We start from the raw sequence: 41,910 nt of genomic DNA, 5'->3' as shown, positions 1-41,910 counted from the left end.
CCGTTGCGGCGAACTGAAACTATGGTAGTCACTTTACTTACCTCGCTTGAGCCGAATGACGGCCTGACTGTGCATGGCAAGAAAGATGGGGATGGCAAACGGGCTTTTCAACCCTGCCTTTGGTCGGGATAAACGGGGTAGCAATCAGGGTGGGGGCGAGTGACACCAAAAGAACAGGGCCGGGTGTTGCCACCCGGCCCTGCTGCAAACTGTCCGCATTATGTTGTTTCAGACCAGACTACCGCTTGGCACACGATCACAGTTTGGCCATTGAACGTCGCCGAGGGAGAACCATACAGCGTGTAGCCTTGAGCTAGTGCCTCGCTGACACGAAAACAAAATGTCGCGTCATCAGGCCCAGTAATCAAGCGGTAAACCGGAAGGCCATTTGGTGGCTGTTTCGAATTTGTCATGTTCTGGTTCTCTGCTGGTTCAGCCTGACAGTATGCTAACCCTTCTTGGCAATGCAGCCGCTGATGCCGGAGCTCTGCAGCTTGCCGTTGGCCGCGTCGGCGGCCGCCTTGCCGTTGAAGGGGCCCACCATCACTTTGTAGACGGTACCGTTGGCTGTGTTGACCACCTGCAGGCTGGAAGAGAGACCGGCGGTGAAGGCGATACGTGCCTTTAGCGACTCTGCGGAATCCTGCGAGCGCAGAGCCGCGCACTGCATCATATAGCGACCGCTGTCGGCGGCTGCGGTCTGGGCTGGCGGGTTAGCCGCTTTGGCCTTGGCCGCTTCGGCCCGCTCCCGCTCCAGCTCGGCACGGATCTCCCGCTCCATTCGCTCCCGTTCGGCCTGGCGATCGATCACCTGTTCCCGAGCGCTGGCAACGGGCGCACCGTTGTCAGGCGTGGTCGCCGGATTGGTCTGATAGGGTTTGGACTGGCCGATGGGCGTCCCCGGTTGGGGAATGTCGGTCGGTACCGGTTGCGGCAGCTTTTCCGGCTGCAGGGTCAGAGTATCGGCGGGGGGCGGTGGCAGCACGCCCGGCTGGGGCGGTGGCTCGATAACATCGACCTGCTTGTTCTCAAGCCGTTCGATGTAGCTCCACTTCTCCTGTGGCAACCCGTTGTTCTGTGGTTTTGGCTTGTTGGCCTTTACCTGCTCCTCAATGGTGGGGGCGTCGCTGCCCTTGCCATTGATCATGTAAAGGAAGCCACCAAAGCCTGCCAGCAGTGCCACGACCAGCAGCACTGGAATAACAGGAAAGCGGCGCGGAGCCGCTTTCTTGGTATTGCGGCCACCCGCCCGACGTCGTGGGCGGCTGCCGACATAATCCCGGGTTGCCATCTATTACATGCGCTCCAGGGTATGGATGCCCAGTACGCCGAGGCCCAGTTTCAGCACCTTGGCGGTGGCGGCGCACAGCAGCAGACGGCTCTGACGGGTTGCCTCGTCCACGCCATCCTTGTTGATCGGGCAGGCTTCATAGAAGGTCATGAAGTTGCCGGACAACTCGTACAGGTAGGTACAGAGCAGGTGTGGCATGCCTTTGTCGGCCACGCCGTTGACCGCGTCGGAGAACTGGATCAGCTTCTGGGCCAGCACCTCTTCGGCTTCCTCGTTCAGGGTCACATTGCCGGTAAGGGTAGCGGCATCGACGCCAGCCTTGCGGAAGATGGACTGGATACGGGTGTAGGCATACTGCAGGTAAGGGGCGGTGTTGCCTTCAAAGGAGAGCATCAGATCCCAGTCGAAGATGTAGTCGGTAGTGCGGTTCTTGGAGAGATCCGCATACTTGACCGCGCCCATGGCGATGGCGTTGACCACATTGGCCTTCTCTTCGGCAGAGAGGTCGCTGTTGCGGCTCTCCAGCAGGGCTGCGGCGCGCTCTTCGGCCTCGTTGAGCAGGTCAACCAGCTTGACGGTGCCACCGGAACGGGTCTTGTAGGGACGGCCATCCTTGCCCAGCATCATGCCGAAGGCGTGGTGCTCGAGGGGGACGGATTCCGGTACATAGCCCGCTTTGCGGGTGATGGTCCAGGCCTGCATCAGGTGCTGGTGCTGACGGGAGTCGATGAAGTACATGACACGGTCGGCGCCCAGGGTCTCGTAACGGTATTTGGCACAGGCGATGTCGGTGGTGGTGTAGAGGAAACCGCCATCGCTCTTCTGGATGATGACGCCCATGGCCTCGCCATCCTTGTTCTTGAACTCGTCCAGGAAGACAACGGTGGCGCCTTCGCTCTCGACCGCCAGCCCCTTGGCTTTCAGGTCCGCAACGATCTCCGGCAGCATGTCGTTGTACATGGACTCGCCCATGATGTCCTTGTTGGTCAGGGAGACATTCAGGCGGTCGTAGTTGATCTGGTTCTGTTCCATGGTCATGTCGACCAGCTTCTTCCACATGGTGCGGCAGTACTCGTCGCCGCCCTGCAGCTTGACCACGTAGTTACGGGCGCGCTCGGCGAAGGCTTCGTCTTCGTCGTAGCAACGCTTGGCCTGGGTGTAGAAGGCTTCCAGATCCTTGAGTGCCATGTCGCTGGCGTGCTCGTTGGACATCTTCTCCAGATAGGCGATCAGCATGCCGAACTGGGTGCCCCAGTCGCCGATGTGGTTGGCACGGATCACTTTGTGGCCGAGGAACTCCAGCGCGCGCGCAGCCACGTCACCGAGTACGGTGGAACGGATGTGGTGCACCGCCATCTCTTTGGCCACGTTGGGGGCGGAGTAGTCCACCACCACGGTTTGTGGCGCGGGCAACCGTACGTTGGCGTTGGCAGAGGTCACCATGGCCTCGACCTGACCGGCCAGCCAGCGCTGGTCAAAGAAGAAGTTGATGAAGCCGGGACCGGCGATCTCGACCTTGGCGATCAGGTCGGAGGCAGGCAGATGCTCGATGATGGCCGCTGCCAGCTCACGGGGATTCTTGCGGGCCGGTTTGGCCAGCAGCATGGCCAGGTTGGTAGCCAGGTCACCGTGAGCTTTTTCCTTGCATCGGTCTACTTGCACGCGGGCTTCCAGGTCCGCCGGCAGGACGCCTGCTGACTTGAGATTGGCTACCGTTTGTTCAAGTAGATGATGAATATGCTCTTTCATAACTGACCACCAAGGTTGCGCGTCGAAAAATGACTGATATATAAGGGCGTGAATTTTACCCGCATCGGCCCGAGAAAACTATAGGGATGACCCGCCGCTCGCTGTCGGGCGGATATTTCACTGCGTTTAGCGCCATATTCCAGAATATTGGGCGGAAATTACGGTGCTTATCCATTTCTACTGCATATCGAAGCGGCTTGTCCAGGCTATTTTCCCCTGATTGTTAAGGGTTTTTCCTTTCCGCTGACGGGAATGATCTCCTCCCTCTGGCCTGGCGTATCAACAGAGGTTCCCAACCGAGGAGTTTGCGATGCGACTGGCGCTGTTTCCCCTATCTGCCCACCTGCTGCCCGGCGGCGTCATGCCGCTGCGGATCTTCGAACCGAGATACCAGCGGATGATTGCCGAGGCGGGGGAGTCCGGCTTTGCCCTCTGCATGGTGGACCCTCGCCAGCCCGATGCCCTGCGCAACATGCTGCCCATCGCCACCCGGGTCACCATCATCGATTTCGACCCGTTGCCGGACGGCATGCTGGGGATCACGGTGCAGGGAATGGAGCGGGTGCAGATAGAGGATCTGTGGCAGGAGCCCGATGGCCTGCGTATCGGCGAGGTGACGCCGCTGACGGCCTGGCCGCCCCGCCGGCTCCATCCCGATCAGCAACCACTGGTCGAGGCATTGCGGGAGGTGTTTGCCGACTATCCAGACTATGCCGCCCTCTATCCCGCCCCCCGCTGGGATGATGGCAACTGGGTGGCCCAGCGCTGGCTGGAGGTGCTGCCGATCCCCCCTGAACAGAAACAACTGCTGCTGGCCGCCGCCGACAATCAGCCCGCCATCGCCCTGCTCAAGGGGGTGCTGGTGGCCAGCCACTGATTTTTTCCTGACCCGCTGATCCGCCACTGCCGCAGCGCCGTACCAGTCATCACCACAGCATGTTCGACAGCACACCAAAGGGATGGCGCAATGGCATATACTGGCCAACCACACTCGACCATACGCAGGACCTCGCCCGTGATGGATAACCCGGATGGCGACCTCAAATCTCTGCTGATCAGGGTGGCAGAGCAGGCCGACAAGGCTGCTTTTGCCCGCCTGTTCCAACACTTTGCGCCGCGTATTCGCAGCTACGGCCTGCGCCACCTCGGCAGCGAAGCCAACGCCATGGAGCTGGTGCAGGAGACCATGCTGCTGGTGTGGCAGAAGGCGCGCCTCTACCACCCCGAGAAAGGGGCGCCGACCACCTGGATCTACACCGTGATGCGCAACCAGTGCTTCGATATGCTGCGCCGTCGTCGTGCCAGCAAGGAGGATATCTGTGCCGAGGAGTTGTGGCCGGTGCTGGAGTTTCAGGCCGAAGAGGAGCATCTGAGCGGGGGTGAGGATGCGGTGCTGACCCGTCAGATGGCCCATTATTTGGGCACCCTGCCGGAGCCGCAACAGCAGGTGGTGCGTGGCATCTATCTGCAGGAGTTCTCCCAGCAGGAGTTGGCGGAACGACTCGGCGTGCCGCTCGGTACAATCAAGTCCCGCCTCCGGCTGGCGTTACAGAAACTGAAAGAGCAAGTGGAGCAAGGCCATGATTAAAGCCCATCCGACCGACCCTATGCTGCGCGCCTTCGCCGCCGACGAGCTCCCTCTGCCGCTGGCGGTGGGGCTCTCCGCTCACTGTGAACTCTGCCCCGATTGTGCTGCCCGACTGAAGACATTCGAAGAGGAGCTGGCGCAGCAATATCTTGCCTCGCCAGCAGAGCCCGAGCTGGACTCCCGCGATGAAGCGGGACTGGACGCCGGATTCGACGCCATGCTGGCGGATATTCTGGCCCAGCCGCTGGCAGAGCCCCTCTCCGAGCCAACATATGACCAGCCCCGAGCCCAGCCCGGCGAGCTGGAGGTAGCCGGTCACGCCTACCGTTTGCCACGGGTGCTGGCCCGCTATCGTTCGCCCAAGTGGCGCCATATCGGGGCCATTCGTCAGCAGAGTCTGCCGCTGGACGAGATGGGGGCGCGCGCCAGCCTGCTCCATATCGAAGCGGGCGGCCGCATCCCCGAGCACACCCATCAGGGCTATGAGCTGACCCTGCTGCTGGCGGGCAATATTCAGGATGGCGATACTCTTTACAAGGCGGGTGATTTCATCTGGCGCGATGCCAGCCACTCCCACAGCCCGCATACGCCGGACGGTTGCCTCTGCTACACGGTGCAGGATGCGCCGGTGCAGTTCACCAAGGGGCTGTCGCGGCTGCTGAACGGCATCAGCCAGCACCTCTACTAAGCACCATGACGCCATAGAAAAAGGGACCAGATTGGTCCCTTTTTTCATTTGATTGCTGGCTGCCGGTCAGGCGACAAACACCAGATAGACGGCGAATGCCACTATAAAGCGGTAGATGGCGAACGGGATAAAGTCGATGCGGCGGATCAATGTCAGGAAGGTCTTGATCGCAAACATCGCTACCACGAAGGCGGTGATAAAGCCTACTGCAAACATCGGGAAGTCGGCCATCGAGAGGAAATCGCGGCTCTTGTAGAGATCGAGCCCGCTGGCCGCCACCATCATGGGCACCGCCATGATGAAGGAGAACTCTGCGGCGGCGTGACGGCTGATCCCCATCAGCATGCCACCACTGATGGTAGCGCCGGAGCGGGAGAAGCCGGGCCACAGGGCCAGACACTGGAACAGACCGATACCGAACGCCTGCTTGTAGCTGATGTCATCCAGGGTTTCAGCTGTGACGGCCGGGCGGAACTTCTCGGCGATGATCAGCAGGATGCCCCCCGCGACCAGCGCGTACATCACGGTCTGCGGACCAAACAGGTTGGCCTTGATCCAGCTGTGGATGGCCAGACCGACCACGATGGCGGGCATCATGCCGAGGATGACATGCACCAGCGACAGGGTCGCGTGATCCCGGGACGGCTTCTGGCCAAAGTGGATGCCAATCAGGCCAAACAGGCGGCGCCAGAAGACGGCGACCACGGCGAGGATTGAGCCCAGCTGGATCACCACTTCGAAGGTGGCGGCCTTGGGCCCTTCAAAGCCCAGCAGATGGCCGACGATAATCATGTGGCCGGTGGAGGAGACGGGGAGGAACTCGGTCAGCCCCTCGACGACGCCCAGAATAAAGGCGACCAGCAGGCTATAAGTGTCAGTCATCGAACAAACAATCCTTAACTTCGTTGATGTAAAAACGCCCCGAAAGGGTCTCGGGGCGGCATATCTTGCTCGATTGTGACTGCTGAGGCTATGTAAAAATCATGAATTCTTTAAGTTAGTCGCGGATAAAGCGGTAGCGGGTCTGGTGGTGATAACGCTCGCCAGGCTGCAGCCAGGGGTTGCCCAGCTCGGGGCGATTGGGGCTGTCCGGCAGCTGTTGCGCCTCAAGACAGAAGCCGTCGTGATCCCGGTGCGACAGGCCGCTGCGGTTCGGGGTATTGGCCAGCCAGTTGCCGGTGTAGAACTGTAGCGAGGGCTGGTTGGTATAGACCTCCATCGCCAGCTGTCTGTCACCTGACACCACGCGAGCTGCCCACTTCTGCTCCGGTCCATTGAGTACAAAGGCGTGATCGTACCCCTTGGCTTGTTGCTGCTGGGGATGACTCAGCCAATCCTGTCCGACAAGGCGCTCGCGGCGCAGATCGAACGACCCCTCCACCGGAGTGATGGTGATCGGCAAACCGCTCGGGTCGGTCGGCAGGAAGTGGTCGGCATTGATGCTGATGAGGTGGTCACGGATATCGCCGCCATCGGTTTGCCCATCGAGATTGAAGTAGGCGTGGCTGGTGAGGCTGACCGGCGTAGCGGCATCCGTGCTGGCGATGAAATCCACCACCAGATCGCTCTGCTCCAGCCGGTACTCCAGGGTTACCCGCAGATTGCCGGGAAAGCCCTGATCCCCCGCCCGGGAGAGCAACGCCAGCTTGACCCGATCCGCCTCCAGCTCCCTGATTTGCCAGCGCTGGCGATGAAAGCCAGCCTGCCCGCCGTGCAGACAGTTGGGTGCCTGATTGGCATTCAGCGGCCAGTGCTGTCCATCACGCACCAGCTCGGCACCGCCGATGCGGTTGGCAAAGCGTCCTGCCACCGCCCCCAGCCACACCTGCTGGGTGGGATAGGCGTCGTCGGCACAGCCCAGCAGCACTTCACGCCGTTTGCCCACCACCGGCAGGGTGAGGGAGGTGAGGGTGGCGCCGAAGTCGAGGCCGCGCAGCCGCAGCCCCTCTTCATTTTCCAGCTCGAACGGGGTCATGGCGCTGCTCATAGCTTGCCTGCACCGGCGCTGGCAGAGCAGACGTAGCAGTCGGCCTTGAGGCCCGAGATGGCCGGATACTCCGCCTCGACGGCGGCAATCACCTCGGCCACTTTCTCCGGGCGCAGCAGGGCGACCACGCAGCCGCCGAAGCCGCCGCCGGTCATCCGCACGCCGCCATCTGTGCCGATTTTAGCCTTGATGATCTCCACCAGACCGTCGATGGCGGGCACTGTGATCTCGAAGTCATCGCGCATGGCGGCGTGTGATTCGGCCATCAGCTCGCCGAGTCGGGTCAGATCGTGGCTCGCCAGTGCATCGGCCGCCGCTAGAGTGCGGGCATTTTCCCCAACGATGTGGCGGGCACGACGATAGCAGGCCTCATCCAGCCCGGCCTTGCCCGCTTCCAGTCCGGTCAGATCGAGATCGCGCAGCGCCTTGACCCCGTAGTGACGGGCGGCCTCTTCGCACTGCTGGCGACGGGTGTTGTATTCGCTGTCCACCAGACCGCGGCGCACATTGGAGTTGACGATCAGCACTGCCAGATCGCTTGGCATGGGGATGAGACGGGTCTCCAGCGAGCGACAGTCGAGCAGCAGGGCGTGGTCTGTTTTGCCGCTGGCGGAGATCATCTGATCCATGATGCCGCAGTTGCAGCCGACGAACTTGTTCTCTGCCTGCTGGCCATTGAGGGCTATCTCGGCCTGGCTGATGTCGAGCCCCAGCGCCTCTTTGAAGGCCTGACCGATGGCTACTTCCAGCGAGGCGGAGGAGGAGAGGCCTGCCCCCTGCGGCACGTTGCCGGAGACCACCAGATCGAGGCCGCGAAGGGCATAACCGCGATCCTGCAGATACTTCACCACGCCGCGGATGTAGTCGCTCCAGCGTTGGCTGGGGTGGTGCTCGATGGGCTGGTCGAGGTCGAACTGGTCGCGCTGGTTGTCGTAGTCGGCGGCGATCACCTGCACTTGTCGGTCATCGCGCAGGCCGATGGCAACGCAGGTCTCGTAGTCGATGGCGCAGGGCAGCACGAAGCCATCGTTGTAGTCGGTATGTTCACCGATGAGGTTGACGCGGCCGGGGGCGCGCACCAGCAGATCGGGCGCTTTGGCAAATTGCTCGGCAAAAACAGTGCTGACGCGTTGGCTGGGGGTCATAGGGCCTCCTCATCGGTGTGGTTGGTCTGGTTGTAGTGAATGGGGCTCAGGGCACGCAGCCGCTCGGCAGCCTGCTCGGGGGTAAGGTCACGCTGGGTTTCGGCCAGCATCTCGAAGCCGACCATAAATTTGCGCACGGTGGCGGAGCGCAGCAGCGGCGGATAGAAGTGGGCGTGCAGCTGCCATGCCTCGGGGCAATCCGATTTGGGCGGCGCAAAGTGCCAGCCCATGGAGTAGGGGAAGCTGCACTCGAACAGGTTGTCGTAGCGGCTGGTGAGCTCCTTGAGCGCCACTGCCAGATCCTGTTGCTGGGTCTTGGTCAGGTTGAGCATGGAGGGGACGTGCGCCTTGGGCTGCAGCAGGGTTTCGAACGGCCAGGCGGCCCAGAAGGGGACCACTGCGAGCCAGTGCTCGGTCTCCACCACGATGCGCGAGCGATCCGCCAGCTCCCGCTCTACATACTCCAGCAGCATGGGGCGGCCATGCTCGGCCAGCCAGTCGCGCTGGTGCTGCTCTTCGCGGGCGATCTCGTTGGGCAGGAAGTCGCTGCCCCAGATCTGGCCGTGGGGGTGCGGGTTGGAGCAGCCCATGACGGCCCCTTTGTTTTCAAATACCTGCACCCACTCCCACTGGGCCGACAACTCGGCGACCTGATCCATCCAGGTGGTGATCACCCCCTCGATGGCGGGTAGCTGCAGCTCGGGCAGGGTCTTGCCGTGATCCGGCGAGAAGCAGATGACCCGGCTGGTGCCGCGGGCTGCCTCCAGTTTCAGCAGGGGATCGCTGGCGCTATCGGCGGCCGGGGTATCCTGCATCAGGGCGGCGAAGTCGTTGGTAAAAACGAAGGTGCCCTGATAGTCGGGGTTGATGTCGCCGGTGACCCGGGTGTTGCCCGCGCAGAGGAAACAGTCGGGATCGTGGGCCTGTTTGGGGGCCTGACTCACCTTCTCCACCTGTCCCTGCCAGGGGCGTTTGGCCCGGTGGGGGGAGACCAGCACATACTGGCCGGTCAGCGGGTTGAAGCGGCGATGGGGATGATCGACGGGGTTGAACATCATCTCTCCTGAATAAGGTATTGAAAAATAGGGGCGTCTATTAACAGGGAGCAGGCAGGCCTACTCCTCGTAACCGTTCGGATTGGCGGATTGCCAGCGCCAGCTATCGGCGCACATGGCGTCGATGTTGCGGGTCGCCCGCCAGCCCAGCTCGCGCTCGGCCTTGGCCGGATCGGCCCAGCAGGCGGCGATGTCGCCTGGGCGACGCGGCTCGATGCGAAATGGCAGCGGCTTGCCACAGGCAGCAGAGAAAGCGGCGACCAGCTGCAACACGCTCTGGCCCTGGCCGGTGCCCAGGTTGTAGGTGTGCACGCCACCCTTGTCGGCGCAGTGTTGCAGTGCCTTGACGTGCCCCTCGGCGAGATCCATCACATGGATGTAGTCGCGCACGCCGGTGCCGTCCGGGGTGGGGTAATCGTTTCCAAAGACAGACAGGCAGTCGCGACGGCCAATGGCGACCTGAGTGATATAGGGCATCAGGTTGTTGGGGATCCCCTGCGGGTCTTCACCCATGGTGCCCGATTCGTGGGCGCCGACCGGATTGAAGTAGCGCAGCAGGGTCATGCTCCAGTGGGGCTCTGCCAGCTGCAGATCCTCGAGGATCTCCTCGATGATCAGCTTGGATCGCCCGTAAGGGTTGGTGGCGCTGCGAGGGAAATCCTCGCGGATCGGCAGGCTGGCGGGATCGCCATAGACGGTGGCCGAAGAGCTGAACACCAGATTGTGCACCCCGGCCCGTTTCATCGCCTGCAGCAGGGTGAGGGTGCCACCGAGGTTGTTCTCGTAGTAATCCAGTGGAATGCGGGTCGACTCGCCGACCGCCTTGAGGGCGGCAAAGTGGATCACCGCGTCGATCTGCTGCTCGGCGAAGATCCGGTCCAGCAGGGTGGCATCGCGAATATCTCCTTGATAGAAAACGGGTTGTTGGCCGCTGATGGCGGCGACTCGGGCCAGCACGCTGCGTTTGCTGTTGCCGAGGTTGTCGACCACCACGGGATTCATGTCTGCCGCTTGCAGGGCCAGACAGGTGTGGCTGCCGATATATCCGCAACCGCCGGTGACCAGAACGTTCATCTTGCTCTCCACTGAAAAAGCGTCTGGAAGCAGTCTAGCCGAGGGTGTGGCGACCAAACTGTGAGCTTGCTTGCAAAACGGTGTAAACGATTACACGGTTTTTGTGATCATCCTGACGGCAGATATGCGTTTCACCCCTGTTTTCAAAGGGTTTGCTGGGTATAATGGCGCTCTATTGCACAGTGAAAGAAGTGAAAACAGCATGAGCACCATCAAGGATGTCGCCCGTTTGGCCAATGTGTCGGTGGCAACGGTTTCACGGGTGATGAACAACTCCCCCAAGGCCAGCGCCGCGTCTCGCGAAGTGGTGCAGAAGGCCATGGCCGAACTGGGCTACACTCCCAACGCCAACGCGCGGGCACTGGTCAGCCAGACTTGCGACACCATGGGGGTAGTGGTCGGTGACGTGGCGGATCCCTTCTTCGGTGCACTGGTGAAGGGGGTCTCCGGCATCGCTGTCGAGCAGAACCTTCACCTGCTGATGGGTAACGGTTTTCACAAGGCGCGTCAGGAGCGTGAGGCGATCGAGCTGCTGATCGGCAAACGCTGTGAGGCGCTGGTGGTGCACAGCAAGGCGCTGAGCGACGAAGAGCTCTGCGACTACGCCATGCGGGTGCCCGGTATGGTGCTGATCAACCGCGATATTCCAGCCCTCAAGGGACGCTGCATCGCTCTCAACAATCGGCTGGGTGCGGCTACGGCGACTCGCCACTTGATCGAACTGGGTCACCGCCATATCGCCTTTATCAGCTCGGATCACGCCATCGAGGATGCCACCTTGCGGCTGCAGGGCTATCAGGATGGACTGATGGAAGCCGGTCTGGCAGCCGATCCTGAGCTTATCGAGAGCGGCACGCCAAACGAGGAGGGGGGCGAGCGCGCCATGCTCAATCTGCTGGCCAAGGGGCTCAAGGTGACCGCCGTAGTTGCCTATAACGATGCCATGGCGGCGGGCGCCATCTCCGTGTTGGCGGACAACGGTCTGCGAGTGCCGGAGGAGGTCTCGGTAGTGGGCTTCGATGACATCATCTATGCCAGATATTTGCGCCCCAAGCTCTCCACCATGCGCTATCCCATCGAGTTGATGGCGGCCCAGGCGGCCAAGCTGGCCATTCAGCTGGCGGCGGGGGAGAGTGACGCGACCCAGAGCCGGATCTATACCCCCACCCTGATCAATCGCCACTCGGTGGCACCGGTTCGGGCCGGATAGCCCTCTTTTGCGGCCCTGTTCGGGGCCGTTTCTTGCACGGTTATTGTTTTACTGGTTTTTAATTATTTTTACTCCGCTTTACTTAACAAAATTAGTGTAATCGTTTACATCTGTGTGAGCGAGATCGCCGTTCCCTGCGTCATACTTCTCTAGACTGAATACGTTTTCCAATCAGCAGGGAGAGAGTGAATGCTCAGGGAGATAGTGGCGCGTCAGGATTGGCAGACTCAGGCTATTACGTCGGTAAACCGGTTGGCTGCCCATACCCCCATGTTCAGCTGGCGCAGCGAAGCGGATGCCAGAGGTGATCTGGCCTCTTCCTCCCGTCTCTTGCTCGATGGCGAGTGGCGCTTCTCCTTCTTTGCCGCTCCCGAATTGGTGCCCGAGAGCTGGCTGGTGCAGGATCTGGCTGATGCCACTCCCATTACCGTGCCGGGTAACTGGCAGCTGGATGCCGCCTATCCGGCTGCGCGGCCACCCACCGATGGCCCCATCTACACCAATATCAAGTACCCCTTTCCCTGCGATCCACCGCGAGTGCCAGCAGAGAATCCTACTGGCTGCTACTCCCGCGAGTTCGAACTGCCCGCCGACTGGCTGGCCAGCGGCCAGAGCCGGATCATCTTTGACGGGGTGAGCAGTGCCTTCCACCTCTTCTGCAACGGCCGCTGGGTCGGTTACTCCCAGGACAGCCGGCTGCCCGCCGAATTCGATCTGACCCCATATCTGCAGAGCAGTCGCAACCGGCTGGCGGTGCTGGTGCTGCGCTGGTCCGACGGCTCCTATCTGGAAGATCAGGATATGTGGTGGCTGTCGGGGATCTTCCGCTCCGTCAGCCTGCTGCACAAACCGTCCCGTCATCTGATGGATATGCGGGTGACCCCCGAGCTGGATGCCTGCTATCGGGATGGCCGTCTCAAGATTGCACTGCAGGTGGCTAATGGGGCCGGTCTGTCGGTGGAGGCCAATCTCTATGACGGTGGCGAGCGGGTTGCGACCCTGCGCCAGCCAATCGGCACCCAAGCCATTGATGAAAAAGGGGCGTATGACGATCGCGCCGAGCTGGGGCTCGACGTGGCTGCGCCGCGCAAGTGGAGCGCCGAGACGCCCCATCTCTATCGCCTGACCCTGACCCTGCTGGACGAGCAGGGCCAGGCTATCGAGAGTGAGGCATGTGATGTGGGCTTTCGGGTGGTGGAGATCCGTGGCGGCCTGCTGCGGGTCAATGGTCAGCCGCTGCTTGTTCGCGGTGCCAACCGTCACGAGCATCACCCCGCCAAAGGCTATGCTATCGATCGCGCCATCATGGAGCGGGATCTGCTGCTGATGAAGCGGCACAACTTCAATGCGGTGCGCTGTTCCCACTATCCCAACCATCCCGATTTTTATCGCCTGTGCGATCGGCTTGGCCTCTATGTGGTGGACGAGGCGAATCTGGAGACCCACGGCATGACCCCCATGGGGCGGCTGGCGCGGGATCCTGCCTGGAGCAACGCCTTTCTGGAGCGGGCGACCCGCATGGTGGCACGGGATTTCAACCACCCCTCCATCATCATCTGGTCGCTGGGCAACGAGTCGGGGTACGGCCCGGCCCACGATGCCATGTATGGCTGGATCAAGCGCAGCGACCCGAGCCGTCCGGTGCAGTACGAGGGGGGCGGGGCCGATACCCCGGCCACCGACATCATCTGCCCCATGTATGCCAGAACCCATCAGGATCAACCCTTCCCGGCGGTGCCAAAGTGGGCGCTGGCCAAGTGGATCGGCCTGCCCGGCGCGCACCGGCCGCTGATCCTCTGCGAATATGCCCACGCCATGGGCAACAGTCTGGGGGGCTACGCCCACTACTGGCAGGCGTTTCGCGATCATCCACGTCTGCAAGGCGGGTTTGTCTGGGATTGGGTCGATCAGGGGCTCGACAAATACGCCGCCGATGGTCGCCACTACTGGGGCTACGGCGGCGACTTCGGTGATGTGCAAAACGATCGCCAGTTCTGCTGCAACGGTCTGCTGTTCCCGGATCGCACCCCCCATCCCGCCCTGTTCGAGGCAAAACGTGCCCAGCAGCCGTTCCGCTTCACCCTGCTCGAGCACACCCCGCTGCGGGTACGGATCGAGAGCGAATACCTGTTTCGGGAAACCGACAACGAGCGCCTTTGCTGGCAGCTGTGCGAGAACGGTCATGTGCAGCAGCAGGGGGAGATCTCCCTTGAGCTGGCGCCACAGGGAGTGGTCGAGTTGACCCTGAGCGGGACGCTGCCTCCCTTTGCGGCAGGCTCACTGGCCTGGCTCGATCTGGCCATCGTTCAGCCACAGGACACCCTCTGGTCGCAGGCGGATCACAAGGTCGCCCGTCAGCAGTTCACTCTGCCGACCCCCCTTGCCCTGCCTGCTCCCGCCGCTGCCGCCACCCTGAGCGAGCAGCCGGATGGCTGGTTGGTCACTGCCGCAAACAGCCAGTGGTGGCTCGACAAGCAGAGCGGCCGCATCACCAGTTGGCAAAAATCGGGGCAGGAGCAGCTGCTGGCGCCGATCATGGATCACTTCTACCGCGCGCCGCTCGACAACGACATCGGCACCAGCGAAGCGGATCACGCCGACCCCAACTCCTGGATTGCTCGCTGGCAGGGCTGTGGCCTCGGTCAGTGGCAGCACCGCTGTCTGGGGATCGCGGTCGCCGGAGGGGATATCCGGGTCAGTCATGGCTACTTCCACCGTGATGAGCTGCTGCTGGTGAGTCACTGGCATCATCACTTTACCGACGATGGCGCCATGAGCCTCGAGATAGAGACCGAGCTGGCACAGGTGCTGCCGTCGCTGCCGCGGATCGGCCTGCTGCTTCATCTGGCCAAGGTGCCAGCGCGAGCCGAATGGCTGGGGCGTGGGCCGCACGAGAACTATCCGGATCGCCTGCTGGGCGCCGATCTGGGGCGCTGGAGTCTGCCGCTGGAGGCGATGCATACCCCTTACATCTTCCCGAGTGACAACGGCTTGCGCTGCGATACCCGCCAGTTGCAGCTGGGCAGCACGACGGTGAGCGGCAGCTTCCATTTCAGTGCCAGCCGCTTCAGTCAGCAGCAGCTGGCCGCTGCTCGTCACCAGAGCGATCTGGTGGCCGAAGAGGGGTTGTGGGTCTGTCTCGATGGCGCCCACATGGGGGTGGGCGGGGATGACTCCTGGAGTCAGAGCGTGCGTCCCGAGTATCAACTGCTCGAGCGTCGTTACCGTTGGGGCTGCACTCTCCGCTAATCCAGCTATTGAAGCGACTGTCTAGCCAGTGCGCCATTTTGACAACAGACCAGTAACGACTAGCCTCAATGCTGTGGGAAAGATTGAGTCTCAAATCTGATTTTTATTTATATGTATTTGAAAAATAAATATAAAGTTTCAATGTAACAGAGTGTAAACGTTTTCATTTTGTCGTCATGATCACAGAAGAAATGACAACAAACTGATTACATTGATTGGCGCTTGCTCAATTGCTCGCCACCCTACAACACAGATAGACACATCGGAGCACACATAATGAAAAAACTGACCACAGTTGCCGCCCTGCTGATGGGCATGATGGCTGGAGCCAATGCCCAGGCTGACACCCGTATCGGGGTAACCGTCTACAAATACGACGACAACTTCATGGCGGTCGTGCGTAAGGCCATCGAGAAGGAGGCGGCAGCCACTCCGGGGGTGGAACTGCTGATGAACGACTCCCAGAACGACCAGTCCAAGCAGAACGACCAGATCGATGTGCTGCTGGCCAAAGGGGTGAAGGCGCTGGCCATCAACCTGGTTGACCCCGCTGCGGCCCCGGTGGTGATTGAGAAAGCCCGTGGCGAAGATATCCCGGTGGTCTTCTACAACAAGGAGCCGAGCGCTACCGACCTGGCCAGCTACGACAAGGCCTACTACGTGGGTACCGACTCCAAGGAGTCAGGGATCATCCAGGGTCAGCTGATTGCCAAACACTGGAAAGCCCATCCGGAGTGGGATCTGAACAAGGATGGCGTGATCCAGTTCGTGCTGTTGAAAGGGGAGCCGGGCCACCCGGATGCCGAAGCGCGCACCTCCTACGTGGTCAAGACCCTGAACGATGGCGGCGTCAAGACCGAGCAACTGCACATGGATACCGGTATGTGGGATACCGCCATGGCGAAAGACAAGATGGACGCCTGGATCTCCGGCCCCAACGCCAACAAGATCGAAGTGGTCATCGCCAACAACGACGGCATGGCAATGGGTGCAGTCGAGTCACTGAAAGCCCAGGGCAAGACTGCCATTCCGGTGTTCGGCGTCGATGCGCTGCCGGAAGCGCTGGCCATGGTCAAGAGCGGTGCCATGGCGGGTACCGTGCTGAACGATGCGGCCAACCAGGCTAAAGCCACCTTCGAGCTGACCAAGAACCTGGCTGAAGGCAAACCGGCCGGTGAAGGCACCAAGTGGAATATCGTCGACAAGGTAGTACGTGTTGCCTACGTCGGTGTGGATAAAGACAACCTGTCCCAATTCGAGTAATTCCCTCCTTCAGGGCAAGGGAGATCCCCTTGCCCTTTTTTCAACCAGATGTGATGGCTGATATGACAACACAGCAACAATCAGAATGGCTGTTGGAGATGATTGACGTCAGTAAGAGCTTTCCCGGCGTCAAGGCACTCGATAATGTCAATTTACGGGTCCGTCCTCATTCTGTGCATGCGTTGATGGGCGAGAACGGAGCGGGAAAATCCACACTGCTCAAGTGCCTGTTCGGCATTTACGAGAAGGATCAGGGCAAGATCTTCTTCAAGGGGCAGGAGATCAACTTCACCTCCTCCAAAGAGGCGCTGGAGAATGGCGTCTCCATGGTGCATCAGGAGCTCAACCTGGTGTTGCAGCGTACCGTGATGGACAACATGTGGCTCGGCCGCTACCCCACCAAGGGGTGGTTTATCGACCACGGCAAGATGTATGACGACACCAAGCGCATCTTCGATGAGCTGGATATCGACATCGACCCCAAGGTGAAGGTCGCGACCCTGTCGGTCTCCCAGATGCAGATGATCGAGATCGCCAAGGCGTTCTCCTACGATGCCAAGATCGTCATCATGGACGAACCCACCTCCTCCCTGACCGAGAAAGAGGTGAACCACCTCTTCAAGATCATCAACAAGTTGAAGGATAAGGGGTGCGGCATCGTCTACATCTCTCACAAGATGGAGGAGATCTTCCAGCTCTGTGACGAGATCACCATATTGCGGGATGGCCAGTGGGTGGCAACCCAGCCGCTCAAGGGCATGACCATGGATCAGATCATCGGCATGATGGTCGGCCGTGAACTGACCCAGCGTTTCCCGGAAAAGACCAACCAGCCGAAAGAGGTGATCCTCGAGATCGAACACCTGACGGCGAAGAACCAGCCCTCCATTCAGGACATCACCTTCAACCTGCACAAGGGGGAGATCCTCGGCATCGCCGGGCTGGTGGGGGCCAAGCGCACCGATATCGTCGAGACCCTGTTCGGTATTCGCGATCGCAGTCAGGGCAGCATCAAGCTGCACGGCAAAGAGGTGGCCAACCACAACGCCCACGAAGCGATCCGCAACGGCTTTGCGCTGGTGACGGAAGAGCGCCGTTCCACCGGTATCTACTCCCGGCTCGATATCGCCTTCAACTCCCTGATCGCCAACATGGACAGCTACAAGGGCTCCATGGGGCTGCTCAGCGACAACAAGATGAAGAGCGATACCCAGTGGGTGATCGACTCCATGCGGGTCAAGACGCCGACCCAGCAGACCCAGATCGGTTCCCTCTCCGGGGGTAACCAGCAGAAGGTGATCATCGGTCGCTGGCTGCTGACCCAGCCGGAGATCCTGATGCTCGACGAGCCCACCCGCGGCATCGACGTCGGGGCCAAGTTCGAGATCTACCAGCTCATCCTGGAGCTGGCGAAGAAGGACAAGGGGATCATCATCATCTCGTCAGAGATGCCGGAATTGCTGGGGATCACCGACCGCATCATGGTGATGAGCAATGGCCGGGTCGCCGGGATCGTCAATACCAAAGAAACTGACCAGAGCGAGATACTGCGCCTGGCATCTCTGTACCTCTAGAGACAGGAAGACATTTATGGAGTCGGCTAAAAATTTCAATCTGATGCAGGCGCTCAAGGAAAACGCCATCTATCTGGTGCTGCTGGTGCTGCTCATGGTCATCGTGATCCAGGAGCCCTCCTTCCTGAGCCTCACCAACTTCAGCAACATCCTGACCCAGTCCTCGGTGCGGGTCATCATAGCGCTGGGGGTGGCGGGCATCATCATCACCCAGGGGACGGATCTCTCGGCCGGTCGTCAGGTCGGTTTGGCGGCACTCATAGCAGCAACCATGTTGCAGGCGCTGACCAACGTCAACAAGGTGTTCCCGACGCTGGGGGAGGTGCCCATTCCTGCGGTGATCCTGCTGGTCTGTGTGGTGGGTGCCCTGATTGGTCTGGTCAACGGCCTGATCGTGGCCTACCTGAACGTCACCCCGTTCATTACCACCCTGGGCACCATGATCATCGTCTACGGTATCAACTCCCTCTACTTTGACTCGGTAGGGGCCTCGCCGGTGGCCGGGTTTGATCCTCGCTTCTCCAGCTTCGCGCAGGGCTTTATCCGGATAGGAGGATTCAAGCTCTCCTATCTCACCTTCTATGCGGCCATCGCCAGCGTCTTTGTCTGGGTGCTGTGGAACAAGACCCGCTTTGGCAAGAATATCTTTGCCATCGGCGGCAACCCGGAAGCGGCCAAGGTCTCCGGCGTCAATGTGGCGGTCAATCTGGTGATGATCTATGCGCTGGCGGGGGTCTTCTACGCCTTCGGCGGCATGCTGGAAGCGGGCCGGATCGGTAGCGCCACCAACAACCTCGGCTTCATGTACGAGCTGGATGCCATCGCGGCGTGCGTGGTGGGCGGGGTGTCGTTTGCCGGCGGGGTGGGAACTGTCGCAGGTGTGATCACCGGCGTACTTATCTTCACCCTGATCAACTATGGTTTGACCTATATCGGCGTCAGCCCTTACTGGCAGTTCATCATCAAGGGCGGCATCATCATTCTGGCGGTGGCATTGGACTCCATGAAGTACGCCAAGAAGAAATAACGATTGGCAGGGAGGGTTGGCAGTGCCAGCCCTCTCTTCTGGAGGGATCCCATGCCATTCAAGGTCAAGATTTACGTCCTGTTGCTGCTGGCCATTCTGGTCACCATCGGCACCGCCTGGTTCAGCGTCAATCACTTCATCAGCGCCTACATCCGCACTCAGGCGACCAAGAACATCAATGAACAGATCACTCTGGTCAAAGAGAAGCTGGCCAGCGACATCAATCAAAAAATCCTGCTGGCAGCCAACCTCAACTTCGGGGTGACCAACGTCAAGAAGACCCTGCAAGAGACCGGCTTTCACAACATCGTCAAGGTGATCGGCGACATGGCCTTCGACGTGAGCGGTGTCATCAACGATACGGCCAAGGTCGATGCGCTGCGCAAGCTGATCCCCGCCGCCAACAACCAGATTACCGTCAGTCCGCTGCAACAGGTGGATGGCAAGCCGGTCATCACCATACTGGTGCCGCGCGGTGCAGATTCGGCCTATCTCTACTACCTCGACATGAGCGAGTTCAAGAGCCTGCTGGCGAAGATGAGTGGTGATGGCCGCTACTTCTCGCTGGCCGATGGCCAGGGCAATGAGCTCTACAACAGCAAACCGCAGGGGGAGAGCGAAGCGCGCCCCAATCAGCTGGATATTCGCGGCAACAGCTGGACCCTGACCGGCTACATCGACCTCGACTACATCCAGGCCATGACCCGGGCCCTCAACGGCCAGATCATCATGGCGCTCCTCGGTGTTGCCGTGGTGGTGATGGTACTCGCCATACTGGCGCTCAACGTGGCTTATCGCCCCATCCTCTCGCTGCGGGATCTGGTGCTGGAGCTCTCTCGCGGCAGTGGCGATCTCACCCGCCGGCTGGCGGTGACCAGCAAGGATGACCTTGGCCAGATCTCGGCCGGTATCAACCGCTTTATCGAACGGTTGCAGGAGATGATGGGGGAGGTGCGGCAGGCGAGCGGCCAGCTCAACAGCGGCATCGAGGGGTTGGCCAACCAGACCGGCGCCGCCCAGTCCCTGTTGGCGGACCACGTGCGCGAGACCGAGCAGGTGGTGACCGCCATCAACGAGATGAGCCGCACCGCGGTCTCCGTCTCCGAGAGTGCAGCCAGCACGGCCCGGCTTACCGGCCAGAGCCAGCAGCTGGCGAGCCAGTCCCGGCAGGTGGTGGATCAGGCGATGACCAGCGTGATGGCGCTGGTGGACGAAGTGGAAGCCACTGCTCGCTCCATCGAGGCAATGCAGCAGGATGTGCAGCAGATTGGCTCCGTGCTGGGGGTGATCGGCAGCATTGCCGAACAGACCAACCTGCTGGCCCTCAACGCAGCCATCGAGGCGGCCCGTGCTGGCGAGCAGGGGCGTGGCTTTGCGGTAGTGGCAGACGAGGTGCGCTCCCTCGCGGCCCGTACCCAGCAGAGCACAGCCGAGATCCAGACCATGCTGGCCAGCCTGCAGCGGGGCACCCGCACTGTGGTGGATGCCATGGGCAACACCAAGCAGAGCTGTCAGGGGGCGGCCGAGAACACCACCAGGGTCAACGAGTCGCTGGATCTGATGGCGGGAGAGGTCGTGGAGATCAACGATCTCATCAGCCATATCGCCACGGCGGCCGAACAGCAGAGTGCGGTAGCCGAGGAGATCAACCGCAACATGAGCGCCATCGCCGAAGTGATCCGTCAGCTGACCCACAATGGCGAAGCGACGGTCGCCAGTTCTGCCGCTATGGGGCAGACCTACGACCGGCTGCGGGAGATCGTGGGCCACTTCCGGCTGGAGTGAGGCCGGTGTTTAGCCAATAACAAAACAGGGCCATCCGGCCCTGTTTTGTTTTCCCGTCTGCCTGAATCAACCGGCCTTGCGGCGCAGATAGACCCCGGCTTCCATGTGATGGGTCCAGGGGAACTGGTCGAACAGGGCGAAGCGGGCGATCTCGTGGGTTTCGCCCAGCACCGCCATGTTGGCTTGCAGAGTCTCGGGGTTGCAGGAGATGTAGAGGATGTTGTCGTACTCCTGCACCAGCTTGACGGTGGCATCGTCGAGACCGGCGCGGGGCGGGTCGACGAAGATGGTGTTGCACTGGTAAGCGCCGAGATCGACCCCCTTGAGGCGGTTGAACTCCCGCTCGCCACGCATCGCCATGGTGAACTCCTCGGCCGACATGCGCAGGATGATCAGGTTGTCGACGCCGTTGGCCGCGATATTGAACTGGGCGGAGTCGACGCTCGGCTTGGCGATCTCGGTGGCCAGCACCTTGCGGAAGTTCTGCGCCAGCGCAATGGAGAAGTTGCCGTTGCCGCAATAGAGCTCCAGCAGATCCCCTTCGCTCCCCTTGGTGACTTCCAGCGCCCAGCCCAGCATCTGCTCGTTGATGGCGGCGTTGGGCTGGGTGAAGCTGTTCTCCACCTGCTTGTAGATGAGCTGGCGACCGGCCACGTTGAGCTGCTCGATGACGAAGTCATCCCCCAGACAGATCTTCTGCTTGTGGGCGCGGCCAATCAGCTGCAGCTCGAACCCCTTGGCGCGCAGGTCGGCCTGCAGTGCTTCGGCGGCCTGTTGCCACTCTGCTTCCAGCTTGCGGTGATAGAGCAGGCTGACAATGATCTGGCCGGACTGGGTGGAGAGGTAGTCAATCTGGAACAGCTTGCGGCGTAGCACCGGGTGTGGGCGCAGCCCCTCCAGCAGCAGCGGCATCAACTGGTTGATGAGGCGGCTGGCGGTGGGGAAGTGATCTATCTTGATGATCTCTTTGGTCGCCGGGGCATACATGCAGTGGAAGAGGTCATCCCCTTCGTGCCAGATGCGAAATTCGGCGCGCATCCGGTAGTACTCCGCCGGTGAGCTGTGCACTTCCAGCGCCGGAAGGGGGAATCCGGCAAACAGCTCGGTGAGGCGAGCGCTCTTTTCGTCGAGTTGGGCCTGATAGTCGGCAGGGGTTCGAGGCGCCGGAGCGTTCGCGGAAGGCTGTTGGGACTGGGTCATAAATACCTCACATGCACACCGGCCGGGCCGGGTCGAAATCGCGGGATGGCAACAGGCCACCCAAAGGGGCCCGATTTTAAAAGCCAGCCGCAGATTGTCCAGCATTTTGTGGTCAAGAAGTGTTCAGTCAGGCCGATAGCTGATCTACAGGCATGGTGGGAGGACACATTATGCAGATCGAAGGCGTGGGCGCAGCCCAACCCAAGGGAGTGGGTGTTTCTCCCAAATCGCCGCAACAGGCGGAGTCAAAACAGGTCAAGAGCGAGGAAGAGGTCTCCTTGCACAAGCCGCCCAAGTGGGCGCAGGTACTGATCCAGCAGGCATTGCAGTTCTCGCTGGAGATCAACGGCCAGGGCTATCAGGCGCCGAAGGTGAAAGAGCCCGAGGAGATCACCCCGGAGACCCTGTTCGACTTCCAGTCGGTGGCGGACAACGTGCTGCAGTTCGTGACCGGGCGACTCGGTGCCGCGCGGGCCGATGGCAAATCCGACGACGACCTGACCGGGATGATGGAGCAGGCCCGCAAGGGGATCGACAAGGGCTTTGACGAGGCGAAGAAGCAGCTCGGCAAGTGGGCGACTGACAACGAGGATATCAAAACTGGTATCGATCAGAGCTACAAGCTGATCCAGAAAGGGCTCGAGGAGTTCGAGAAGGAGTTCTTCGGCAAGGTCTCCCCGACCGACATGGGGCAGGCCGAGATGGCCAGTCGCCAGCAGGGTTATCTGGAGATCCAGACCAAGGATGGCGACAAGGTAGTGCTGCGCTTCAACGACAGCTGGCAGACCAAGTCCCAGAAGGATGAGAGCGGTAGTCAGTTCAGCCTCAAGTCGAGCCAGAGCTTCAGTTTCTCGCTGGAGGGGGATCTCAGCAGTGAGGAGATGGAGTCCATCGGCAAGCTGGTCAAGGGAATCGACGAGCTGGCGGGGAGCTTCTTCTCCGGCAACTTCGAGGATCTGCTGGATAAGGCGAACGAACTGAAACTGGACGACAGTCAGCTGGCCTCCTACTCCCTCAAGCTCAAGCAGAGCGTCAAGCTGAGTCAGACCTATCAGGGAGCGCACTCCCTGCAGGATCTGCTCAAGCCATTTGCCGACTACCTGCCCAAGCTGGAGCAGGTGCAGAAACAGGCAGATACCCTGCTGCCACCATCCCAGCAACAGGCGCTGACCCCGGCCGTGCTGGCGGCGAGAGGGGAAGGGGAACCGGCACAGGTCGATCGCTTTACCAGCTTCAACCAGCGGATGCTGGAGGCGCTGCGGATGATCAGCCAGTTCCAGCCCTCCACCGAGCCCGCCAGCAAGCGCGTCTGAGCCACAGCGCGTTACGCAAGTAATGACCTGCCGTTTGCCAGCTCTTCCCGGGGCTGGCAAACTGGCCTTTTCTCCAATCCGGTTGCCCCATGAACTCCAAGAAGCCAAGAGACAAGCGCGAGCTCTGCTACCCCTTTATCTTCGAAACCTCGTTCAAATGTGATTTTGAAATCGCCACGGACGAGCTCTGCTGTCAGGTCGGGGCCGTGCTGTCACACCTTGCGCCGGATGCGGATACCGAGCCCATGCTGGCGGATCTCGCGGCGTTGCAGCGGCTTATCTACAACCTAAACGGCTCGGTACGCGGCAAGTTGGGGATCTTCGATGCAGACCTTGAGTGGCTCAAGGCCCGTTACGACCACTATAACGAGGCGAGTCGAGGCAGCGTCACCGGTTTCGTGCTGCCGCAGGGGCCGCAGCCCATTCCCACCCTCCATCTGTGCCGCTGCGGCAGCAAGAAGGTGGTACGGCTGCTGGTGCGGCTGGAAGAGAGCGAGGTGGTCTTCGATCCCATTCTCTATCGCTTCGCCAACCTGCTGGCCAACTTCTTCTTCGTGCTCACCGTCTACCTCAAGCAGTGCTGGCAGGTGCCGGAAGTGCCCTACGTCAGCATCAACTACTGATGGTGGCTGGCTAGGGGCCAGAGGTCATGGTGGATTGAATGGAATAAAAAACCGGAGCCTTGGGCTCCGGTTTTGTTTTTCAGCGCGTCAGTTGCCCGCTCAGCTGGAGATCAGCACCCGGGCCGAGTTGGCCGGAATGGTCAGCTGCACCTCGCCCTGCACCACTTCGAACTTGTCGCCGTTGAAGGCATCGGTGAAGCGGCTGGCGGGGCTGGCGGTCTGCCACAGGGGCAGGCTGATGGTGCGCGGCTCGCTCGGGTGGCGGTTGCAAGCCACTACCACCTGATCGCTTTGCAGGGTTCGGGCGAACACATAGCTGTGGGGCCCGGCGTAGAGGGTCTGGATATCGCCACGGCGCAGGGAGGGGCGCTGGCGGCGGATCTGGATCAGCCGACGATAGTGGTCGTGCAGCACATGATCCCAGTCTGTGGTATCCCACGGGAAGCAGCGGCGGCAGTCCGGGTCGTTGCCGCCGGAGAGCCCCACTTCATCGCCGTAGTAGATGGAGGGCACACCGATATAGGTGAGCAGCAGTGTGGCCGCGAGGCGCATCCGCTGCTTGTCCTCGCCCAGCAGATGGAGGAAGCGGGCGGTGTCGTGACTGTCCAGCAGGTTGAACTGGGCCAGCTGGTTCTTGAACGGGATATGGGCCCGCGCCAGTTTGAGCCAGCGATCCAGCTCTTCGGCGCTGATCTTGATGGGGTGGTAGGCGATATCCTTGCCAGCCAGGAAGGCACGGATCGGGTGGGCGAAGCCGTAGTAGTTCATGGCGCCGTCCTCCTGATCCCCTTGCAGCCACTGGCTCGCCTCGAAGAAGTGTTCGCCGAGCACATAGGCGTCCGGGTTCTCCTGCTTCACTGCCCCGCGAATGGCGCGCACGTGACCACTGTTGCCCTCGGCGGTGCCGCGCTCGCCCAACATGTGGATGACGTCAAAGCGCCAGCCATCGATCTGGTAGGGGGCGCGCATCCAGTAACGGAGGATGGCGTCATCGGCCCGATAGACGGCGTCCTGTACCTTCTCGCAGGAGAAGTCGAGCTTGGGCAGGCTGCGAATGCCCTTCCAGCTGACGTAATCCCCTTCTTTATCAAAGGTGTAGAAGCTGCGCCACGGGGAGTCCGGGTTGCTCTGAGCGCCCAGTGGCGGGCAGAACCAGGGGTGTTCGGTGGAGGTGTGGTTGACCACCGCATCGAGAATGATCTTCATGCCGCGCTGGTGCAGGTTGCGGGTCAGCTCGGCGAACTGCGCGTTGCTGCCGAGGTGGGCATCGACCTTGAAGTAGTCCTGGGTGTCGTACTTGTGGTTGCTCGGCGAATCGAAGATGGGGTTGAGGTAGAGCGCCGTCACCCCGAGAGATTGCAGATAGTGCAGCTTGGCATCGATCCCCGCCAGATCGCCACCGTAAAACTCGCAGGCGCCGTGGCCCTCTTCATGGCGACTGACCGGTTCGCCCCACGCCTTGCTGATGACCGCTTTGCCGCGATATTCGTACTCGTGATGCTTGACGCTCAGCGACGGGTCGCCGTTGCAGAAGCGGTCGGGGAAGATCTGGTAGAACACCTGATCCTGCACCCAGGCCGGTGGCTGGTGCAGGCTGTTGAAGCGAAAATGTTGCTCCCGTGGCGGCATGGACGCGCTGACGCCCGCCCCGTGCAGCCACCACTGCTCCTCGTCGGTGAGGCACTTGAAGCTGTAGAGGTGGATATCCTGTCCCTTGATGAGCGGCAGGGTCGCCTGCCACACCTGCAGCCGATCGCGGGTGGAGACCGCCGTCATCGGGATCAGGTACTCCTCGTTATCCGGCTCGTGGCGTAGCCACACCTCGCGGATCGGTGCATCCAGATCGCTAAAGAGGGTCAATTGCAGTGCGTCGGCGCTCTCTTTGAACCAGGGCGCCACCTGGGGATGAAACAGAAACGGATGGGTCATGATGCTTATTGAGTCAGAAGATCGGCAAGGGCATTACCCTGTTCATGCAGTGTTTCGAGCTGGCCTGCCAGCGACTTGGGATCCAGTCCCAACTGGTCGGCGAGCGGTTTGGGGAAGCGGGCGATGATGGCCTGGGCAGGCACTCCCGCGTTCCAGGCGAAGGAGATAAACACGGCGAGGCGGATCAGCACCGCCTCCTTGCTGACCGGATCGTGGGAGAGGGGATCCAGCTGTTGGGAGATGGCATCGACGAAGGCCTCGGAGAGGTTCCAGCGCCGCGCCAGCTCGGCACCGAGCTGGGCGTAGTCGTAACCCAGCATCTCCCGCTGTGCCTCGACCCGGCTGCTCCCCTTCTGGATCGCCAGATTGATGAGCTCCGCCTCTTCCGGCAAGGTACTCTGGATCAGTAGTTCGCCGATGTTGTGGATAAGAGCACAGGTGAAGGCGGTCTCGGGGTCGAGCACCTTGGCCTCCTGCGCCAGGGTCCGGGCTATGGTGGCGACCTGGAAGGTCTCGGTCCAGAACTTGTTCTTGTCGAAGCTGGGCGGGGCCTTGAAGGTGCCGATGATGCCGGAAGCGACCACCACAGAGCGCAGTCGGTTGAAGCCGAGGCGGATCACCGCCTGTTCGATGGAGGTCACTTCGTTGCCACGGCGCAGGGCGGCCGAGTTGGCCATCTTTAGCACCTTGACGCTGATCACCTGGTCCATGGCGATCTTGGCCGCAATCTGGTCGATGCGGGCATTCTCGTCGTTGAAGCTCTGCATCAACTCGTGCAGCAGCTTGGGAATAGTGGGGAGTTGTTTGATCTTGTCAAACAGGCGATCCATCGACATGGCTGAGGCAGCCTCCGTTGCGAACTCTGCCTCATATTGTGCCACAGCCGGACAACATGTTCCTGTTTGTGATGCGGCTTTGTGAGCGCTAGAACACCCAGTCGCGCAAGGTGTATTCCAAACGGTGCTGTTTGCCCTGCAGGATCAGGTTCTGACTGGTGCCGCTCAAGGTCGCCCCCTCGGTAAGGGTGGTCAGTACAGCCTGTTCGATAGTGTCGAGCGGCGGCATGCAGGCCATTTCGGTGCTGCCCAGACTGGTGATCCACAGTTTCTCATCTTCCAGATGGCCCTGACCGAAGTAGCGGTTGCAACCGGCGATGCCGTTGACGGTGAAGTGCTCGCCGATCTCGAAATCGGGAGGATTGTCGCGGGGGGCCTTGATCGGTTCGCCATCCAGTTTGCTCAGTACCCAGTGGTGGTGTTGCAGATCTTGCTGAACAAAGGCGGTCGAGCTGCAGCCAGCGAGCAGTAACAGGGGGATCAGCAAAAAGGGCAATCTGGGCATGAGGGGGCTCCGGTTGGGGGAGCGTCAAGAATACCCTTTTTGGGCAGTCGGGAGCAGGGCGGGAGAGGGGACGACCGACCGCTTCTGTCGCCCCTTGTCCCGCACGACTGTCGCTTAATGGCAACACACGGGTGATGTTGCCATCGATTTACGCTATCTCAGGGCTCAGTTGGCGAACAGCCGCTCGGCATAACGGGCAAGACCCGCAGCCACCGAGCCAAAGTCATCGCCACCCTCAAGCGGGATGGAGGGGATCTTCTGGCGGATAAAGCTGGCGATCAGCGGCGAGCGGGCGCTACCGCCGGTGACGAAGATGCGGTCGGGTTGCACGCCGGCGGCGGCGATCGCCTCATCCATCAGCTCGCCAATCTTCTCCAGCAGCAGGGCCGAGGCGTTGGCCAGCTGTTCGCGGGTCAGCTCCGCTTCCAACCCTTTTTCCAGCTCGGCCAGCGACTGGCGATTGAGCTCCTGCTCCGAGAGGGCGATCTTGCCCTGCTCGGCACGCCATACCAGCTGGTGGCTCAGCTTGTGGGCCCGCAGGCTGGCCAGACGTCCCAGCTTGCTGCCGGGTTGGCTGTCGAGCTGCAGATCCTGCAGCTGGCGGGCGGTGTCGAGGCTGTAGAAGCGGCTCTGGGCACTTACGTCGTTGATGGCGGCCGCATCCCAGAACAGCGGATGGGGCAGCGGCTTGCCGGTCTTGAGGGTCTCGTGCATGCCGAGCAGCGGCATCATCCCCTCCACCGTCAGGCGGATGTCGAAGTCGTTGCCGCCGATCCGCTGGCCGCTGTGGCCGAGCAGATCGCCGCTGCGATCCAGCTGATCTCGGTAGCTCGGACCCATCCGCAGCATGGAGCAGTCGGTGGTACCGCCGCCGATATCCACCACCAGTACCACGGCGTCTTCGGTGAGGCGCGCCTCGAATTCAAACCCGGCGGCCACCGGTTCATAGAGGAACTCCACCTGCTCGAAACCGGCCAGACGGGCCGCCTCGGTCAGGATGGCGATAGCTTGCTGGTTGCTCTCTTCCCCCGCCAGACCCTGGAAGTTGACCGGACGGCCGATCACCGCCTGGCGGATCGGGGCGTCGAGCTGCTGCTCCGCCTGCTGGCGGACATGGAGCATCATGGCGCAGACGATGTCTTCAAACAGGGCGATCTGGGGGGCCTTGAGGCCATAGGCGCCGAGGAAGGATTTTGGCGATTTGATGTAGTAGCCGTCGTCCGGCTCTTCCAGATAGCGCTCCAGCGCGGCACCGCCAAAGCTCAGCTCGTCGATCAGTCCCTCTTCGCGCATCTGGCGGCGAACCGTCTGGGCGCGGGTGACCACGGGGCCACGCAGTTTGAGGTACTCCGCCTGCTGGGCGGGGGCCAGCCCTTCGGCCAGCAGACCGGCGATAGCATCCCGGTGGGGGGCATGCAGGGTGGAGGGGAGATAGCGGGATGCACCAAGATTCAGCAGCCTGGGGCTACCTTGTTCCATCACGGCCACGGCACAGTTGGAGGTGCCGTAATCAAATCCGATAAACATGGGCGCCAGACTCCTGAATAAAAAAGGGGGGCTAGCCTACCCGAAGGCGCCGGGTCTCACAACCCGGCGCGTGACGAAGAGAGGGCGAGCCCCTATTCCACTTCGTTGTCGCAGCGGCCCTGGCTCTCGATGGCGCGGATATTGCCAAGAGTGGTATCGGCGATGGCGTGCAGCGCCTCGCGGGTCAGGAACGCCTGATGGCCGGTGAACAGCACGTTGTGGCAGGCGGACAGACGGCGGAATACGTCATCGGTGATCACCTCGTTGGACTTGTCGGAGAAGAAGAGATCCTCTTCCTCTTCGTAGACGTCCAGCCCCAGCGCGCCGATACGGGAGGTCTTGAGCGCCTCGATGGCGGCGTTGGAGTCGAGCAGGCCGCCACGGCTGGTGTTGATGATCATCACCCCGTCCTTCATCTTGGCAAATGCCTCCTTGTTCAACAGGTGGTAGTTCTCTTTGAACAGCGGGCAGTGCAGGCTGATGATGTCGGATTGGCGGAACAGGGTATCGAGATCCACATACTCGGCTCCCAGCTCGATGGCTGCCGGATTCTGGTAAGGATCGTTGGCCAGCAGGCGAACCCCGAAGCCCTTGAGGATGCGCAGGGCGGCCAGACCGATCTTGCCGGTGCCGATGACGCCAACGGTCTTGCCATGCATGTTGAAGCCGACCAGCCCCTCCAGCGAGAAGTTGGCGTCGCGGGTGCGCTGATAGGCTTTGTGGATGCGGCGGTTGAGGCACATCATCATGCCGACCGCGTGTTCTGCGGTCGCCTCGGGGGAGTAGGCGGGCACCCGCACCACTTTCAGCCCCAGCTCTTTGGCCGCGGCCAGGTCCACGTTGTTGTAACCGGCGCAGCGCAGGGCGATCACCTGGGTGCCGTTGGCAGCCAGTTCGGTCAATACCTCGCGGTCGGCATCGTCATTGACGAACAGACACACCACTGGGAAGCCGTGAGCCAGTCGGGCCGTTTTGGCCTCCAGCCGCACATCGAAAAACTCTAGGTCGAAGCCGTACTGGCTGTTGGCCTGGTTGAAATGCTCTTTGTCATAGCTCTTGGTACTGAATACGGCGACTTTCATGGTATGTGCTCCGCAGCGTGTGTGTCGTCAAATTACAACAAAATGGGTCAGCTATCACCGGACAAACCGGCTGGTTATTGTCCCCACGGCATGATGGGAACGGCGCTGACTGCACTTTTGTACGAACCATCCACCAGTTTGGTGCTGTAGGTCAGGTAAACCAGTGCATTGCGTTTCTTGTCGTAAAAACGCACCACTTTCTGCTCCTTGAACACCAGCGAAGTGCTGACATCGAACACCTCTTCGCCCGCTTTCAGCTTTTCGGGCAGGGTGATGGGGCCGATCTGGTGGCACGACAGGGAGGCGTGGGAGGGATCTTCCGCCAGTCCCAGCCCACCTTTGACGCCACCTGTCTTGGGGCGCGCCAGATAGCAGGCGACACCGTCGATGCGCGGGTCGTCGAATGCCTCCACCAGGATCTTGTGGTTGGGGCCAAACAGCTTGAAGGCTGTGCTCACTTCACCGACCGGGTCGGCCTTGTCGGCCAGCGCCGGGCCGGCAAACAGGGCCCCCAGCAGCAGGGGCAGGGCGCGGCGCAGGGCATTATGTCGCGTGTGGTTATGTGTCATGGTCTCTCCTGTTGGCCCGGCACTCCTCAATAGGGAATGCCCAGGCGACGATAGAGGCTGGCGAGCACCCAGGCGGGGCCTATCAGCAGAAATTGCAGGTCGGCGAGGAAGGAGGGGCGTTTGCCCTCGATCTTGTGGCCGACAAACTGGGCTATCCAGAGAATCACGAACGCCGCCACCGCGGGCCACAGCAGCGGCCCCTGCCATTGGTGGCAGATCCACAGTCCCAGTGCGGTTAGCCCGGCCATCCCCGCGAACAGCGAAAACGACAGCTGCAGATAGAACAGCAGCACCGGAATAGCCGCCACTGCCGCCCAGTTGAGGATCTCTGGCAAGGGCCCGTGTGGCAGACACCAGAGCAGCGCCAGCGAGCAGAAATAGATGCCCGGCACCGCCAGCTTATGGATGGCGACGTTGACCGGATGGCGATGGCTCTGGCCGTACTCCTCAAACCACTCCTGGATTCCCTTCATGGCACCTCCCTGGCGCACTGTGTTCTCGCAGCCTGACCTTCGTGGTCAGGCGTTCGTGATGCTTATCCTTGCGGTGGATACTCCCAATATTGGGCCGGAATGGATTTTAGCAACGGGGTCATATCCGGATTGGGCAGGGCGATGGTGACCCGCTGATCGAGGTTGGCGCTGGCGAGCGCTTCGCGGATCTTGGGGTTGTCATTGAAGAACTTCATGAAGCTGCCATCGGCATAGGCCCGCTCCAGCCCGGTCTGAATCGCCTTGGCCAGCTTGGGGTATTCGGGGCTGACGAAGAAGAATTGGGCGAAGGGGTAGCGGATCAGCAGATGCTGCTCGATGGCGAGGTTGGGATACTGCGCCACCAGCTCGCTGCGCTCGGCGAAGATCTCCACCAAGGCGCGCGGGAAGAAGTCGATCTTGTCGCCGTCGTTGATAAGGCGAAACAGGCTGCTGTATCGGCCGGAGAAGGTCGGGATGCCCGCATTTTCCAGAATTTTGTTATCGGCCCAACCGACCCCTTGCGCCGCCTTCAGCTGTTTGAGATCGGCCAGGGTATTGATCTGGTTGAACTTCTCCTGAGCGTCCGCGTGGATGAACGACAGCCGCAATCCTTCCAGTCCGCGAAACAGCGGAATGGGGACGGCAATCAGGGAGGATTCGAGTGCGCTGGAGGTACCCATCCAGAAGACGTTGATGGTCTTGCCCTTGCTCAGCTGCTGCTGAAGGGTGAACTGGTTGAGGTCGAGTTCGACAGGCTGGATGCGAAAGGGTTGTCCGGAGCGGGTCAGGGCCAGTTCCAGCAGTTTGAGCTGGTACTCCTGATCAAGATTGTTGACGGGACGGCTGGGAACCTTGACCGTCAGAACCTGTGCTTGTGCCAGCAGTGGCAGGCACAAACACAGTTTGATGAGCCATTTCACTCTCTATTCTCCTGTAGATTCCGGAAGGTGTCCGGAGTCTAACAGAACTTGTCACCATCTTGCTGCGAGGCGTTGTGCAAGGTTGAGCGCGGGCCCAGCCTTGCTGGCGTCTGTTGCACCTGAATGGTGACGGTTCTTCGAAGAATCAGGCGACGCGGCGGAACACGTGGGTATCGTTAAATTCCTTGGTGCTCTGGCATTCGACGCAGAAACGGGACTCTGGACGAGCTTGCAGCCGCTTGAGAGAGATCTCGTCACCACAAGATTCACAGTAACCGAAATCTCCATCGTTCATTCGCTTCAATGCGCCCCTCAGCTTGCGCAGGTGCAGCTTGTCGTGCTCGATGCGGTTCAGCTCCAGACGGCGGGCTTCCTCGATACTGGCACGGTCAATTTCATCGGCCATCTCGTTGGTGTCGGTGGCGATGGCCTGGCTGGCCTGGGAGTTCAGGCGCTCTTCGAGCTCGGCGATCTGCCGCTCGATCTGCCCCTTGTAAAAGGCCAGTTGGTCTTCAGTCATGAAATCACACATACGATTTACTACCAGTCAGTTTACTAACCCAATTATCCCTGTTTATGGGGGCTGTCTGCCTGCAGACCAAGCCCTTCTCGTCTGATTTGCACCGTTTTCATGCAAGAGAGTGCAAATCAGGGCGGGCCTTGTACCAAAAAAAAGCAGCCAAGCAAAGCAAATAGGACAGGGATTGTGCGCCTTTGCAAAAAAATGGCCCCTTTAGCGGCTGATCTGACGGGATCTGACATCTGGTTTTGGCCGGTTGGCACCGGCTTTGCACTGGGGAGAGGCGAGGCCACGAGTGTTTAGTATTTGGTGCCGACTTGGTCATTATATGCGCCGTTATTTATAGTTTTTTAAACACCACTGCTTGACATTACCCCTGATAGCGGGCTTTTATGGTGGTGTTGATTACAATTTGATAACAAGGGTGTTCCATATATTAGACACCCTTGCCAATGGCAACCGTAGAGTCGGGGTTTAACATGGACAGTATCAAGGGCTGGATGGAGAGCAATCGCATCACGGAAGTGGAGTGTCTCTTCCCTGATTTCACCGGCAACGCCCGGGGCAAGATCATCCCAGCCAACAAGTTTTTGCGAGAAGGGGGCATGCGTCTGCCCGAGGTGATCTTCACCCAGACAGTGACCGGCGAATATCCGGATGACGACAGCATGATCGATCCGCTGGAGCGGGACATGCAGCTCTATCCTGACCCCAACACCATCCGTTTCGTCCCTTGGGCGCTGGAACCTACCGCTCAGGTTATCCATGACTGTTACGACGTCAACGGCAAGCTGATCGACATTGCACCTCGCTCCGTACTGCGTCGGGTTCTGTCATTTTACGAGGCTCAGGGCTGGAAGCCGGTGGTGGCGCCCGAGCTGGAGTTCTATCTGGTCACCCGCAACGAAGACCCCGACTATCCGCTGATGCCGCCGGTAGGGCGCAACGGCCGTCCGGAGACCGCTCGCCAGTCCTTCAGTATCGATGCGGTCAACGAGTTCGATCCCATCTTCGAAGACATGTATGACTACTGCGAAGCGCAGGAGCTGGAGGTGGATACCCTGATCCACGAGTCCGGTGCTGCCCAGATGGAGATCAACTTCCTGCACGGGGATGCCATCGATCTGGCGGATCAGGTGTTCCTTTTCAAGCGCACCATGCGTGAGGCGGCCCATCGCCACGGCATCTACGCCACCTTTATGGCCAAGCCGATGAGCAACGAGCCGGGCTCCGCCATGCACATCCACCAGAGTCTGGAGGATATGAACGGTCGAAATCTGTTCGGCACCCCGGATGGCGGCAACTCCGAACTCTTCATGCATTTCATCGCAGGTCTGCAGAAGTACACCCCGGCGGTGACAGCCCTGCTGGCTCCCAATGTCAACTCCTACCGCCGCCTCACCTTCGGTGAGAGCGCGCCACGCAACGTCCAGTGGGGTGTCGAGAACCGCACCTGTGGTCTGCGGGTACCCTTCTCCGACCCGAGTGCCCGCCGGGTGGAGAACCGCTTCGCCGGTGCCGATGCCAACCCCTATCTGGCGCTGGCCGCCACCCTGGCGTGCGGCTATCTCGGCATGATGGAGAAGCTGGAGCCCATGCAGGAGATGAAATCCAGCGCCTACGACCTGCCCTACAGTCTGCCCCGCTCGCTGGAGGAGGCGCTCAGCCATCTCGAACAGTGCGAGCCGATCAAGGAGATGTTGGGGGAGCGCTTCACACGCGCCTTTGTCGCGGTCAAACGCAAAGAGTACGAGACCTACTTCGGGGTGATCAGCCGCTGGGAGCGAGAGTTCCTGCTGCTGAACGTCTGACCCGGATGCGTGCCGGCCACGCATCGTCCGAATCGGGGAGGCAGGCTGCCTCCCCTGCCTGTAACCGGTAATACGGGATGGAGGAGTGCCTCCGCCTGCGGATGGTTGTGAGCGGAAGTTGGCTCGCCACCGCTCTGGTTGCATGGTTGATAACAGTTTTTGGCTCGAATTGAAGGATGTGAGGAGCAGGCCGTGCCGCAGTCCACGCGAAAGTGGCAGTGATTGCGGGAGTGGCAGCCCTCCTGATGATTGACGAACAGAACCAGCTAAATCGAAGGAACCGAGGAGCTAACAATGCAACAGACTACCCGTGAGTGGCAGCAGCAGGATGCCAGCCACCACCTGCACCCCTTTACCGACTTTCAGGCTCTGAACAAGAAGGGCAGCCGTATCATCACCAAAGCCAGTGGCGTCTATCTGGAAGACTCCGAAGGCAAGCGCATTCTGGACGGCATGGCGGGGCTTTGGTGCGTCAATATGGGCTATGGTCGGCAGGAGCTGGTGGATGCTGCCACCCGTCAGATGCAGCAGTTGCCCTACTACAACCTCTTCTTCCAGACCGCGCACCCGCCGGTGATCGAGCTGGCCACCTTGCTGGCCGAAGTGACGCCATCCCATCTCAACCATGTCTTCTTTACCGGCTCCGGCTCCGAGTGCAACGACACCGTGCTGCGGATGGTGCGCCACTACTGGGCCAGCAAGGGGCAACCGGAAAAACAGGTGATCATCAGCCGCCACAACGCCTATCACGGCTCCACCGTGGCGGGGGCGAGTCTGGGTGGCATGAAAGGGATGCATGCCCAGGGTGGTCTGCCCATTCCCGGCATAGTGCACATCGACCAGCCTTATCACTTCGGTGAGGGGCAGGGGATGAGTGCCCACGAGTTCGGGCTGGAGCGGGCCCGTCAGCTGGAGCAGAAGATTCTGGAGCTGGGGGTGGAGAAGGTGGCCGCCTTTATCGGCGAGCCGATCCAGGGGGCGGGCGGTGTCATCATTCCGCCTGACAGCTACTGGCCGGAGATCCAGCGCATCTGCGATCACTACGGCATTTTGCTGATAGCCGACGAGGTGATCTGCGGCTTTGGCCGTACCGGCCACTGGTTTGCCAGCGAAGGGTTTGGCATCAAGCCGGATCTGATGTGTCTGGCCAAGGGGATTACCTCCGGTTATCTGCCGCTCGGCGCTGTGATGGTGAGTGACCGGGTTGCCAAGGGGCTGGTGGAAGAGGGGGGCGAGTTCAACCACGGCTTCACCTACTCAGGCCATCCGGTCTCTTGCGCGGTGGCGGTGGCCAATATCCAGCTTATGCAAAAGGAGAGCATAGTTAAGCGAGTGCATGATACCATCGGCCCCTATTTGCAGCGCCGCTGGGCAGAGCTGGCCGATCATCCGCTGGTGGGTGAAACCCGTGGCCGCGGGCTGGTCGCAGCCCTGGAAATCGTCCAGGACAAGCAGACCAACCGGCGTTTCCCGGCCCATGCCAATGCCGGGATGACTTGCCGGGAATTCTGTTTTAACAATGGCTTGGTGATGAGGGCGGTAGGCGATACCATGATCATATCGCCCCCCTTGGTGATCACCGAGGAACAGGTTGATGAATTGGTCAAGCTAGCCAGGCTCAGTCTGGATCTGACAGCCGCCAAGCTGAAGGGTTGAGGTGCGGCCGGGCAGGTTTGCATGCGCATACAATTTGCTTAGGAGACAAGGATGATGTCTTTCAAAACGGGAGTGATCGCTGCCTCTGTGGCTCTGGTCATGGCAAGTGCCGGAGCAATGGCTGAAGAGAAGGTGTTGCACGTCTACAACTGGAGCGACTATATCGCCCCGGATACCCTGGAAAACTTCCAGAAGGAGACGGGCATCAAGGTGGTTTATGACGTGTTTGACAGCAACGAGGTACTGGAAGCCAAGTTGCTGGCTGGTAAATCCGGCTACGACATCGTGGTGCCGTCCAACCCCTTCCTGGCCAAACAGATCAGGGCTGGCGTGTTCCAGAAGCTGGACAAGTCCAAGCTCTCCAACTGGCAAAATATGGATACCGACCTGCTCAAGGCGCTCGACCCGAGCGATCCGGGCAACCAGTACTCCATCCCCTATCTGTGGGGCACCATCGGTTATGCCTACAATGCCGAGAAGGTGAAGGCCGTACTGGGGGCCGATGCGCCGCTCAACTCCTGGGATCTGGTGTTCAAGCCGGAGAACATGGCCAAGCTGAAGGAGTGCGGCGTCTCCTTCCTCGACTCGCCGACCGAAATGTTACCGGCCGCCCTGCAATATCTGGGCTTCAAACCGGATAGCCAGAAGCCGGACGAGCTGAAGAAGGCCGAGGAGCTGTTCCTCTCCATTCGTCCCTATACCGCCTATTTCCACTCCTCCAAGTACATCTCGGATCTGGCCAACGGCAACTTGTGTGTTGCTGTCGGTTACTCCATGGATTTGCAGCAGTCCAAGGCGCGGGCGGCGGAAGCCAAAAATGGCGTGGCACTGACCTACACCATTCCGAAAGAGGGGGCAGGCAGCTTCTTTGACATGATCGCCATCCCGGCGGATGCCAAGAACGTCGAGGCGGCCCACACCTTCATCAACTATCTGATGAAGCCCGACGTGATCGCCAACATCACCAATCAGGTGCAGGCGCCTAACGGCAACAAGGCTGCGACCCCGCTGGTTGACGAGGCGATCCGTACCGATCCGGGGGTTTATCCGGACTCTGCAACCTTGCAGAAGATCTACACCTTCCCAGATCTGCCGGCCAAGGTGCAGCGTCTGATGACCCGCAGCTGGACCAAGATCAAGTCCGGTAAGTAACGAATACCCCTCCCGGTCCGCAGTTCGGCCGGGAGGGTAGTGATGCCATCCATCCGGATGGGCCGCGCGAATGGATGCGCAGACGGTCAACCACTGAACAGGAGAACTGACACCGTGAATACAACCAGATTGCTAACCATAGCGCTGACCATGGGATTGGCGAATGCAGTCCAGGCAGCCCCTGTGCTCCATTTCTACAACTGGTCTGACTATATCGGCGAGACCACCCTCAGCGATTTCCAGCAGGAGACCGGGATCAAGACCGTCTATGACGTATTTGACTCCAACGAAACCCTGGAAGGCAAGTTGCTGACCGGACGGACCGGTTACGATCTGGTGGTGCCCTCAAATAATTTCCTCTCCAAGCAGATCAAGGCGGGGGCTTTCCAGAAGCTGGACAAGAGCTTGCTGCCCAATCTGGCCAACCTGGATCCCGTGCTGCTCAAGCAGCTCGAGAAGGTGGATCCGGGCCATCAGTACGCGGTGCCCTATCTGTGGGGAACCAACGGCATCGGCTACAACGTCGACAAAATCAAGGCGGTGCTGGGGGTCGACAAGATCGACTCCTGGGCGGCCATCTTCGAGCCGGAAAACATGGAGAAGCTCTCCCGTTGCGGCGTCGCCTTCCTCGACTCGGCAGACGAGATGATCCCGGCTGCCCTCAACTACCTTGGACTGAACCCCAACAGCCAGGACGCGGCCGATATCAAGCGCGCCGAGGCGCAGTTGCTCAAGGTGCGCCCCTATGTGGCCTACTTCCACTCCTCCAAATACATAGGTGATCTCGCCAACGGCGATATCTGTGTGGCAGCGGGCTTTTCCGGCGACATCTTGCAGGCGGCAGCCCGTGCCGACGAGGCAGGCAAGGGGGTGAAGATTGCCTACAGCATTCCTAAAGAGGGGGGCAATCTCTGGTTCGACATGATGGCGATCCCGTCTGATGCCACCAATGTCAAAGAGGCACATGCTCTCATCAACTATGTTCTGCAGCCCGAGGTGATCGCCAAGGTCAGCAATTATGTGGGCTATGCGAACCCCAATGCCAAGGCTGGCGAGTTCATGGATGAGACGGTGCGCAATGATGAGGGGGTTTATCCGCCTCAGGCTGTGCTGGAGCGGCTCTATGTGCAGGAGGCACATTCCCGCGCGGTACAGCGTCAAATCACCCGGAGTTGGAGCAAGATCAAGTCCGGTACCTGACCTTGGTGCCCGCTCTGGGGCGCCAAATCGCTTTTATGGATTGGCCGTGAGGCCAGTATCACGTTAGGGAGTTTGGTAATGGCGATAGCCTCCAGTGCCTACAAGAAAGCCCTTGAGGGCAGCCAGCAACGCAAAGAAGTGCTGGTAAAAATAGACAGGGTTAGCAAGCAGTTCGATGAAACCCTGGCGGTCGATAATGTTTCCCTGAATATTCACAAGGGGGAGATCTTCGCCCTGCTGGGAGGATCCGGTTCCGGTAAATCGACCTTGCTGCGGATGCTGGCAGGGTTCGAGCGCCCGACCGAAGGGCGTCTGTTCCTCGACGGGGTGGATATCACCGATATGCCCCCCTATGAACGCCCCATCAACATGATGTTCCAGTCCTACGCCCTGTTTCCCCATATGACGGTGGCACAGAATATTGCTTTCGGTCTCAAGCAGGATGGCCTGCCCAAGGCCGAGATCGACGCCCGTGTCGAAGAGATGCTCAAGCTGGTACAGATGACCCAGTATGCCCGTCGCAAGCCGCACCAGCTCTCCGGTGGCCAGCGCCAGCGGGTAGCGCTGGCCCGTTCGCTGGCGAAACGTCCCAAGTTGCTGCTGCTTGATGAGCCGATGGGGGCGCTCGACAAGAAGCTGCGCTCCAAGATGCAGCTGGAGCTGGTGGAGATCATCGAGCGGGTCGGGGTTACCTGTGTCATGGTGACCCACGATCAAGAAGAGGCCATGACCATGGCGGAGCGGATCGCCATCATGCATCACGGTTGTATCGAGCAGATCGGTAGCCCGATGGATATCTACGAAACCCCGGCCAGTCGGCTGGTGTGCGAGTTCATCGGCAACGTCAACCTGTTCGACGGCCTGCTGGTGGAGGATGAGCAGGACCACGCCATCATCGCCTGTGCCGATCTGGAGCAGCCCATCTATGTGGGCCACGGGATCAGCTCCCGTGCCGAGAACAAGAAGGTGACCTACGCCCTGCGGCCGGAGAAGCTGCTGATGAGCCTGCAAAAGCCGGCCGAAATCGAGCATCCGGACTTCAACTGGACCAAGGGCGAGGTCTATGACATCGCTTATCTGGGCGGACACTCGGTGTACCACATCCAGCTGCCCTCGGGCAAAATCGTTCAGGCTTTCATCGCCAATGCCGAACGCCACGGCAAGCGGCCAACCTGGGATGACCAGGTGTTCCTCTACTGGGAAGATGACAGCGGCGTGGTGCTGCAATCATGAAGATCTTGCAACGACTGAAGCGGGGCGGAGGGCGCCGGCTGGTGATCGGCATCCCCTTCTTCTGGCTGTTCCTCTTCTTCCTGCTGCCCTTTGTCATAGTGGTAAAGATCAGTTTTGCGGAAGCGGATGTGGCGATCCCGCCCTACACCGACGTGGTGAGCTGGGCCGACAATCAGCTCACCATCCTGCTCAATATGGGGAACTACCTGCTGCTGCAGGAGGATGAGCTCTATATCGCGGCCTATCTGGGCTCCCTCAAGATGGCCTTCGTCAGCACCCTGCTCTGCCTGTTGATTGGCTATCCGATGGCCTACTCCATCGCTCGGGCCAACAAGGAGACCCAGACCGTTCTGCTGTTGCTGATCATGATGCCGACCTGGACCGCCATTCTGATTCGGGTCTATGCGTGGATGGGGATCCTCAGTAACAACGGCCTGCTCAACAGCGTCTTGCTGGGGATCGGGCTGATTGACGAACCGCTGCAGATCCTCAATACCAACCTGGCGGTCTATATCGGCATCGTTTACTCCTATCTGCCCTTCATGGTGCTGCCGCTTTACGCCAATCTGGTCAAACACGATCAGAGCCTGCTGGAGGCGGCCTCCGACCTGGGGGCCCGCAACCTGACCCGTTTCTGGCAGATCACTGTGCCGCTCTCCAAGAACGGCATTATCGCCGGCTGCATGCTGGTGTTTATTCCGGTGGTGGGGGAGTTCGTTATTCCGGAAATGCTGGGCGGCCCGGAGACCCTGATGATCGGTAAGGTGCTATGGCAGGAGTTCTTCAACAACCGCGACTGGCCGGTCGCCTCTGCACTGGCGGTGGTGATGCTGGCGGTGCTGATCATTCCGATCATCCTCTTCAACCGTAACCAGGCCAAAGAGCTGGAGGGCAAGGCATGATGAGACGTTTCGGTTTTGCCAAGCTGATGCTCTGGCTTGGGCTGCTGTTTATCTACCTGCCCATGATCATCATGGTGATCTACTCCTTCAACGCCTCCAAGCTGGTGACGGTGTGGGGCGGATGGTCACTCAAGTGGTACTTCGGCCTGCTCGACAACAAGCAGCTGATTGGATCCGTGTTCCGCTCGCTGGAGATCGCTTTTTACACCGCGATCGCCGCGGTGGCGCTGGGGACGGTGGCGGCATTCGTGCTGACCCGAATTCCCCACTTCCGTGGTCGCACCCTGTTCGGTGGCATGGTGACGGCACCGCTGGTGATGCCCGAGGTGATCACCGGTCTGTCGCTGCTGCTGCTGTTCGTGGCGATGGCCCAGCTGGTGGGATGGCCCGCCGAGCGGGGCATGTTGACCATCTGGATCGCGCACACTACCTTCTGTACCGCCTACGTAGCCATCGTTGTGTCGGCGCGGTTGCGGGAGCTGGATCTCTCCATCGAGGAGGCGGCCATGGATCTTGGCGCCAAGCCGTGGAAGGTGTTCTTCCTGATCACCATCCCGATGATCGCCCCCTCGCTGGCGGCAGGCGGCATGATGTCGTTCGCCCTGTCGCTGGATGATCTGGTGCTGGCGAGCTTCGTCTCCGGCCCGGGCTCCACTACCTTGCCGATGGAGGTCTTCTCGGCGGTACGGCTCGGGGTGAAACCCGAGATCAACGCGGTAGCCAGCCTGATCCTGCTGTCGGTATCGCTCTTTACCTTCGGCAGCTGGTATCTGATGGCCAAGGCGGAGAAGCGCCGTCGCGCCGAGATCGCCATGAGCAACCAGATGCAGGCAGTCGCCTGACTCGTCAGATGATAAGATCCGCCTACTCTCGTCAATCCGGAGGATGAGTATGCGGATCTCCTTTTTCAGTGGTCGTGGCACCGAGCTGGTGCCCGGCCTCACCAGCGCCATTCACAAGCAACCGATCTCTGCACCAGTTCGCTGTACCTTTGCCGGTCTGGAAGGGGATGAGCAGTGTGACCTGCGCCACCACGGTGGCCCGGATCGGGCGCTCCACTACTATCCGGCCGATCACTATCTCTGGTGGCAGACCTGGCAAACCGCGCTGGGCTTGCCTGCGCCACGTACCCCCTGGCAACCTGCCGCCTTTGGCGAGAACCTCTCCGGTCTCGGGCTGACCGAGGCGCAAGCCTGCATCGGCGATGTCTATCGACTCGGTGAGGCACTGATCCAGATCAGCCAGCCGAGATCCCCCTGTTTCAAGCTCAACCAGCGCTTTGGCTATGGCCAGATGTCGCAGGTGATGCAGTTGGGTGGCCGCTGTGGCTGGTTGCTGCGGGTGCTGGAGGAGGGGATGGTGTCGCCGGAGCCGACCATGGAGCTGGTAGACAGACCCTATCCCGAACTGACGGTGAAGCGCACGGCGGACATCCTGTTCAATCAGGTGCGCAACGAGACCGACCTGCTGCTGTTGCTGGAGAATCCGGCCCTCTCGCCCAACTGGCGCCAGCATGCAGCCGACTGGCTGGAGCATGGCACTGTGGCTGACTGGCAGCGCCGTCTGCTGGGACCGGAGTCTTTGCGCTTACCCTGAGGCAGAGTTAGCGGAATGTCACCATCTGGCTGCATTTCGGCAAACGAGGGCCAAGGATGTTGAATAGTTGAGCAAATGGCCCTTTTTTTCTATTTAAATGCAAAAAAGGCTTGTGTCGGATCGGGGCTTTCGGTAAATTCCCGTCCCGCAGACATCGGTGTGTAGCGCAGCTTGGTAG

At 60.5% G+C, this 41,910-nt stretch carries 37 protein-coding genes; 19 read left to right on the top strand and 18 right to left on the bottom strand.

The window, feature by feature from the left end; all coding sequences use genetic code 11:
* Positions 1 to 218 precede the first annotated feature (218 nt).
* Genes G5253_RS18065 through argS form a run of 3 tightly spaced genes read right to left on the bottom strand, consistent with a single transcriptional unit; the run spans position 219 to position 3,040 of the window.
* Positions 219 to 413: a DUF1737 domain-containing protein gene (locus G5253_RS18065; RefSeq protein WP_216952631.1), complete on the bottom strand. Its 195-nt coding sequence runs from the start codon at positions 411 to 413 to the stop codon at positions 219 to 221.
* 35 nt (positions 414 to 448) lie between these two features.
* Positions 449 to 1,291 carry an SPOR domain-containing protein gene (locus G5253_RS18060; protein WP_266134945.1) on the bottom strand — a complete coding sequence of 281 codons (843 nt, stop codon included), beginning with the start codon at positions 1,289 to 1,291 and terminating at the stop codon, positions 449 to 451.
* Positions 1,292 to 1,294: 3 nt separating this feature from the next.
* Positions 1,295 to 3,040, bottom strand: a complete 1,746-nt coding sequence (argS, locus tag G5253_RS18055) for an arginine--tRNA ligase (RefSeq protein ID WP_128816165.1) — start codon at positions 3,038 to 3,040, stop codon at positions 1,295 to 1,297.
* A gap of 310 nt (positions 3,041 to 3,350) precedes the next feature.
* Here argS and G5253_RS18050 point away from each other — a divergent pair, with 310 nt between their 5' ends.
* The 3 genes from G5253_RS18050 to G5253_RS18040 all read left to right on the top strand — a co-directional run bounded on the left by G5253_RS18050 (position 3,351) and on the right by G5253_RS18040 (position 5,316).
* Positions 3,351 to 3,917 carry an LON peptidase substrate-binding domain-containing protein gene (locus G5253_RS18050; RefSeq protein WP_266134946.1) on the top strand — a complete coding sequence of 189 codons (567 nt, stop codon included), beginning with the start codon at positions 3,351 to 3,353 and terminating at the stop codon, positions 3,915 to 3,917.
* A gap of 141 nt (positions 3,918 to 4,058) precedes the next feature.
* The gene (locus G5253_RS18045) at positions 4,059 to 4,628 is read left to right on the top strand and encodes a sigma-70 family RNA polymerase sigma factor (RefSeq protein ID WP_266134981.1); all 570 of its coding nucleotides are present in this window, start codon (positions 4,059 to 4,061) and stop codon (positions 4,626 to 4,628) included.
* Complete coding sequence (locus G5253_RS18040) at positions 4,621 to 5,316, top strand: ChrR family anti-sigma-E factor (protein WP_201990875.1); 696 nt, start codon at positions 4,621 to 4,623, stop codon at positions 5,314 to 5,316. The genes G5253_RS18045 and G5253_RS18040 overlap by 8 nt, the downstream gene beginning before the upstream one ends.
* 66 nt (positions 5,317 to 5,382) lie before the next feature.
* Here the strand turns inward: G5253_RS18040 and bacA are convergent, their stop codons facing one another.
* The 5 genes from bacA to galE form a co-directional block, all read right to left on the bottom strand.
* Entirely contained in the window at positions 5,383 to 6,198 is an 816-nt protein-coding gene (gene bacA, locus G5253_RS18035; protein WP_005355537.1) for an undecaprenyl-diphosphate phosphatase, read from the bottom strand.
* Between the two features lie 115 nt (positions 6,199 to 6,313).
* Complete coding sequence (galM, locus tag G5253_RS18030) at positions 6,314 to 7,303, bottom strand: galactose-1-epimerase (RefSeq protein ID WP_421203907.1); 990 nt, start codon at positions 7,301 to 7,303, stop codon at positions 6,314 to 6,316.
* Positions 7,300 to 8,448: a galactokinase gene (gene galK, locus G5253_RS18025; RefSeq protein WP_421203906.1), complete on the bottom strand. Its 1,149-nt coding sequence runs from the start codon at positions 8,446 to 8,448 to the stop codon at positions 7,300 to 7,302. Before galK ends, galM begins: the two co-directional genes overlap by 4 nt.
* Entirely contained in the window at positions 8,445 to 9,503 is a 1,059-nt protein-coding gene (locus G5253_RS18020) for a UDP-glucose--hexose-1-phosphate uridylyltransferase (RefSeq protein WP_421203904.1), read from the bottom strand. The genes galK and G5253_RS18020 overlap by 4 nt, the downstream gene beginning before the upstream one ends.
* Before the next feature lie 60 nt (positions 9,504 to 9,563).
* On the bottom strand, positions 9,564 to 10,577 hold the full coding sequence (gene galE / locus G5253_RS18015; protein WP_266134950.1) for a UDP-glucose 4-epimerase GalE: 1,014 nt from the start codon (positions 10,575 to 10,577) through the stop codon (positions 9,564 to 9,566).
* A 202-nt stretch (positions 10,578 to 10,779) separates the two neighbouring features.
* On the opposite strand from galE, the gene G5253_RS18010 reads away from it, so the two are divergent.
* From G5253_RS18010 to G5253_RS17985, 6 genes are all read left to right on the top strand, one after another.
* The gene (locus G5253_RS18010) at positions 10,780 to 11,787 is read left to right on the top strand and encodes a substrate-binding domain-containing protein (protein ID WP_088868202.1); all 1,008 of its coding nucleotides are present in this window, start codon (positions 10,780 to 10,782) and stop codon (positions 11,785 to 11,787) included.
* A gap of 189 nt (positions 11,788 to 11,976) precedes the next feature.
* On the top strand, positions 11,977 to 15,036 hold the full coding sequence (locus G5253_RS18005; protein WP_421203902.1) for a beta-galactosidase: 3,060 nt from the start codon (positions 11,977 to 11,979) through the stop codon (positions 15,034 to 15,036).
* A gap of 276 nt (positions 15,037 to 15,312) precedes the next feature.
* Entirely contained in the window at positions 15,313 to 16,299 is a 987-nt protein-coding gene (gene mglB / locus G5253_RS18000; RefSeq protein ID WP_005340747.1) for a galactose/glucose ABC transporter substrate-binding protein MglB, read from the top strand.
* Positions 16,300 to 16,352: 53 nt separating this feature from the next.
* The gene (gene mglA / locus G5253_RS17995; RefSeq protein ID WP_042081798.1) at positions 16,353 to 17,873 is read left to right on the top strand and encodes a galactose/methyl galactoside ABC transporter ATP-binding protein MglA; all 1,521 of its coding nucleotides are present in this window, start codon (positions 16,353 to 16,355) and stop codon (positions 17,871 to 17,873) included.
* A 16-nt stretch (positions 17,874 to 17,889) separates the two neighbouring features.
* On the top strand, positions 17,890 to 18,900 hold the full coding sequence (gene mglC / locus G5253_RS17990) for a galactose/methyl galactoside ABC transporter permease MglC (protein WP_005342585.1): 1,011 nt from the start codon (positions 17,890 to 17,892) through the stop codon (positions 18,898 to 18,900).
* A 51-nt stretch (positions 18,901 to 18,951) separates the two neighbouring features.
* Entirely contained in the window at positions 18,952 to 20,685 is a 1,734-nt protein-coding gene (locus G5253_RS17985) for a methyl-accepting chemotaxis protein (RefSeq protein ID WP_421203899.1), read from the top strand.
* A 66-nt stretch (positions 20,686 to 20,751) separates the two neighbouring features.
* Here the strand turns inward: G5253_RS17985 and trmA are convergent, their stop codons facing one another.
* Positions 20,752 to 21,885, bottom strand: a complete 1,134-nt coding sequence (trmA, locus tag G5253_RS17980) for a tRNA (uridine(54)-C5)-methyltransferase TrmA (RefSeq protein WP_421203897.1) — start codon at positions 21,883 to 21,885, stop codon at positions 20,752 to 20,754.
* A 170-nt stretch (positions 21,886 to 22,055) separates the two neighbouring features.
* Between trmA and G5253_RS17975 the strand changes: the two genes are divergently transcribed.
* Together G5253_RS17975 and G5253_RS17970 are read left to right on the top strand one after the other, a co-directional pair.
* Positions 22,056 to 23,198 (top strand): DUF5610 domain-containing protein, encoded by a 1,143-nt coding sequence (locus G5253_RS17975; RefSeq protein ID WP_421203895.1) that lies wholly within the window; start codon positions 22,056 to 22,058, stop codon positions 23,196 to 23,198.
* Positions 23,199 to 23,287: 89 nt separating this feature from the next.
* The gene (locus G5253_RS17970) at positions 23,288 to 23,821 is read left to right on the top strand and encodes an ATP--cob(I)alamin adenosyltransferase (RefSeq protein WP_421203893.1); all 534 of its coding nucleotides are present in this window, start codon (positions 23,288 to 23,290) and stop codon (positions 23,819 to 23,821) included.
* Positions 23,822 to 23,920: 99 nt separating this feature from the next.
* On the opposite strand, the gene malZ is transcribed toward G5253_RS17970, so the two are convergent.
* The 9 genes from malZ to G5253_RS17925 form a co-directional block, all read right to left on the bottom strand.
* Positions 23,921 to 25,750, bottom strand: coding sequence for a maltodextrin glucosidase (gene malZ, locus G5253_RS17965; RefSeq protein ID WP_421203891.1), 1,830 nt, complete (start codon positions 25,748 to 25,750; stop codon positions 23,921 to 23,923).
* Positions 25,751 to 25,755: 5 nt separating this feature from the next.
* Positions 25,756 to 26,586 carry an HDOD domain-containing protein gene (locus G5253_RS17960; protein WP_216952646.1) on the bottom strand — a complete coding sequence of 277 codons (831 nt, stop codon included), beginning with the start codon at positions 26,584 to 26,586 and terminating at the stop codon, positions 25,756 to 25,758.
* A gap of 88 nt (positions 26,587 to 26,674) precedes the next feature.
* Entirely contained in the window at positions 26,675 to 27,091 is a 417-nt protein-coding gene (locus G5253_RS17955; RefSeq protein ID WP_421203889.1) for an META domain-containing protein, read from the bottom strand.
* Between the two features lie 165 nt (positions 27,092 to 27,256).
* Positions 27,257 to 28,618: a molecular chaperone gene (gene yegD / locus G5253_RS17950; RefSeq protein ID WP_266134959.1), complete on the bottom strand. Its 1,362-nt coding sequence runs from the start codon at positions 28,616 to 28,618 to the stop codon at positions 27,257 to 27,259.
* Positions 28,619 to 28,710: 92 nt separating this feature from the next.
* The gene (locus G5253_RS17945; RefSeq protein WP_421203887.1) at positions 28,711 to 29,700 is read right to left on the bottom strand and encodes a 2-hydroxyacid dehydrogenase; all 990 of its coding nucleotides are present in this window, start codon (positions 29,698 to 29,700) and stop codon (positions 28,711 to 28,713) included.
* A gap of 74 nt (positions 29,701 to 29,774) precedes the next feature.
* The gene (locus tag G5253_RS17940; protein WP_005355485.1) at positions 29,775 to 30,269 is read right to left on the bottom strand and encodes a CreA family protein; all 495 of its coding nucleotides are present in this window, start codon (positions 30,267 to 30,269) and stop codon (positions 29,775 to 29,777) included.
* A gap of 26 nt (positions 30,270 to 30,295) precedes the next feature.
* Positions 30,296 to 30,742, bottom strand: a complete 447-nt coding sequence (locus G5253_RS17935) for a DUF962 domain-containing protein (RefSeq protein ID WP_219296766.1) — start codon at positions 30,740 to 30,742, stop codon at positions 30,296 to 30,298.
* Between the two features lie 62 nt (positions 30,743 to 30,804).
* Positions 30,805 to 31,662: a hypothetical protein gene (locus tag G5253_RS17930; RefSeq protein WP_216979720.1), complete on the bottom strand. Its 858-nt coding sequence runs from the start codon at positions 31,660 to 31,662 to the stop codon at positions 30,805 to 30,807.
* Between the two features lie 145 nt (positions 31,663 to 31,807).
* On the bottom strand, positions 31,808 to 32,194 hold the full coding sequence (locus tag G5253_RS17925; RefSeq protein WP_216952650.1) for a TraR/DksA family transcriptional regulator: 387 nt from the start codon (positions 32,192 to 32,194) through the stop codon (positions 31,808 to 31,810).
* A gap of 467 nt (positions 32,195 to 32,661) precedes the next feature.
* On the opposite strand from G5253_RS17925, the gene G5253_RS17920 reads away from it, so the two are divergent.
* The 8 genes from G5253_RS17920 (at position 32,662) to G5253_RS17885 (ending at position 41,732) form a co-directional block, all read left to right on the top strand.
* Complete coding sequence (locus tag G5253_RS17920) at positions 32,662 to 33,993, top strand: glutamine synthetase family protein (protein ID WP_005342613.1); 1,332 nt, start codon at positions 32,662 to 32,664, stop codon at positions 33,991 to 33,993.
* Positions 33,994 to 34,287: 294 nt separating this feature from the next.
* A complete protein-coding gene (locus G5253_RS17915) occupies positions 34,288 to 35,649 on the top strand; it encodes an aspartate aminotransferase family protein (RefSeq protein WP_216979719.1) in 1,362 nt (453 codons plus the stop codon).
* Positions 35,650 to 35,703: 54 nt separating this feature from the next.
* The gene (locus tag G5253_RS17910; protein ID WP_201937706.1) at positions 35,704 to 36,801 is read left to right on the top strand and encodes an extracellular solute-binding protein; all 1,098 of its coding nucleotides are present in this window, start codon (positions 35,704 to 35,706) and stop codon (positions 36,799 to 36,801) included.
* Between the two features lie 114 nt (positions 36,802 to 36,915).
* Positions 36,916 to 38,001: a polyamine ABC transporter substrate-binding protein gene (locus G5253_RS17905; protein WP_201937656.1), complete on the top strand. Its 1,086-nt coding sequence runs from the start codon at positions 36,916 to 36,918 to the stop codon at positions 37,999 to 38,001.
* Positions 38,002 to 38,079: 78 nt separating this feature from the next.
* Entirely contained in the window at positions 38,080 to 39,234 is a 1,155-nt protein-coding gene (potA, locus tag G5253_RS17900) for a polyamine ABC transporter ATP-binding protein (protein ID WP_216952652.1), read from the top strand.
* Complete coding sequence (locus G5253_RS17895) at positions 39,231 to 40,136, top strand: ABC transporter permease subunit (RefSeq protein WP_216952653.1); 906 nt, start codon at positions 39,231 to 39,233, stop codon at positions 40,134 to 40,136. The genes potA and G5253_RS17895 overlap by 4 nt, the downstream gene beginning before the upstream one ends.
* Positions 40,133 to 40,978, top strand: coding sequence for an ABC transporter permease subunit (locus tag G5253_RS17890; RefSeq protein ID WP_374995764.1), 846 nt, complete (start codon positions 40,133 to 40,135; stop codon positions 40,976 to 40,978). The genes G5253_RS17895 and G5253_RS17890 overlap by 4 nt, the downstream gene beginning before the upstream one ends.
* Before the next feature lie 49 nt (positions 40,979 to 41,027).
* Positions 41,028 to 41,732, top strand: coding sequence for an MOSC domain-containing protein (locus G5253_RS17885; protein ID WP_266134962.1), 705 nt, complete (start codon positions 41,028 to 41,030; stop codon positions 41,730 to 41,732).
* The last annotated feature ends 178 nt before the right edge of the window (positions 41,733 to 41,910 follow it).

The organism is Aeromonas sp. 602658 (genome assembly GCF_049173005.1).
Lineage (GTDB): Bacteria > Pseudomonadota > Gammaproteobacteria > Enterobacterales > Aeromonadaceae > Aeromonas > Aeromonas veronii_A.
Note: the sequence above shows the minus strand (reverse complement) of the source record. Positions and strands in the feature narration are given on the sequence as shown.

Bases quoted from the DNA above. Each gene is read 5' to 3' on its own strand.
- mglC (WP_005342585.1), top strand. From the start codon at position 17,890: ATGGAGTCGGCTAAAAATTTCAATCTGATGCAGGCGCTCAAGGAAAAC.
- potA (WP_216952652.1), top strand. From the start codon at position 38,080: ATGGCGATAGCCTCCAGTGCCTACAAGAAAGCCCTTGAGGGCAGCCAG.
- G5253_RS17945 (WP_421203887.1), bottom strand. From the start codon at position 29,700: ATGAAAGTCGCCGTATTCAGTACCAAGAGCTATGACAAAGAGCATTTC.
- G5253_RS18010 (WP_088868202.1), top strand. From the start codon at position 10,780: ATGAGCACCATCAAGGATGTCGCCCGTTTGGCCAATGTGTCGGTGGCA.
- G5253_RS17895 (WP_216952653.1), top strand. From the start codon at position 39,231: ATGAAGATCTTGCAACGACTGAAGCGGGGCGGAGGGCGCCGGCTGGTG.
- G5253_RS18065 (WP_216952631.1), bottom strand. From the start codon at position 413: ATGACAAATTCGAAACAGCCACCAAATGGCCTTCCGGTTTACCGCTTG.
- G5253_RS17955 (WP_421203889.1), bottom strand. From the start codon at position 27,091: ATGCCCAGATTGCCCTTTTTGCTGATCCCCCTGTTACTGCTCGCTGGC.
- galE (WP_266134950.1), bottom strand. From the start codon at position 10,577: ATGAACGTTCTGGTCACCGGCGGTTGCGGATATATCGGCAGCCACACC.
- malZ (WP_421203891.1), bottom strand. From the start codon at position 25,750: ATGACCCATCCGTTTCTGTTTCATCCCCAGGTGGCGCCCTGGTTCAAA.
- G5253_RS17910 (WP_201937706.1), top strand. From the start codon at position 35,704: ATGTCTTTCAAAACGGGAGTGATCGCTGCCTCTGTGGCTCTGGTCATG.
- G5253_RS17975 (WP_421203895.1), top strand. From the start codon at position 22,056: ATGCAGATCGAAGGCGTGGGCGCAGCCCAACCCAAGGGAGTGGGTGTT.
- G5253_RS17985 (WP_421203899.1), top strand. From the start codon at position 18,952: ATGCCATTCAAGGTCAAGATTTACGTCCTGTTGCTGCTGGCCATTCTG.
- G5253_RS17920 (WP_005342613.1), top strand. From the start codon at position 32,662: ATGGACAGTATCAAGGGCTGGATGGAGAGCAATCGCATCACGGAAGTG.
- G5253_RS17890 (WP_374995764.1), top strand. From the start codon at position 40,133: ATGATGAGACGTTTCGGTTTTGCCAAGCTGATGCTCTGGCTTGGGCTG.
- G5253_RS17925 (WP_216952650.1), bottom strand. From the start codon at position 32,194: ATGTGTGATTTCATGACTGAAGACCAACTGGCCTTTTACAAGGGGCAG.
- G5253_RS17970 (WP_421203893.1), top strand. From the start codon at position 23,288: ATGAACTCCAAGAAGCCAAGAGACAAGCGCGAGCTCTGCTACCCCTTT.
- G5253_RS17960 (WP_216952646.1), bottom strand. From the start codon at position 26,586: ATGTCGATGGATCGCCTGTTTGACAAGATCAAACAACTCCCCACTATT.
- galK (WP_421203906.1), bottom strand. From the start codon at position 8,448: ATGACCCCCAGCCAACGCGTCAGCACTGTTTTTGCCGAGCAATTTGCC.
- G5253_RS18045 (WP_266134981.1), top strand. From the start codon at position 4,059: ATGGATAACCCGGATGGCGACCTCAAATCTCTGCTGATCAGGGTGGCA.
- G5253_RS17915 (WP_216979719.1), top strand. From the start codon at position 34,288: ATGCAACAGACTACCCGTGAGTGGCAGCAGCAGGATGCCAGCCACCAC.
- bacA (WP_005355537.1), bottom strand. From the start codon at position 6,198: ATGACTGACACTTATAGCCTGCTGGTCGCCTTTATTCTGGGCGTCGTC.
- G5253_RS17940 (WP_005355485.1), bottom strand. From the start codon at position 30,269: ATGACACATAACCACACGCGACATAATGCCCTGCGCCGCGCCCTGCCC.
- yegD (WP_266134959.1), bottom strand. From the start codon at position 28,618: ATGTTTATCGGATTTGATTACGGCACCTCCAACTGTGCCGTGGCCGTG.
- argS (WP_128816165.1), bottom strand. From the start codon at position 3,040: ATGAAAGAGCATATTCATCATCTACTTGAACAAACGGTAGCCAATCTC.
- G5253_RS18050 (WP_266134946.1), top strand. From the start codon at position 3,351: ATGCGACTGGCGCTGTTTCCCCTATCTGCCCACCTGCTGCCCGGCGGC.
- G5253_RS17935 (WP_219296766.1), bottom strand. From the start codon at position 30,742: ATGAAGGGAATCCAGGAGTGGTTTGAGGAGTACGGCCAGAGCCATCGC.
- mglA (WP_042081798.1), top strand. From the start codon at position 16,353: ATGGCTGATATGACAACACAGCAACAATCAGAATGGCTGTTGGAGATG.
- G5253_RS18060 (WP_266134945.1), bottom strand. From the start codon at position 1,291: ATGGCAACCCGGGATTATGTCGGCAGCCGCCCACGACGTCGGGCGGGT.
- G5253_RS18020 (WP_421203904.1), bottom strand. From the start codon at position 9,503: ATGTTCAACCCCGTCGATCATCCCCATCGCCGCTTCAACCCGCTGACC.
- mglB (WP_005340747.1), top strand. From the start codon at position 15,313: ATGAAAAAACTGACCACAGTTGCCGCCCTGCTGATGGGCATGATGGCT.
- galM (WP_421203907.1), bottom strand. From the start codon at position 7,303: ATGAGCAGCGCCATGACCCCGTTCGAGCTGGAAAATGAAGAGGGGCTG.
- G5253_RS18005 (WP_421203902.1), top strand. From the start codon at position 11,977: ATGCTCAGGGAGATAGTGGCGCGTCAGGATTGGCAGACTCAGGCTATT.
- trmA (WP_421203897.1), bottom strand. From the start codon at position 21,885: ATGACCCAGTCCCAACAGCCTTCCGCGAACGCTCCGGCGCCTCGAACC.
- G5253_RS17885 (WP_266134962.1), top strand. From the start codon at position 41,028: ATGCGGATCTCCTTTTTCAGTGGTCGTGGCACCGAGCTGGTGCCCGGC.
- G5253_RS18040 (WP_201990875.1), top strand. From the start codon at position 4,621: ATGATTAAAGCCCATCCGACCGACCCTATGCTGCGCGCCTTCGCCGCC.